This is a genomic window from Bradyrhizobium sp. USDA 4341, assembly GCF_054063755.1.
The window spans coordinates 9,590,200-9,645,614 of sequence record NZ_JBSSGO010000002.1 but is presented as its reverse complement, the minus strand read 5'-3'; the positions used below and the strand labels follow the sequence as shown (position 1 = coordinate 9,645,614).

Annotated in this window: 54 protein-coding genes and 2 pseudogenes (2 of these 56 only partly in view); 23 read left to right on the top strand and 33 right to left on the bottom strand. The window is 64.9% G+C overall.

The features are described 5' to 3' along the window. The 8 genes and pseudogenes from ACVIGB_RS50590 to ACVIGB_RS50555 form a co-directional block, all read right to left on the bottom strand. Nucleotides 1–638 carry the start of an amino acid permease gene (locus ACVIGB_RS50590; RefSeq protein ID WP_456723598.1) on the bottom strand. Its footprint begins 856 nt before the window's first position, so 638 of the gene's 1,494 nt are visible here — the first part of the coding sequence; it begins with the start codon at nucleotides 636–638; the stop codon falls past the left edge of the window. A gap of 134 nt (nucleotides 639–772) precedes the next feature. Beyond that, the gene (locus ACVIGB_RS50585; RefSeq protein WP_456723599.1) at nucleotides 773–1,078 is read right to left on the bottom strand and encodes a BA14K family protein; all 306 of its coding nucleotides are present in this window, start codon (nucleotides 1,076–1,078) and stop codon (nucleotides 773–775) included. A 191-nt stretch (nucleotides 1,079–1,269) separates the two neighbouring features. Then, nucleotides 1,270–1,767 (bottom strand): c-type cytochrome, encoded by a 498-nt coding sequence (locus ACVIGB_RS50580; protein WP_456725242.1) that lies wholly within the window; start codon nucleotides 1,765–1,767, stop codon nucleotides 1,270–1,272. Nucleotides 1,768–1,801: 34 nt separating this feature from the next. Continuing rightward, complete coding sequence (soxC, locus tag ACVIGB_RS50575) at nucleotides 1,802–3,079, bottom strand: sulfite dehydrogenase (RefSeq protein WP_456723600.1); 1,278 nt, start codon at nucleotides 3,077–3,079, stop codon at nucleotides 1,802–1,804. 221 nt (nucleotides 3,080–3,300) lie between these two features. Next, on the bottom strand, nucleotides 3,301–3,771 hold the full coding sequence (locus tag ACVIGB_RS50570) for a DUF1801 domain-containing protein (protein WP_456723601.1): 471 nt from the start codon (nucleotides 3,769–3,771) through the stop codon (nucleotides 3,301–3,303). Between the two features lie 156 nt (nucleotides 3,772–3,927). After that, the gene (locus tag ACVIGB_RS50565) at nucleotides 3,928–4,884 is read right to left on the bottom strand and encodes a catechol 2,3-dioxygenase (protein WP_456723602.1); all 957 of its coding nucleotides are present in this window, start codon (nucleotides 4,882–4,884) and stop codon (nucleotides 3,928–3,930) included. A 161-nt stretch (nucleotides 4,885–5,045) separates the two neighbouring features. After that, on the bottom strand, nucleotides 5,046–5,231 hold the full coding sequence (locus tag ACVIGB_RS50560; protein WP_212315109.1) for a hypothetical protein: 186 nt from the start codon (nucleotides 5,229–5,231) through the stop codon (nucleotides 5,046–5,048). Nucleotides 5,232–5,326: 95 nt separating this feature from the next. Next, nucleotides 5,327–7,102, bottom strand: a pseudogene (locus ACVIGB_RS50555) (putative bifunctional diguanylate cyclase/phosphodiesterase); the annotation flags it as partial. Nucleotides 7,103–7,616: 514 nt separating this feature from the next. Between ACVIGB_RS50555 and ACVIGB_RS50550 the strand changes: the two are divergent. The 3 genes from ACVIGB_RS50550 to ACVIGB_RS50540 all read left to right on the top strand — a co-directional run bounded on the left by ACVIGB_RS50550 (nucleotide 7,617) and on the right by ACVIGB_RS50540 (nucleotide 10,560). Further along, a complete protein-coding gene (locus ACVIGB_RS50550) occupies nucleotides 7,617–9,362 on the top strand; it encodes an ATP-binding protein (protein WP_092112929.1) in 1,746 nt (581 codons plus the stop codon). 98 nt (nucleotides 9,363–9,460) lie between these two features. Beyond that, entirely contained in the window at nucleotides 9,461–10,039 is a 579-nt protein-coding gene (locus ACVIGB_RS50545; RefSeq protein ID WP_092112926.1) for a peroxidase-related enzyme, read from the top strand. A gap of 8 nt (nucleotides 10,040–10,047) precedes the next feature. Further along, nucleotides 10,048–10,560 carry an MgtC/SapB family protein gene (locus ACVIGB_RS50540; protein WP_456723603.1) on the top strand — a complete coding sequence of 171 codons (513 nt, stop codon included), beginning with the start codon at nucleotides 10,048–10,050 and terminating at the stop codon, nucleotides 10,558–10,560. On the opposite strand, the gene ACVIGB_RS50535 is transcribed toward ACVIGB_RS50540, so the two are convergent. Then, entirely contained in the window at nucleotides 10,521–11,147 is a 627-nt protein-coding gene (locus tag ACVIGB_RS50535; protein WP_456723604.1) for a ParB-like protein, read from the bottom strand. The genes ACVIGB_RS50540 and ACVIGB_RS50535 overlap by 40 nt on opposite strands. Nucleotides 11,148–11,234: 87 nt before the next feature. On the opposite strand from ACVIGB_RS50535, the gene ACVIGB_RS50530 reads away from it, so the two are divergent. The 7 genes from ACVIGB_RS50530 to ACVIGB_RS50500 all read left to right on the top strand — a co-directional run bounded on the left by ACVIGB_RS50530 (nucleotide 11,235) and on the right by ACVIGB_RS50500 (nucleotide 16,962). Then, nucleotides 11,235–12,116 (top strand): ion channel, encoded by an 882-nt coding sequence (locus ACVIGB_RS50530; protein WP_092112917.1) that lies wholly within the window; start codon nucleotides 11,235–11,237, stop codon nucleotides 12,114–12,116. A gap of 87 nt (nucleotides 12,117–12,203) precedes the next feature. Further along, nucleotides 12,204–12,560, top strand: coding sequence for a hypothetical protein (locus ACVIGB_RS50525; RefSeq protein ID WP_456725243.1), 357 nt, complete (start codon nucleotides 12,204–12,206; stop codon nucleotides 12,558–12,560). A 181-nt stretch (nucleotides 12,561–12,741) separates the two neighbouring features. Then, nucleotides 12,742–13,041 (top strand): acyl carrier protein, encoded by a 300-nt coding sequence (locus ACVIGB_RS50520; protein WP_021081038.1) that lies wholly within the window; start codon nucleotides 12,742–12,744, stop codon nucleotides 13,039–13,041. A 9-nt stretch (nucleotides 13,042–13,050) separates the two neighbouring features. Continuing rightward, a complete protein-coding gene (locus ACVIGB_RS50515) occupies nucleotides 13,051–13,527 on the top strand; it encodes a 3-hydroxyacyl-ACP dehydratase FabZ family protein (RefSeq protein ID WP_092112914.1) in 477 nt (158 codons plus the stop codon). Beyond that, a complete protein-coding gene (locus ACVIGB_RS50510; protein WP_212315123.1) occupies nucleotides 13,520–14,704 on the top strand; it encodes a beta-ketoacyl-ACP synthase in 1,185 nt (394 codons plus the stop codon). Before ACVIGB_RS50515 ends, ACVIGB_RS50510 begins: the two co-directional genes overlap by 8 nt. A gap of 27 nt (nucleotides 14,705–14,731) precedes the next feature. Further along, a complete protein-coding gene (locus ACVIGB_RS50505; RefSeq protein ID WP_092112903.1) occupies nucleotides 14,732–16,009 on the top strand; it encodes a beta-ketoacyl-ACP synthase in 1,278 nt (425 codons plus the stop codon). A gap of 17 nt (nucleotides 16,010–16,026) precedes the next feature. After that, a complete protein-coding gene (locus ACVIGB_RS50500) occupies nucleotides 16,027–16,962 on the top strand; it encodes a lipid A biosynthesis lauroyl acyltransferase (protein WP_456723605.1) in 936 nt (311 codons plus the stop codon). A gap of 122 nt (nucleotides 16,963–17,084) precedes the next feature. On the opposite strand, the gene ACVIGB_RS50495 is transcribed toward ACVIGB_RS50500, so the two are convergent. The 7 genes from ACVIGB_RS50495 to ACVIGB_RS50465 all read right to left on the bottom strand — a co-directional run bounded on the left by ACVIGB_RS50495 (nucleotide 17,085) and on the right by ACVIGB_RS50465 (nucleotide 25,609). Continuing rightward, nucleotides 17,085–18,194, bottom strand: coding sequence for a polyamine ABC transporter substrate-binding protein (locus ACVIGB_RS50495; protein WP_456723606.1), 1,110 nt, complete (start codon nucleotides 18,192–18,194; stop codon nucleotides 17,085–17,087). A gap of 6 nt (nucleotides 18,195–18,200) precedes the next feature. Then, complete coding sequence (locus ACVIGB_RS50490; RefSeq protein WP_456723607.1) at nucleotides 18,201–19,370, bottom strand: aminotransferase; 1,170 nt, start codon at nucleotides 19,368–19,370, stop codon at nucleotides 18,201–18,203. 8 nt (nucleotides 19,371–19,378) lie between these two features. Continuing rightward, nucleotides 19,379–19,708, bottom strand: coding sequence for a rhodanese-like domain-containing protein (locus ACVIGB_RS50485; protein ID WP_176531973.1), 330 nt, complete (start codon nucleotides 19,706–19,708; stop codon nucleotides 19,379–19,381). A 137-nt stretch (nucleotides 19,709–19,845) separates the two neighbouring features. Then, nucleotides 19,846–21,771, bottom strand: a complete 1,926-nt coding sequence (locus tag ACVIGB_RS50480; RefSeq protein ID WP_456723608.1) for a potassium transporter Kup — start codon at nucleotides 21,769–21,771, stop codon at nucleotides 19,846–19,848. A 154-nt stretch (nucleotides 21,772–21,925) separates the two neighbouring features. Then, on the bottom strand, nucleotides 21,926–23,860 hold the full coding sequence (locus tag ACVIGB_RS50475; RefSeq protein ID WP_456723609.1) for a potassium transporter Kup: 1,935 nt from the start codon (nucleotides 23,858–23,860) through the stop codon (nucleotides 21,926–21,928). A gap of 112 nt (nucleotides 23,861–23,972) precedes the next feature. Beyond that, nucleotides 23,973–24,803, bottom strand: a complete 831-nt coding sequence (locus ACVIGB_RS50470; protein WP_456723610.1) for an OmpA/MotB family protein — start codon at nucleotides 24,801–24,803, stop codon at nucleotides 23,973–23,975. A 32-nt stretch (nucleotides 24,804–24,835) separates the two neighbouring features. Beyond that, nucleotides 24,836–25,609 carry a motility protein A gene (locus tag ACVIGB_RS50465; protein WP_029078588.1) on the bottom strand — a complete coding sequence of 258 codons (774 nt, stop codon included), beginning with the start codon at nucleotides 25,607–25,609 and terminating at the stop codon, nucleotides 24,836–24,838. Nucleotides 25,610–25,983: 374 nt separating this feature from the next. Between ACVIGB_RS50465 and ACVIGB_RS50460 the strand changes: the two genes are divergently transcribed. Together ACVIGB_RS50460 and ACVIGB_RS50455 are read left to right on the top strand one after the other, a co-directional pair. Then, the gene (locus tag ACVIGB_RS50460) at nucleotides 25,984–26,964 is read left to right on the top strand and encodes an NADPH:quinone oxidoreductase family protein (protein ID WP_456723611.1); all 981 of its coding nucleotides are present in this window, start codon (nucleotides 25,984–25,986) and stop codon (nucleotides 26,962–26,964) included. Between the two features lie 1,047 nt (nucleotides 26,965–28,011). After that, a complete protein-coding gene (locus ACVIGB_RS50455; protein WP_212315139.1) occupies nucleotides 28,012–28,245 on the top strand; it encodes a hypothetical protein in 234 nt (77 codons plus the stop codon). A 23-nt stretch (nucleotides 28,246–28,268) separates the two neighbouring features. On the opposite strand, the gene ACVIGB_RS50450 is transcribed toward ACVIGB_RS50455, so the two are convergent. From ACVIGB_RS50450 to ACVIGB_RS50420, 7 genes are all read right to left on the bottom strand, one after another. Next, on the bottom strand, nucleotides 28,269–29,540 hold the full coding sequence (locus ACVIGB_RS50450) for an NAD(P)/FAD-dependent oxidoreductase (protein WP_456723612.1): 1,272 nt from the start codon (nucleotides 29,538–29,540) through the stop codon (nucleotides 28,269–28,271). Continuing rightward, on the bottom strand, nucleotides 29,540–31,204 hold the full coding sequence (locus tag ACVIGB_RS50445; RefSeq protein WP_456723613.1) for a thiamine pyrophosphate-binding protein: 1,665 nt from the start codon (nucleotides 31,202–31,204) through the stop codon (nucleotides 29,540–29,542). The genes ACVIGB_RS50450 and ACVIGB_RS50445 overlap by 1 nt, the downstream gene beginning before the upstream one ends. Nucleotides 31,205–31,526: 322 nt before the next feature. Continuing rightward, nucleotides 31,527–32,672 (bottom strand): acyl-CoA dehydrogenase family protein, encoded by a 1,146-nt coding sequence (locus tag ACVIGB_RS50440; protein WP_456723614.1) that lies wholly within the window; start codon nucleotides 32,670–32,672, stop codon nucleotides 31,527–31,529. Between the two features lie 78 nt (nucleotides 32,673–32,750). Next, complete coding sequence (locus ACVIGB_RS50435; protein WP_456723615.1) at nucleotides 32,751–33,578, bottom strand: SDR family NAD(P)-dependent oxidoreductase; 828 nt, start codon at nucleotides 33,576–33,578, stop codon at nucleotides 32,751–32,753. Between the two features lie 191 nt (nucleotides 33,579–33,769). Next, the gene (locus tag ACVIGB_RS50430) at nucleotides 33,770–34,177 is read right to left on the bottom strand and encodes a MaoC family dehydratase (RefSeq protein WP_456723616.1); all 408 of its coding nucleotides are present in this window, start codon (nucleotides 34,175–34,177) and stop codon (nucleotides 33,770–33,772) included. Beyond that, entirely contained in the window at nucleotides 34,174–34,605 is a 432-nt protein-coding gene (locus ACVIGB_RS50425) for a MaoC family dehydratase N-terminal domain-containing protein (RefSeq protein ID WP_456723617.1), read from the bottom strand. Before ACVIGB_RS50425 ends, ACVIGB_RS50430 begins: the two co-directional genes overlap by 4 nt. Before the next feature lie 8 nt (nucleotides 34,606–34,613). Then, nucleotides 34,614–35,798 (bottom strand): lipid-transfer protein, encoded by a 1,185-nt coding sequence (locus ACVIGB_RS50420; RefSeq protein WP_456723618.1) that lies wholly within the window; start codon nucleotides 35,796–35,798, stop codon nucleotides 34,614–34,616. Nucleotides 35,799–35,892: 94 nt separating this feature from the next. Here ACVIGB_RS50420 and ACVIGB_RS50415 point away from each other — a divergent pair, with 94 nt between their 5' ends. The 3 genes from ACVIGB_RS50415 (at nucleotide 35,893) to ACVIGB_RS50405 (ending at nucleotide 38,983) form a co-directional block, all read left to right on the top strand. Further along, entirely contained in the window at nucleotides 35,893–36,717 is an 825-nt protein-coding gene (locus tag ACVIGB_RS50415) for a TetR/AcrR family transcriptional regulator (RefSeq protein WP_456749362.1), read from the top strand. Then, a complete protein-coding gene (locus tag ACVIGB_RS50410; RefSeq protein ID WP_456723620.1) occupies nucleotides 36,647–38,203 on the top strand; it encodes an acyl-CoA synthetase in 1,557 nt (518 codons plus the stop codon). The genes ACVIGB_RS50415 and ACVIGB_RS50410 overlap by 71 nt, the downstream gene beginning before the upstream one ends. 183 nt (nucleotides 38,204–38,386) lie before the next feature. Next, the gene (locus tag ACVIGB_RS50405) at nucleotides 38,387–38,983 is read left to right on the top strand and encodes a DUF2889 domain-containing protein (protein ID WP_456723621.1); all 597 of its coding nucleotides are present in this window, start codon (nucleotides 38,387–38,389) and stop codon (nucleotides 38,981–38,983) included. A 30-nt stretch (nucleotides 38,984–39,013) separates the two neighbouring features. On the opposite strand, the gene pdxR is transcribed toward ACVIGB_RS50405, so the two are convergent. Then, entirely contained in the window at nucleotides 39,014–40,438 is a 1,425-nt protein-coding gene (gene pdxR, locus ACVIGB_RS50400; RefSeq protein WP_456725244.1) for a MocR-like pyridoxine biosynthesis transcription factor PdxR, read from the bottom strand. Between the two features lie 90 nt (nucleotides 40,439–40,528). Between pdxR and ACVIGB_RS50395 the strand changes: the two genes are divergently transcribed. The 5 genes from ACVIGB_RS50395 to ACVIGB_RS50375 all read left to right on the top strand — a co-directional run bounded on the left by ACVIGB_RS50395 (nucleotide 40,529) and on the right by ACVIGB_RS50375 (nucleotide 43,851). Continuing rightward, nucleotides 40,529–40,954, top strand: a complete 426-nt coding sequence (locus tag ACVIGB_RS50395; protein ID WP_456723622.1) for a cupin domain-containing protein — start codon at nucleotides 40,529–40,531, stop codon at nucleotides 40,952–40,954. Nucleotides 40,955–40,964: 10 nt separating this feature from the next. Continuing rightward, the gene (locus tag ACVIGB_RS50390; protein ID WP_456723623.1) at nucleotides 40,965–41,426 is read left to right on the top strand and encodes a carboxymuconolactone decarboxylase family protein; all 462 of its coding nucleotides are present in this window, start codon (nucleotides 40,965–40,967) and stop codon (nucleotides 41,424–41,426) included. A gap of 34 nt (nucleotides 41,427–41,460) precedes the next feature. Further along, nucleotides 41,461–42,096: an HD domain-containing protein gene (locus ACVIGB_RS50385; RefSeq protein WP_456723624.1), complete on the top strand. Its 636-nt coding sequence runs from the start codon at nucleotides 41,461–41,463 to the stop codon at nucleotides 42,094–42,096. 159 nt (nucleotides 42,097–42,255) lie between these two features. Continuing rightward, nucleotides 42,256–42,807, top strand: a complete 552-nt coding sequence (locus ACVIGB_RS50380; RefSeq protein ID WP_456723625.1) for a GrpB family protein — start codon at nucleotides 42,256–42,258, stop codon at nucleotides 42,805–42,807. A 126-nt stretch (nucleotides 42,808–42,933) separates the two neighbouring features. After that, nucleotides 42,934–43,851 (top strand): DMT family transporter, encoded by a 918-nt coding sequence (locus ACVIGB_RS50375; protein WP_456723626.1) that lies wholly within the window; start codon nucleotides 42,934–42,936, stop codon nucleotides 43,849–43,851. Between the two features lie 61 nt (nucleotides 43,852–43,912). On the opposite strand, the gene ACVIGB_RS50370 is transcribed toward ACVIGB_RS50375, so the two are convergent. Continuing rightward, on the bottom strand, nucleotides 43,913–44,740 hold the full coding sequence (locus ACVIGB_RS50370) for an SDR family NAD(P)-dependent oxidoreductase (protein WP_456725245.1): 828 nt from the start codon (nucleotides 44,738–44,740) through the stop codon (nucleotides 43,913–43,915). Between the two features lie 324 nt (nucleotides 44,741–45,064). Between ACVIGB_RS50370 and ACVIGB_RS50365 the strand changes: the two genes are divergently transcribed. Together ACVIGB_RS50365 and ACVIGB_RS50360 are read left to right on the top strand one after the other, a co-directional pair. Continuing rightward, nucleotides 45,065–45,358: a hypothetical protein gene (locus ACVIGB_RS50365; RefSeq protein WP_456723627.1), complete on the top strand. Its 294-nt coding sequence runs from the start codon at nucleotides 45,065–45,067 to the stop codon at nucleotides 45,356–45,358. Nucleotides 45,359–45,538: 180 nt separating this feature from the next. After that, nucleotides 45,539–46,159 carry a TerC family protein gene (locus ACVIGB_RS50360; protein ID WP_456723628.1) on the top strand — a complete coding sequence of 207 codons (621 nt, stop codon included), beginning with the start codon at nucleotides 45,539–45,541 and terminating at the stop codon, nucleotides 46,157–46,159. Between the two features lie 180 nt (nucleotides 46,160–46,339). On the opposite strand, the pseudogene ACVIGB_RS50355 reads toward ACVIGB_RS50360, so the two are convergent. The 4 genes and pseudogenes from ACVIGB_RS50355 to ACVIGB_RS50340 form a co-directional block, all read right to left on the bottom strand. After that, nucleotides 46,340–47,057 (bottom strand): annotated as a pseudogene (locus tag ACVIGB_RS50355) (RraA family protein). Between the two features lie 246 nt (nucleotides 47,058–47,303). Then, nucleotides 47,304–48,182, bottom strand: coding sequence for a CDP-diacylglycerol--serine O-phosphatidyltransferase (gene pssA, locus ACVIGB_RS50350; protein WP_456723630.1), 879 nt, complete (start codon nucleotides 48,180–48,182; stop codon nucleotides 47,304–47,306). A 79-nt stretch (nucleotides 48,183–48,261) separates the two neighbouring features. Beyond that, a complete protein-coding gene (locus tag ACVIGB_RS50345; RefSeq protein ID WP_092127222.1) occupies nucleotides 48,262–48,960 on the bottom strand; it encodes a phosphatidylserine decarboxylase in 699 nt (232 codons plus the stop codon). A 153-nt stretch (nucleotides 48,961–49,113) separates the two neighbouring features. Continuing rightward, the gene (locus tag ACVIGB_RS50340; RefSeq protein WP_456723631.1) at nucleotides 49,114–51,102 is read right to left on the bottom strand and encodes an ABCB family ABC transporter ATP-binding protein/permease; all 1,989 of its coding nucleotides are present in this window, start codon (nucleotides 51,100–51,102) and stop codon (nucleotides 49,114–49,116) included. Between the two features lie 213 nt (nucleotides 51,103–51,315). Here ACVIGB_RS50340 and ACVIGB_RS50335 point away from each other — a divergent pair, with 213 nt between their 5' ends. Next, entirely contained in the window at nucleotides 51,316–51,921 is a 606-nt protein-coding gene (locus tag ACVIGB_RS50335; RefSeq protein ID WP_176532011.1) for an LOG family protein, read from the top strand. A gap of 208 nt (nucleotides 51,922–52,129) precedes the next feature. On the opposite strand, the gene ACVIGB_RS50330 is transcribed toward ACVIGB_RS50335, so the two are convergent. The 4 genes from ACVIGB_RS50330 to cysS form a co-directional block, all read right to left on the bottom strand. Continuing rightward, nucleotides 52,130–52,507 carry a VOC family protein gene (locus ACVIGB_RS50330; RefSeq protein ID WP_456723632.1) on the bottom strand — a complete coding sequence of 126 codons (378 nt, stop codon included), beginning with the start codon at nucleotides 52,505–52,507 and terminating at the stop codon, nucleotides 52,130–52,132. Between the two features lie 108 nt (nucleotides 52,508–52,615). Continuing rightward, entirely contained in the window at nucleotides 52,616–54,214 is a 1,599-nt protein-coding gene (gene cimA / locus ACVIGB_RS50325) for a citramalate synthase (protein WP_456723633.1), read from the bottom strand. Next, nucleotides 54,211–54,717 carry a GNAT family N-acetyltransferase gene (locus ACVIGB_RS50320; protein WP_456723634.1) on the bottom strand — a complete coding sequence of 169 codons (507 nt, stop codon included), beginning with the start codon at nucleotides 54,715–54,717 and terminating at the stop codon, nucleotides 54,211–54,213. Before ACVIGB_RS50320 ends, cimA begins: the two co-directional genes overlap by 4 nt. Beyond that, nucleotides 54,714–55,415, bottom strand: partial view of a cysteine--tRNA ligase gene (cysS, locus tag ACVIGB_RS50315; protein ID WP_456723635.1) — the end only. Its footprint extends 714 nt past the window's final position; the window shows 702 of its 1,416 coding nt (coding positions 715–1,416); its start codon lies beyond the right edge, outside the window; its stop codon occupies nucleotides 54,714–54,716. Before cysS ends, ACVIGB_RS50320 begins: the two co-directional genes overlap by 4 nt.

The window sequence follows — 55,415 nt, the reverse complement described above, 5'->3', positions numbered from 1 at the left end:
ACGACGAGCTTGACCACGACGACGAAGCTGGTGAAGCGCGCGGACTCGCGGATGCCGACCACGAGCAGTGCGGTGACGAAGACGATGATCGCCATCGCCGGGATGTTGATCACCGCACCGGTCGACGACCACACACCGCTGTTGGCGTCGTAGGCGAGCGGCGCCGAAGTGAATTGCTGCGGCAGGTTGATGCCGAAATCGCGCATGAAGCTGACGAAATAGCCGGACCATCCAACCGAGACCGCGATCGCGCCGACCGCGTATTCGAGGATCAGGTCCCAGCCGATGATCCAGGCGATCAGCTCGCCGAGCGTGGCATAGGCGTAAGTATACGCGCTGCCGCAGATCGGCACGGTCGACGCCATCTCGGCGTAGCACAGGCCGGCGAAGGCGCAGGCGACGGCACCAAGCATGAAGGAGAGCGTGACGGCGGGTCCGGCATTGGCGGCCGCCGCATGCCCCGTCAGCACGAAGATGCCGGCACCGATGATGCCGCCGATGCCGAGCGTGACCAGCTGCAACGCCGAGAGCGAGCGCTTGAAGACCGGCGTCTCCGCGTCGCCATCGGCGCGTGCTGCCTCCCGCAACAACTCGGAGGTCGACTTTCGATCCCAGAAACCGGCCAGGGTATCGGTCACGCCAACTGTCCTCCACCGCTCGGGTCCGGCGGGACCCGACACGATCAGCGGACTATAACGCGCCCGACGTCCGGGCGTTCGGGCGCAGGGTGATGGCTGGCGTGCTTATCCACCGCGAAACGGGATGCGGTGCCCTATTGGCAGGGATGGCGGCGGCCGTCGCGGCCAAGGAAGGTGCCGGACGCCGGATCGAAGGAATGGTAGCGTACGCAAGAGGACGATGGTGCCGCCGGTATGGCGCCATAGGCATTCGCCGGGTTGCCGCCACGTTGCGCCGCCTGCTGGGCCTCACCCCACGGCGTCAGGGCGCCGCCGTTGATCGCGCTTCGCCCCGGATTCTGCGCGTCGAAAAGCGCCGGCTCCGACATCTGGGCCGCGACTGGCGTGAAGGTCATTCCCACGAGCAGCGCAGCGGCTGCAACGGCCTTGAGTCCGGCCATAGGACCTCTCCGATGGATCAATTGAAATTTGTCCAAGAAACTACGCAAGGGCGGCAGCGCCGTCCCGGTGCCTAGATGCGATGTGGTGACGGCCAAGGTCCCGATGCAGGGACCACCAGGTCACAATGCCGCGAGGCAGCCGCCGGCGCGGCACGACGACCGCGACGCGCAATGGCCGCCCGGCCCGCGCTTCACCGATTATGCACGTCAGGCCGCGGGTCGGAGACGAACCCGTCTCGGTTCGGCATTTTGACGGCGGCGAGCGACTTCGCATCGAGCACCGCGTTGGCGGAGACGATGCCGTTGAGGCTGAGGATGTAGGCGGACACCGCGTAGACATCCTCATTGCTCAGCGACTGCGGCGCGTTCTGCGGCATCGCGCGTCGGATATAGTCGAACAACGTCGGGGCATAGGGCCAGTAGCTGCCGACAGTGCGGATCGGCTTTGGGCTCGCCAGCGTACCCTGCCCGCCGACCAGGCGATCACCGACGCCGCCCTGCCCGCTGTCGCCATGGCACGCCGCGCATTGCTCGCTGAACACGATGCGGCCGCGCTCGACGCTGCCGCTGCCCGGCGGCAACGCCGCGCCGTCACGGCCGATATCGATGTTCCAGCCGGCGATCTCCGCCGGCGTCGCCTCGCGGCCGATGCCGTAGCGCTCCTCGGCATGAACAGCGACGCCGAGCATCGCGATCGCACTCACCAGCGCGGCGGTCTTCAGATTACGCCTGGCCATTGGTCACCTCGCCATTCGCATCGATGCGCCAGGGCCAGATCGCGTTGTTGTGGTAGAACGAGTTGAGACCGCGCACCGCCACCAATTCCGCCAGCGTCGGCTGCACATAGCCGGTCTCGTCGATGGCGCGGCTCTGGATCACTGCGGGGGTGCCGTCCCAGTGCCAGGGCAAGCGGAAGCGCGTGAGCGCGCGCGTCAGCACCGGCTCCTGCAGCTCGGCCTGCTGCCAGCTCTTGCCTTCGTCGAGCGATATCTCGACGCTCTTGATCTTGCCGTGCCCGCTCCACGCAATCCCGGAGATCTCGTGAAAGCCGTGCGTGGCCAGCTTCTGGCCGCCGGACGGTCGCGTGATGATCGACTTGGCCTCCATGTAGAAGGTGAATTCGCGCGACGTGCCGTCCGGCATCGGGTCGGTGTATTTCGAGGTCTCCTCACGCGAATAGGCCGGCTCGGCGACGACCTTGAGCCGGCGCAGCCATTTCACGTTCATGTTGCCCTCGAAGCCCGGCAGCAACAGGCGCAGTGGATAGCCCTGCTGCGGACGCAGCCGCTCGCCGTTCTGGCTGTAGACCAGCATGGCGTCGTCGAGGCACTTCTCGATCGGGATCGAGCGCGTCAACGCGGCGGCGTCGGCGCCTTCGGCGACGATCCATTTGGCGCCCGCCTGCAGGCCCGCTTCGTCCAACACGGTCTTCAGCGGCACGCCGGTCCATTCCGCGCAGCTCAGCAGGCCAACGAGGTCGGAAGCCGTCTTGCCGTAGGGCTTGGTGTAGACCGGATTGCCGGAGCACTCGATGAAGTGGATGCGCGACTGCGACGGAAAGCGGCGGATGTCCTCCATCGTGAACACCAGCGGGCGATCGACCATGCCGTGCAGCATCAGCCGGTGCTCGGCCGGATCGATGGTCGGCACGCCGCCATGGTGACGTTCGTAGAACAGCCCGTTCGGCGTGATGATGCCGTCGAGCTCCTGCAACGGCGTGCGGCCTGACGCGGAGATATATTGCGGCAGCGTCTTCGAGATGTTCTTGACGACGCCCTTCTCGTAGACCGATGGCGTGCCATAGGGCTGGCTTCCCATCGGATCGCCGGGCGTTTTCATCCATTCCGGCACGTTGGGCGGAAGATTATTCCCCTGTTCGGCAAGCGCGGTAGAACCGGCAACTCCCGCGATCGCGGAGCCACCGGCCAGTGCTGCGCCCGCCTGAAGGAATCGCCTGCGAGACGCCTCTCGCACCCGCTTGTCCGTCGTGTGTTCGCTCATCGACGTTTTCCTCTGACGTTACCAGAGCATGATCATGAAAAGTGCGAAGCGGCTTTCCGAGAGGATCATGCCAGGACAACAACCTGAAGCACGATGACGATTCATCGTGCTCCAGCGCAGCCTAACACCAAACGCCCGAGGCGGGGCAACGCTCGCGCGCGCAGGGCTGCATCGACGGCGCGTTGTGGCCATTGCCCGCCGGTCCTGACCTGCATGGCCACTCACATCCGTTCGCCGGGCAATTGACCGGCTTGCTTCACCCAGGCGGCGAACTGGGCTTCGTCGAGCTCGTCGCTCTCATGAATATCGAGATAACGCGTGTGCTGCTGCTTGGACTCGCCCGGCGGCACCGGATGCAGCGATGCGCCGCGAAAGAACGCCACTTTGACATAGCGCGTGAAGACATGGATGCCGAGGAACCAGCCATCGCCTTCGATGCCGTAGAGCGGCGAGTTCCATTTCACGGCCTTGTGCACGCCGGGGATGGTACGCACGATGAGCGCGTCAAGCTTGCGTCCGACGTCGCGCTTCCACCCCGGCATCGCCGCGATAAAGGCTTGCACCGGAGCGTCACCATACCCCTTTGCGATCTGCGGATTGCCGCCTGCGAGCAGGCGCGGCTTTGCAGCCCCGCGCTTCGCAGCTCCCTTCCTTGCGCTTTTCGCCGACGTCTTGGGCGTCCTGCCAGCCATTGTGCCTGTTCTCACCGTTCACGCGCCGCGCGCGACGCAGCGTCCGCCCTCTCAAAGCGGATTATACCGGCTACGCATCCATGTTGTCGTCCGACCGCGCGTGTTCGAGGCGACGGATCGACGCGCGGGGTCAGTTTGCTTGCGGCGGTCGAGCATCTAGTCGATCACCGGCGGCGTGCCGTGGGTGTGAAACGACTCGATCGTCTTCAATCCCCAGGCCTGGCCCTTCTTGCGCTCCTCCTCGGTCCACACGATCGGCTTCCAGTCCGGCGCGAGGATCAGGCGGGCTCCTGCATTGGCGACCTCGACGCGATTGCCGCCGGGCTCGTAGACGTAAAGAAAGAACGTCTGCTGGATCGCATGCTTGTGCGGTCCGGTTTCGATATGCACGCCGTTCTCGAGAAAAATATCCGCGGCCCGCAAGATCTCCTCGCGGCTGTCGAGCGCGTAGGTGACGTGATGGAAGCGGCCCATCTTGCCGTAATGATCGCGGGTATAGGCGAAGTCGTAGCTCTTGTTCGACATCGTCATCCACATCGCCGCTTCCGTGCCGTCGTTGAGCACGATCTGCTCGGTGGTCCGGCACCCCAGGTAGGTCTCGAAGAACAGGCGGTTGGCCTTGATGTCGACCGCGAGGCAGTTGAGATGGTCGAGCCGGCGGACGTTGACGCCGCGCGCCGGAAAGCGCTGCGCCTGGTTCTTCAACGCGGGCTTCAGCTCGGTCGGCGCTTCGTACCATTCGGTCTCGTAATAGAGCTCGATGACGTGGCCGTCGGGATCGCGGCAGCGGAATGCCGGTCCCTGCCCCATGTCGCCATCGATCCAACCGATGTCGAAGCCCGAGCCCTTCAGCGCGGCGACGCGGCGCTCGAGCGCCTGCGGGCTGCGCGCCCGCAGCGCCATGTGCTCCATGCCGGAGGTCTTCGACGCGGTCAGCTTCAGCGAGTAGCGTTCGTAATCGTCCCAGCCGCGCAGATAGACCGACTCGCCCTTCCGGCCGCTGACCGTCATGCCCATGACATCGACGAAGAACTTCAGGCTCTCGTCGGGCTTCGGCGTCAGCAGCTCCATGTGCCCGAGATGAGCGAGATCGAAGATCGGTTCCGGCTGCATGGGGCGGGCTCCTTCCACGACGACGACGCCCGATCGACGGCTTGCCGCTCTGGCGCGCGAGCTTCGGTGCGTCGATTTGTACTAGTGTACAAAGGATTAGGTCCCGTCAACAAAACGTTGATCCCAGAAATTGCGGCAGCCGTTGAGGCCAGCATCCGTGCCTAGCCCTTGGACACCATCACCGGTGCCGGACCGTGCGGCCGGGATAGGGTCGCCGACACCGTCAACGCGACCGCGAGCGCGCACACCATGCAGAGCTTCATCCGCGCGGTACGGCGATCGGTCATCGGCAGGAAGAAGAAGAATGCGATCGCCAGAACGAGAAGCGCATTCACGAGAATGTACATGGCGGAGCCCTCTGGTTGCGTATCAACAAGATGGCCGGCGCTCGCGCGGCATTCCGTGGCTGAAATCACATATTGAAAGCGGCCGGGGCCGGCGGTCAGGCGACCGAGACGACCCTCTCGCGATGCGACGACAGCAGCTTGCGGATTTCGACATCCGGCACCGGCCGGCTGAACAGAAAGCCCTGCATCTCGGTGCAGCCGAGGGTGCGGAGCAGGTTGCGCTGCTGGTCGGTCTCGACGCCTTCGGCGGTCGTGGTCATGTCGCTTGCGGCAGCAATGTTCACGACGGCCTGGACGATGGTGGACGACGCGCCGGTTCCCGCGAGATCCTTGATGAAAGCGCGATCGATCTTGATCTTGTCGAAGGGGAAGCGCTGCAGATAGCTCAGCGACGAATAGCCGGTGCCGAAATCGTCGAGCGCGATCCGGACGCCGAGCTCGCGCAGCTGATGCAGGATATCGAGCGCGGCCTCGTCGTCACGGATCAGCACGGCTTCGGTAATCTCGAGCTCGAGCCGCGAGGGCGCGAGCCCCGACGCCGCGAGCGCGGCCGCGACGTTCAGCGCCAGCGTCTGGCTCTTGAACTGGATCGGAGACACGTTGACCGCGACGTTGATGTGATCCGGCCAGTTCACGGCTTCCCGGCACGCGGTGTTGAGCACCCAGTGCCCGAGATCGTTGATCAGGCCGGTATCCTCGGCGACCGGAATGAAATCTGCCGGCGAGATGGTGCCGCGTTCAGGATGCCGCCAGCGCACCAGCGCCTCGCAACAGCTGACCCGGCCGTCCTCGAGATGGAGCAGCGGTTGATAGTGCAGCTCGAAGCTGCCGTCGGCGATGGCCTGGCGCAATTCCAGTTCGAGGCTGCGCCGCGCCTTGGCACGCGCGTCCATGCCGGCTTCGAAGAACCGGTAGGTGCGGCGCCCATCGCTCTTCGCGCCATAGAGCGCGAGGTCGGCGTTGCGCAGCAATTGATCGAGGTCGAGGCCATCGGCGGGCGCGACGGCGATGCCGATGCTGGCGTCGGTCGTGATCAGCTGCCCACTGCAATCGATCGGCTGGCGGATTGTCTGATAGATCGCGGCCAGCAGCTGCATGGTCTCGGTCTGATCGCGGACCGCAGTCTGGATCACGGCAAACTCGTCGCCGCCGAGCCGCGCCGCGACATCGGTTCCCCCGACGCAGGAGCGCAGGCGTTCGGCGATGGCCCTCAGCAGTTCGTCGCCGATCTGATGGCCGAGCGCGTCGTTGACGCTCTTGAACTCATCGATGTCGATATACATGACCGCGATCTGCTCGTCGGGCCGGATCGCATTCAATGCCTGCTCGAGGCGCTGACGGAACAGCAGGCGGTTGGGCAGATCGGTGAGCGCGTCATAGTGCGCCATATGCGCGATCTTGTTCTCGGTGCGCGTCCGCTCGGTGATGTCCTCGATGGTCGCCACCCATCCGCCCTCCGGGAGCGGATTGTTGACGATCTCGATCGCGCGCCCGCCCGGCGCCTCGGTCAGCTGACGCGTCCCGCGGCCGAGCTTCACATTGCGGATGATGGCATCGCAGAATTCGTCGACGTCGCCATCGAACGAGCCGGTCTCCTGCCGGTGCGCGATCAGCCGCTGCATGGTGCAGCCGGGCTTCGCCACATCGGGCGAGAGCCCGAACATCTCGATGTAGGGACGGTTGCAGATGATGATGCGCGCCGACGCATCGTAGAGCACGAGCCCCTGCGGAATGTTGTCCACGGCGGTCATGAGATTGCGGCGTTCGGTGGCGAGCCGCGCGTCGGACATTTCATGCCGCTTCAGCAACAGGAACACGATCACGGCCATGATCGCGAAGGCCGCCATCAACAGGCCTTCGCGCTCGCTCCATTGCGCGGTCACACTTCCGAACAGGCTGCCCACGAGCAGGCCGGCACAGAACGCCAGCCCCTTGGTCGAGCCGGCGTCGGCATTTCCTGACGATGAATTGCGGTGTTCGATGCGCACGCTGATCTCTCCCGGGCGCGGCATCGTTACGCAGCACTGATGGAAAGGTCGTTACAACTCGCAGTTAGCAATCGGTTACACAATACCTGGAGACAGGGCATAACCCATCGCGCCGAAACCTCCGTAAACCTACGGAGCTGACGATGCACTCCTCGAAGATGGTGAATCCCGCCTTAACGGAAAAGCCGCGAAACAAACCCGGCTGTGCCGGAAAGCGACGATTTCGCCGCCGATGGGCGCGACCGAGCGCAATCTCGCTGCACGATAGAAACAAATCGTCACCGGGAAGGTGTAGATTTAGCCGATGCGCAACCTCGGCGATTTAACGGTTTTTCCAAACCCGGCCGCGCATATTGGTCCGGACATTTAGATTTTGCGAACGAGCCAGGCTGGAACTGTGACATCCTTCGGACGTGTGATCTCTGTGCGCGGCTCGCAGGCCCGGGTTGGGCTGCTGACGGGCGGCCAGATACAGCTTTCAGAAATGCGCGCGACCGTCGGCCGGTTCGTCAGTATCCGCTGCGCGAGCTCGGTCATCGTCGCCATGATCACCGAAGTGTCGTGCGAGAACCTGGCGGCGTCCGACGAATACATGGCGACCGCCTCGGTCGACCTGCTCGGCGAAATCCTCGGCGGCGACCGCCCGAAATTCCAGCGCGGTGTCACCCACTATCCGACCATCGGCGACAGCACCGATCTGATCACCAACCAGGAGCTGCGCACGGTCTATGCGCCGAGCGGCTCGGACCAGATCAATGTCGGCACGCTGCAGCAGGACCGTTCGGTTATCGCTTATGTCGACGTCGAGGAAATGCTCTCCAAGCACTTCGCGGTGCTCGGCTCGACCGGCGTCGGCAAATCCACCGGCGTGTCGCTGCTGCTCAACGAGATCCTGAAGTCGCGGCCGAACCTGCGCATCTTCCTGCTCGACGTGCACAACGAATACGGCCGCTGCTTCGGCGAGCGCGCGCAGGTGCTCAACCCGCGAAACCTGAAGCTGCCGTTCTGGCTGTTCAACTTCGAAGAGATCGTCGACGTGCTGTTCGGCGGCCGGCCCGGCGTGCCCGACGAACTCGACATCCTCGCCGAAGTGATCCCGATGGCGAAGGGCATCTACACCCAGTACCAGAACTCCGACCGGGTCGGTCTCGGGCTCAAGCGGGTCGACCCCAAGCAGGTCGGCTACACCGTCGATACGCCGGTGCCCTATCGCCTCGTCGACCTGATCTCGCTGATCGACGAGCGCATGGGCAAGCTCGAGAACCGCTCCTCGCGCATCATCTATCACAAGCTGATCTCGCGCATCGACGCGGTGCGCAACGATCCGCGCTACGCCTTCATGTTCGACAATGCCAATGTCGGCGGCGATACCATGGCCGAGGTGATCAGCCATCTGTTCCGCCTGCCCGCCAACGGCAAGCCGATGACGATCATGCAGCTCGCGGGCTTCCCGGCTGAAGTCGTCGATTCCGTGGTGTCGGTGCTGTGCCGCATGGCGTTCGATTTCGGGCTGTGGAGCGACGGCGTCTCGCCGATGCTGTTCGTCTGCGAGGAAGCGCACCGCTACGCCTCCGCGGACCGTAACATCGGCTTCGGGCCGACCCGCAAGGCGGTGTCGCGCATCGCCAAGGAAGGCCGCAAATACGGCGTCTATCTCGGCCTGATCACCCAGCGTCCGGCCGAGCTCGACGCGACCATCATCTCCCAGTGCAACACGCTGTTCACGATGCGGCTTGCCAACGACCGCGACCAGGCGCTGCTGCGCTCCGCAGTGTCGGATGCCGCCGCCAATTTGCTGTCGTTCGTGCCTTCGCTCGGCACCCGCGAAGTGCTGGCGTTCGGCGAAGGCGTGGCGCTGCCGACCCGGCTGCGCTTCAAGGAGGTGCCGCCGCACCAGTTGCCGCGCGGCGAAGCCACCATCGCAACGGTGCCGTCGGTCACCGCCGGCCATGACATGCATTTCGTCAGCGCCGTGCTGGAGCGCTGGCGCGGCGCCACCTCGCATCGCGACACGCAGAGCGACGCCAACTTCAACCCTCCCGCACCGCCGCGCACCGTGGCGCCCGCCGAGGCGCCGATGCTGCAGCCGTCATTGGGCCTCGATCCGGACCGCTTCTCGCTCCTGAAGAAGCCACTGCGCTGACGTCACTATGGCAGGGCGCCGATGCGCCTTGCGCCCAAGCCGTCATCCACTATGGTTTCGCGTGACGCCGCGTCCCCGCGGCACGCCGGAACCATCTCATGACGCAGCCGACCGCAAAACGCTTCCCGACGCCCGCTCTCGACAAGCTCCCCGAGGATATCCGCACCCGCATCCTGGCGGTGCAGGAGAAGTCCGGCTTCGTGCCGAACGTATTCCTCACTCTGGCCTACCGTCCCGACGAGTTTCGCGCATTCTTTGCCTATCACGACGCGCTGATGGAAAAGGACTCCGGCCTCTCCAAGGCCGAACGCGAGATGATCGTGGTGGCGACCAGCGCCGCCAACCAGTGCCAGTATTGCGTGATCGCCCATGGCGCGATCCTGCGCATCCGCGCCAAGAACCCTGAGATCGCCGACCAGATCGCGATCAACTACCGCAAGGCCGACATCACGCCGCGGCAGCGCGCGATGCTCGATTTCGCCATGAAAGTCAGCCGCGCCGCCGAGGAAGTCTCGGAGGCGGACTTTACGGCGCTCGCGACCCACGGCTTCAGCGACGACGACGTCTGGGATATTGCCGCGGTCGCGGCCTTCTTCGCGCTCTCGAACCGGCTTGCGAACGTCACCGGCATGCGGCCGAACGCCGAGTTCTACATGCTCGGCCGGCAGCCGAAATAGAGGACGCCTTGGTCGACTGGAGCGAGATCGTCCTGCGTCTCGGCGCGGCCACTCTTGCCGGCAGCGCGATCGGGCTCGACCGCGACCTGCGCGGCAAGCCGATCGGGCTGAAGACGCTGGGTCTCGTCAGCCTCTCGACGGCCACGGTCGTGCTGCTGGCCTTGCAGGCGGTTGGGCCCGGTCAGTTTACCGATGCCGTGAGCCGCGTGATCCAGGGCGTGCTGACCGGCATCGGTTTTCTCGGCGCCGGCGTGATCGTTCGCCAGGGCGACCGCTTTCAGGTCCGCGGGCTGACCAGCGCCGCATGCGCGTTCTTCGCCGCCTGCGTCGGGATTGTCTGCGGCGCAGGACACTGGCCGATCGTCATCACCGCGCTCGTGCTGGCATTCCTGCTGCTGACCTTCGGCAAGCGGACCGAGCGGTGGCTGCACCACGCGCTCGGGGGCAGGGAGGACCCGCACAGACCGGAGGCCACGCCCGGTCAGTCGTCAGATGCCGGCCCGCACCAGCCGGGCAGATAGACCGCGTCCTTGCCGCGGCCCAGCGCCAACCCCTTCTCCAGCGCCTTGGCGAAATTGTTCTCCACGGTCTTGCGCGGGATGTGGCGGCGCAGGAAGTCGGCCCACAGGAATTCGCTGAACGGCGTCGTGTCCTTGGCGAAACCGCCGGCCCGGCGCATCTCGCCGGCGAGACTGCGGAACGGATCGTCCTTGAGATCCTTGATCGATCTCGGAATGTCCCTGAAATGGCAGCGCTCGCCCTTTGCGTTATAGGGATAGACCCAGCGCTTGTTGTCCATCACGCCCCAGAACACGTCACGTTCGACCATCGTGAGATCGCCGATCACAGTGACCAGGATGTCCTTGACGCCCTCCTCGTGCAGCGCCCGCGCCATGTGATGATGGTCGACCACGTAGTAGCGATCGTCCGGTCCATGGACCACCGGGATCATGTGCTTGCCCAACAGCTCCGCGCGCTTCTTGTTTGAAGCATGCTCGCGCCAGCGCTTCCGCTTCTCCTTCACCTCGTGCATGCCGACCGTCATCTGGGTCGGTCGCAGCGACATGATCGGGACCGGTTTGACGTAGGGCTCGCGCGTATGGGCCATGCTTTGTACTCTCGTTTGACCGGCACTCCGGAATGGGTTCCATTATGACATGATGTCACAGGCAGGCGGAAGAGCCGGTTCGTCGGAATGGCACTGAGAGCAAGCGAACGCGTGAAGGCGCGCACGATCCGTTTCGGCAACCGCGAGGTCGTGACCGAAGGGTTGGAGCTCAGTTTCTGGGCAGACATAAGCCATCGCTGCATGACGGCATCGTGGCCCGCCTTTATTGGCGGTGCAGCATTGGTGTTCATCACCTTCAACGCCGTCTTCGCCTTGATGTATTGGCTTGGCGATCATCCGATCGCCAACGTGCCTGACGGCCAATACATCGACTACCTCTATTTCAGCATCGAGACACTTTCGACCGCGGGCTATGGCGACATGCACCCGCAGACGCATTACGGGCACTTCATCGCCACCATCGAACTCTTCACCGGCATCTTCTCGATGTCGCTGATGACCGGGCTGATCTTCGCCCGCTTCTCGCGGCCGAGCGCGCGCCTGCTGTTCGCCGACAATCCCGTGATCTCGGACCATGAGGGCCAGCTCACGTTGATGATCCGCCTGGCCAACGAGCGGCACAACATCATCGCCAATGCCACCGCGCGGCTGTGGCTGTTCAAGAACGGCGTCAGCAAGGAAGGCATGCCATACCGCCGGTTCTACGAACTGCCGCTGCTGCGCAGCGAGAGCCCGGCGCTGGCGCTGAGCTGGACCCTGTTTCATGTGATCGACCAGGACAGCCCGCTCTACGGTCTCGACGCCGCGGAGCTGGAAGCCGTCAATGCCGGGCTCGGCCTCTTCGTGTCAGGCTATGACGACGTTGCGGCGCAAACTGTGCATGCGCGAAAATCGTACGAACATTCCGACGTCCGCTTCGGCCATCGCTATGCCGAGATCCTGCAGGCGACCGAAGACGGCCGTCTGCGCATCGACTACAGTCGGTTCCACGAGACCATCGAAGGATAAATACCACCTCTGCGCGCATCAAGATTTTAGGTGTGAAGCGCAGCGAACATGCTAAACATAAGCGGCGACGCGACCGGACTGACAACAGTGAAGACGCAGCGGCCAATTTCCTCGGATGACGAGCACGTGGTGCTGAAATTCCGGCCGCGCACCTCGGCGCAGCCGCCCGGCAAGCGCGAGGAGGCGGTCCGATCGACCCGCCCGACTTCCGTCGCTCCTGTTTCCGTCGCCAACGACCTCTCCCGCTATGAGAAGCCGCGCGAGGAGCCGGACGATTTCCGCCAGCGCATGCTTGCCAACATCGCCGCCTTCGCCTTCACCGTGGCGCTCACCGCGATCGGTATCTGGCTCGCCATGAGCATCGCCGATTTGCGCAAGACCCAGGATTGCGTGCTGATGGGACGCCGGGATTGCGCGAAGATTACGGTGATGCCACGCAGCTAGGCAGGCCGGAACCGTACCCAAAAACCGTCCTCGCCAGGCCGGCCAAGCTCCATTGAACTAACGGCCCTGCTCCGATATACGGGCACACGACTCCGGCAGCAGCAATCAGGCAATCCGGGGCACCGCGCCCGCCTCCTCCGAGCCGACCCGGAATTACCTTCAATATATCAAAGGCTTAATGATGTCCTCCACATTCGAGCAGATCGCCAACATTATCGCGGAGACCTGCGACATCCCGCGCGATACGATCAAGCCGGAGAGCCACGCGATCGACGATCTGGGGATCGACAGCCTCGACTTCCTCGACATCGCCTTTGCCATCGACAAGGCCTTCGGGATCAAGATGCCGCTTGAGAAGTGGACCCAGGAGGTCAACGACGGCAAGGCCACGACGGAGCAGTACTTCGTGTTGCAGAATCTCGCCGACCGCATCGACGAGCTGGTTGCGGCCAAAAACGCGGGCACAGGCTCAGCCTCGTAATCGCCCATCATGCAGCTTGAAACTTTTCAGCTGATCGATCGGATTGTCGACCTCAACCTCGACGCAAAGACGATTGTCGTCGAGGCGGATGTCCCGCCGGACAGCCACTCTGTGTTCACGGGGCACTTCCCGGGCTACCCGATCATGCCCGGCGTGTTGCTCACCGAAGCAATGGCCCAGAGCTCGGGCTGGCTGATCCTCGGTCTGACCAAGTTCGAGCGCATGCCCTTCCTCGCCATGGTCAAGGAAGCCAAGATGCGTGGCTTCGTCAGCCCCGGCTCGGTACTGACGATCGAAGCCAGGATCGAACACGAAGGTTCAGGCTTCACCGTGACCTCGGCGAAGGTCCGCGTCGGCAAGGAGCTGAAGTGCAACGCCGAGCTGACCTTCCGTCATATCCCCTTCCCCAGCCCGGACTTGCGTGTGCACATGGATGCGCTCGCCAACAAGATCGGGTTTCCGCTGCAGGCAATGAGTCATGGCTGAGAAGGAAGTCTGGATCACCGGCGTCGGCCTGCTCTCCTCGCTCGGCGAGGGGCTGGATGCGCATTGGGAGGCGCTCGGCGCCAAGCGCGTCAATGCCGACGAGAAGCGTCTCGCGCCGTACGTGATCCATCCGATCGCCCCCGTCAGCTTCGACGCCCAGATCCCGAAGAAGGGCGATCAGCGTCAGATGGAGACGTGGCAGCGGATCGGCACCTACGCCGCCGGGCTGGCGCTTGATTCCGCTGGCGTCAAAGGCAATCAGGAAATCCTGTCGCGGATGGACATGATCATCGCAGCCGGTGGCGGCGAGCGTGACCTCAATGTCGACCTGGCGATCATGAACGCCGATGCGCAGGGCAAGCTGCCGCCTGCCGCCCTCAACGAAAAGCTGATGAACGAGCTGCGCCCGACGCTGTTCCTGGCGCAGCTCTCCAACCTGCTTGCCGGCAACATCGCGATCGTTCACGGCGTGTGCGGGACGTCGCGCACCTTCATGGGCGAGGAAGCCTCGAGCATCGACGCTGCGCGGATCGCCGTCGCACGCATCGGGGCCGGACAGAGCGACATCGCGCTGGTCGGCGCGGCTCACAATGGCGATCGCGGCGACCTCTTGATGCTCTATTCGTTCGGCGACTTCGCCCTCAAGGATCAATACGCCTCGGTCTGGGCCCGCCGAAACAACCCGGGCTTCGCCATCGGCTCTGCCGGCGTATTTCTGGTGATGGAATCGCGCGAGCACGCTGAGGCGCGCGGCGCCAAGCCGTACGCCAAGCTGACCAAGGTGGTCGCCGATCTTGCCAAGCGCAAGCAGCCCGGCGCAGTGACGAAGTCGCTGCAGGCGATGTGGCCGCAGCTCGGGGTCAGCAACGACAACGCGATGCTGATCACGGGCGCAACCGGCGCCGAGCCCGCGACCGCCGAGGAGCGCGAATTCCTCGGGCAGCATCCCGGCCTTGCCGTGCGCGCCACCGGAACGACCTTTGGGCACACCATGGAGGCGCAGTTCCCGCTCGGGCTCGCGCTGGCCGCGTTGTCGATTTCCCGCGGCGCGCTCTATCCGGCCAACGACCCGACCGGGCTGGAGGTTGAAAAGACCGAAGCGCCAACCCAGATTGTCGTGTTGGGGGTCGGCCACTGGCAGGGCGAAGGCATGGCACTGGTCGAGGCCGTCAAGTAATTCGGCACAAGCACCGACGGGGACACCATGACAGCACCACGCGATAAATTCGGCCGACCGATCGTCGTCGTGACCGGCATGGGAATCGTGACGTCGCTCGGCGGCGGCAAGACCGACAATTGGAAGCGCCTCAGCGCGGGCGAGTCCGGCATCAAGACCGTGACGCGCTTCCCGCTCGACAGTCTGAAGACGACGATGGCCGGCGCCGTCGATTTCGTCACCGTCGACCCGTTCTCCTCGACCAGCCTGTCGCAGCGCCTGGCGGAGATCGCGACCGAAGAAGCGCTGGAGCAGTCCGGCATCGGCAGCAAGGGCGACTTCCCCGGCCCGCTGTTTCTCGCGGTCGCGCCGATCGAGACCGAGTGGCCGCAGCGGCTCGAAGTGGCGCGCGAGGTTCCGACCAAGGACTTTGGCATCATCGACTATCTGGCGACCTGCAGCGGCGGCAAGTTTACGCACTTCCACCGGCGCTTCACTTTCGGTTCGGTCGCGCTCAACCTCGCCGAGACCTTCGGCACCAAGGGGTCGCCGATTTCGCTCTCGACGGCTTGCGCGTCCGGTGCGACCGCGATCCAGCTCGGCGTCGAGGCGATCCGCCGCGGCGAAACCGATGCAACGCTGTGCGTCGCGACCGACGGCTCGGTCAATCCGGAAGCCCTGGTGCGCTTCTCGCTGCTCTCGGCGCTCTCCACCCAGAACGATCCGCCCCAGGGCGCCTCGAAGCCGTTCTCGAAGAACCGCGACGGCTTCGTGATGGCCGAAGGCGCCGGCGCACTGGTGCTGGAGAGCTACGACGCCGCGATGGCGCGCGGCGCGCGCATTCTGGGCGTCGTCGCCGGCTGCGGCGAGCTCACCGACTCCTTCCATCGCACCCGCTCCGCCCCCGACGGCAAGCCGGCGATCGGCTGCGTGCGCAAGACACTTGCTGACGCGGGCATGGAGCCCGAGCAAATCGACCACATCAACGCGCACGGCACCTCGACGCCGGAAAACGACAAGATGGAATATCTTGCGACCGCGGCGGTGTTCGGCGAACACACCAAAAACATTCCGGTGTCGTCGAACAAATCGATGGTCGGCCACACCATCTCGGCAGCCGGTGCAGTCGAGGCGATCTTCTCGCTGCTCACGCTCGAGCATCAGCGGATTCCGCCGACGATCAATTACGAGGTGCCCGATCCCGCGATCCCGTTCGATGTGGTCGGCAACAAGGCACGCGACGCCAAGGTGACCGCCGTGATGTCGAACTCGTTCGGGTTCGGCGGGCAGAACGCTTCGCTGATCCTGACGCGCGAGCCGGCCTAGCGCCCTCGCCTCATCAGATGAAACGCCTGCTCCTTCGCGCCCGCGCGCATCTGCGTGATGCCGCAAAGCCCGTGACCGATGCGGCGATCGGCGGGCTGACGATCGGCCTGCTGCGCACCACGCGCTATTTCGATCCGGAGAAGACCGCACGGTTCTTCGGCCGCGCCGCGCATTTCATTGGCCGCCGGCTGCGCGAGGATCGCATCGGCCGCGAGAACCTCACAGCCGCCTTCCCGGAAAAGTCACCGCAGGAGATCGAAGAGATCCTGACGGGCGTCTGGCACAACCTCGGACGCATCGGCGCCGAATTCGCGCACATCGACCGCATCTGGGACCACGATCCCCGGAATCCCGACAAGCCGGGCCGCGTCGAATTCTCGGCGCGCAGCAAGCAGCTGTTCGACCAGTTGCGTGACGACGGCAAGCCGGCCTTGTTCTTTGCCGCACATCTCGGCAACTGGGAGCTCTCTCCGATTGCCGCGGCGGCACATGGGCTCGATGCTACGATTCTGTTCCGGCGGCCGAACATCGAAGCCGCCGACCGCGCTATCGAACGCATCCGCGCAGTCAATCTGGGCACGCTGGTGCCGGCCGGCCGCGACGCGCCGCTCAAGCTGGCGCAGGCGCTGAAGAACGGTCAGCACGTCGCGATGCTGGTCGACCAGTATTTGACCAACGGCGTTCCGGTCACCTTCTTCGGCCGCAAGACCACCGCTAACCCGCTGCTGGCGCGCCTGCGCCGCCAGATCGACTGCCCGATCCACGGTACCCGGATCATCCGCCTGCCCGACGGCCGCTTCCGCGGCGAGGTCACCGAGGAAGTGAAGCCGGTGTTCGACGCATCCGGCCAGATCGATATCCAGGGCACGATGCAGGCGATCACCGACATCGTCGAGGGCTGGGTCCGCGAATATCCGGATCAGTGGCTCTGGCTGCACCGGCGCTGGCGGTAGGCGGAGACTGTCATTCGTCATTGCGAGCGAAGCGAAGCAATCCACCTCGCCACTTGCGGAACCATGGATTGCTTCGTCGCTGACGCTCCTCGCAATGACGGCACGCTACTGCGACGAGAATGTCACTTCCCCGTCTTCACCCGCGTCCACAAGCGATTGATGATCCGCTGCGTCGCCGGATCGCGCGCCGTGATCACGAACAGCTTCTTCTGCATCGCCTCGTCGGGATAGATGTTCTTGTCGTTGAAGATCTTCGGATCGATCAGCTTCTGACTCGCCAGATTGCCGTTGGCGTAGGACAGGAAGTTCGAATTCTTCGCCGCGACGTCGGGACGGTAGAGGTAGTTGATCAGCTCATAGGCTTCAGCGACGTTCTTTGCGTCCGCCGGAATCGCGAGATTGTCGAAGAACATCTGCGCGCCCTCCTTCGGGATCGTGTAGCCGATCTCGACGCCGGACTTGGCTTCCGCCGCCCGGCTGCGCGCCTGCATGATGTCGCCCGACCATCCGACCACGAAGCAGATCTCACCCGAGGCCAGCGCGCTGAGATATTCGGACGAGTGGAATTTGCGCACATAGGGCCGGATCTTGATGACGAGATCGGCGGCCTTCTCGAGGTCAGGCTGCTTGGTCGAGTTCGGATCCAGCCCGAGATAGCTCAGCGCCGCCGGCAGGATGTCGTCGGCGGAATCCAGCATGTGGATGCCGCAATCCTTGAACTTGGCGAGGTTCTCCGGCTTGAACACCATGTCCCAGCTGTCGATCCTGGCGTCGGGCCCGAGAATCTTCTCCGCCATCTTGACGTTGTAGCCGATGCCGGTGGTGCCCCACATGTAGTTGGCGCCGTAATTGTTGCCGGGATCGTAGGTGGCGAGTTGCTCCGTCACCACGGGCCACGCGTTGGCAAGGTTCGGCAGCTTCGACTTGTCGAGCTTGAGGAACACCTTCGCGGTGATCTGGCGCTGCAGGAAATAGCCGGTCGGCACCACGACGTCGTAGCCCGACTTGCCGGCGAGCAGCCGCGTCTCCAGCGTCTCGTTGGCGTCGAACGTGTCGTAGACCACCCTGATGCCGGTTTCCTTGGTGAAGTCCTCGAGGACTCCCGGCGCCATGTAGTTCGACCAGTTGTAGAAGTTGACCGTGCGCTCCTCCGCGCTGGCGGAAGCAGCGAACAACAGAACCGTGGCGACCGTACCGACAAAGTTGACGAGACGACGGCTCTGCTTCTGCATTCTGGTCTACCTCTTGCGACGATGCACTGCGTCGGACAGCCGCTCCAGCGCGGTGTCGAGCGTCGAGTCCTTCTTGGCGAAACAGAAACGCACCACCGACGTCACCGCATCCTGCTCGTAAAACGCCGACACTGGAATAGCCGCAACCTTGTAATCCTGCACAATTCGCCAGCAGAACTCCGCATCGGTCTCATTCAGTCCAAGCGGCGACAGATCGACGGTGAGGAAGTAAGTTCCCTGCGACTTCAGCACCGGAAAGCCGATGCTCTCGAGCCCCTTGGTGAGGCGGTCGCGGCTGCGCGCCATGTCCTTGCGCATGTCCAAGAAATAATTGTCCGGCTTGTTGAGGCCGTACGCGACCGCCGCCTGCAGATTCGGCGCCGTCGTGAAGGTCAGGAACTGGTGCACCTTCGCAGCGACGCGCAGCAGCGGCGGCGCGGCGCAGACGAAGCCGATCTTCCATCCGGTCAGCGAAAAGATCTTGCCCGCGCTGCCGACCTTGATGGTGCGGTCGCGCATGCCCGGGATCGTGATCAGCGGGATGTGCTCGCGGCCGTCGAACACGACGTGCTCCCAGACCTCGTCGCAGATCGCGACCACGTCGAACTCCTGGCAGTACCGCGCCAGCAGTTCGAGGTCCTCGCGCGGATAGACCACCGCCGCCGGGTTGAGCGGATTGTTGAACAGCACCGCCTTGGTCTTGTGGTTGAAGACGCTGCGCAGCATCTCCTCGTTCAGCCGCCACTCCGGCGGCTCGAGCCGCAACAGCCGCGGAATGCCGCCGGCCTGGCGGATGATCGGCAGATAGGAATCATAAACCGGCTGGAAGCACACCACCTCGTCGCCGGGCTCGACCACGGACAGGATCGAGGAGGTCAGCGCCTCGGTGCCGCCGGAGGTGACCATCACCTCGGTCATCGGATCGAGCTTGAGCCCGTGCCAGTGGCCGTAATGCGATGCGATCGCCTGACGGAGTTCCGGAATGCCCATCATCGACGGATACTGGTTGTAGCCGTTGATGGACGCGTCCGCGGCGGCGCGGCGGATGTCCTCCGGTCCGGGATCGTCGGGAAAGCCTTGGCCGAGATTGATGGCGTTGTTGTCGCGAGCAGCCTGCGACATCGCCTCGAAGATCGTGACGGGAAGGTCCGCGAAGACCTTGTTCATGGAGGTCATGTCAGGGATCAGCCGCCCGTCTTGGTGGGCAGTCCCGCCGCCTTCCAGCCGATGATGCCGCCGGCCAGATGCTTGTCGTAGGGCAGGCCCGCCGCCTGGGCAGCCAGCGAGGCCGTCACCGAGCGCTTGCCGGAGCGGCAAGCGAACACCACCTGCTTGCCCTGCGGATCGGGAATCGCTGATGGATCGAACGTCGACAACGGCACCACGACGCCATCGGGATAGGCCTCGACGGCGACCTCATTGGGCTCGCGGACATCGACGAGCAGATAGCGGCCTTCCGCTATGCCCTTCGACACCTCGTCCGGAAACAAATCTTCCACCTTGTGGTCTGCCACGGAAATATCCTCCCGACTATCCGATTGGCGAGCGTCATGCGGCTCGCCGGTCCGGGCCGCAAAGTCGCCTCTCGCGCGGAGAAAATCAAGCGCCCGAAACGGGTTAGATGCCGCGCGGAAACGCTGGGTCGTGGACCCTAGATCGTGACTTGCGTGCCGACCTCGACCACCCGCCCGGTCGGAATCTGGAAATAGTCGGTGGCATCGTTCGAGGAGCGGCTCAGCGCGATGAACAGATGGTCCTGCCAGCTCGGCATGCCCGAATGCGCCGCCGGCTTCAACGCACGGCGGGACAGGAAGAACGAGGTCGACATGATGTCGAACTGCCAGCCAAGCTTGCGGGCGATCGCCAGCGTCTTCGGCACGTTCGGCTGCTCCATGAAACCGAACTTCAGCGTCACCTTGGAGAAGGTCTCGGTCAGCTGCTCCATCCGCACCCGCTCGGACGGATCGATGCGCGGCGTCGGCGCGGTCTCGATGGTCAGGATGACGTTCTTCTCGTGCAGCACCTTGTAGTGCTTGAGGCTATGCATCAGCGCGGTCGGCGCGCTGACGGGATCGCTGGTCAGGAACACGGCCGTCCCGGAGACGCGCTGCGGCGGCCGCTTCTCCAGCATCGCGACGAGATCGGCGAGCGGAAATTCCAGCTTGCGCGACTTTTCGAACAACAGCCGGCTGCCGCGCCGCCAGGTGTACATCACCACGATCATGGCTCCGCCAAGCGCGAGCGGCACCCAGCCGCCCTCGAACACCTTGAGCAGGTTGGCGGCCAGGAACGTGATGTCCAGGAACAGGAACGGCGCGACCAGCGCGGCGGCGGCGAGCGGCGACCAGCGCCAGACCTTCCAGATCACCACAAAACCCATCATCGCCGTCACCACCATGGTGCCGGTCACGGAGATGCCGTAGGCCGACGCCAGCGCGCTCGACGAGCGGAACATCAGCACCAGCACGATGACCGCGATAAACAGGAACCGGTTGATGCGCGGCATGTAGATCTGGCCGGAATGCGCCTCCGACGTGTGGCGGATTTCGAACCGCGGCATCAGGCCAAGCTGGATCGCCTGCCGGGTCAGCGAGTAGGCGCCGGTGATGACGGCCTGGCTCGCGATCACGGTCGCCATGGTGGCAAGCGCGACCATCGGGATCAGCGCCCAGTCCGGGAACATCAGGAAGAACGGGTTCTCGATGCCCTTGGGATTGTCGATCAGAAGCGCGCCCTGCCCGAGATAGTTCAGCGCCAGCGACGGCAGCACGATGAACAGCCATGCGGTCTGGATCGGGCGTTTGCCGAAGTGACCGAGGTCGGCATAGAGCGCCTCCGCGCCGGTCACCGCAAGGAAGACCGCACCGAGCGTGATGAAGCCGATCACGCCGTGATGCAGCATGAACGACACCGCAAGGATCGGGTTGAACGCGTACAGCACCTCGGGGTGCCGCACGATCTGCGGCAGCGCCGCGATCGCGATCACGGCGAACCACACGCACATTACCGGGCCGAAGAACGCGGCGACGCGCGCGGTGCCGCGCGACTGCACCGAGAACAGGACGACCAGGATCACCACCGTGAGCGGGACGACGTAGGGGTCGAAGGTGGCGGTGACGAGCTTGATGCCTTCGATCGCGGACAGCACCGAGAGCGCCGGGGTGATGACGGCATCGCCGTAGAACAGCGCGCCGCTGATGATGCCGAGCAGCACGATCGCGGCTCCGCCCTTGGTGACTGCGCGCTGCGCCAGCGCCATCAGCGCCAGCGTGCCGCCCTCGCCATTGTTGTCGGCACGCAGCAGGATCACGACATATTTGAGCGTCACGACGACGATCAGCGCCCACAGGATCAGGCTGAGCACGCCGAGCACCGCATGCGCCGTCACGGCGCCCTCGCCGCCGGCGGCTGCGACGACGGCTTCGCGCAGCGCGTACAGCGGGCTGGTACCGATGTCGCCATAGACAACGCCGATGCTGCCGAGCATCAGCGCCTTGAAGGTGGCGGTTGAATGCGCCTCGCCATGGCCGTTTGCCGCGGGCGTTTCCGCCGCGGTGATCGCACTCTCGGATGACATGGGAAGCTGCGCCTCTGTCTTCTGCCGCACTGCACAATGCCGGGTCGCAGGCCTATACTCCCGGCAGGAATGCATAGGTTAGCCCGGATTCAGGCCTCCGCCATGCATATCACGCATAGATCACGGCTTTTCAACTGTAGAATCCATTGCTGCATCAAATAGTTACCTGGGTACCCACTTCAACCACCCGGCCGGTCGGGATCTGGAAATAGTCGGTGGCGTCGTTGGCTGACCGGCTCATCGCGATGAACAGGTGGTCCTGCCACTGCGGCATCCCGGACTGGGCGGACGGCTTCAGCGACCGGCGCGACACGAAGAACGAGGTCGACATGATGTCGAACTGCCAGCCGAGCTTGCGCGCGACCGCGAGCGCCTTCGGCACGTTCGGCGATTCCATGTAGCCGAAGCGCAGCCGCACCGCGGTGAACTTGTCGCTGACCTTCTCCATGGTCACGCGCTCCGACACGTCGACGCGCGGTGTCGGTGCGGTCTCGATGGTCAGGATCACATTGTGCTCGTGCAGCACCTTGTTGTGCTTGAGATTGTGTAAGAGCGCGGTCGGCACGAAGCTGGGATCGCTGGTCAGGAACACTGCGGTGCCCTTGACGATATGCGGCGGCCGCTTCTCCAGGCTGTGGATCAGGTCGCGCAGCGGCACCTCGATGCGGCGGGTCTTGGCGATCAGGATCGCGGCGCCGCGACGCCAGGTCCAGATCATCGTCGCCATCACGACGCCGAACAGCAGCGGCACCCACGCGCCCTCGAACAGCTTCAAGAGATTGGCGCTGAAGAAGGTCATGTCGACGATCACGAACGGCAGGATCAGCGCCGCGGCCGACGCCACGCGCCAGTTCCACAGCTTCCAGATCACGATGAAGCCCATGATGCCATCGGCGACCATGGTGGTGGAGACGGCGATGCCGTAGGCCGAGGCGAGCCCGCTCGAGGTGCGGAACAGCAGCACCAGCAGCAGCACGCCGATCAGCAGCAGCCGGTTGACGCGCGGCAGATAGATCTGGCCGGCATGGGTCTCCGAGGTGTAGCGGACCTCGAAGCGTGGCAGAAGGCCGAGCTGCACCGCCTGGCTGATCAGCGAATAGGCGCCGGTGATCACGGCCTGGCTCGCGATCACGGTCGCAGCAGTGGCGAGCCCGATCAGCGGCAGCAACAGCACCTCCGGCACCATGCGGTAGAACGAGTTCTCGATCGCGGCCGGATCGGACAGCACCAGCGCGCCCTGCCCGAAATAGTTCAGGAGCAACGAGGGCAGCACGAAGAACAGCCAGCCGGACTGGATCGGCTTGCGGCCGAAATGCCCGAGGTCGGCATACAGCGCCTCGCCGCCGGTCACCGCGAGGAACACCGCGCCCAAGGTCACCAGGCCGACGGTGCCGTGGGTCAGCAGGAACTGGATTGCGTAATAGGGATTGATCGCCGCCAGCACCGACGGATCGTCCATGATGTGGACCACGCCCATCACCGCGAGCGAGGCGAACCACACCACCATCACCGGCCCGAAGGCGGAGGCGACGCGCGCGGTGCCGGTGCGCTGCACCGAGAACAGCAGCACGAGGATCAGGATCGTCAGCGGCACCACATAGTGCTCGAGATGCGGCGTGGCGAGCTTGAGGCCTTCGACCGCCGACAGCACCGAGATCGCCGGCGTGATCATGGAATCGCCGATGAACATCGAGGCGCCGACCACGCCGAGCGCTAGCAACGGCCAGCTGCGCCGTCCGATCGCGCGCTGGCCGAGCGCCATCAGCGACAGCGTGCCGCCCTCGCCATTGTTGTCGGCGCGCAGCAGCAGCAGCACGTATTTGGCGGTGACGACGGTGAATAGCGCCCACAGGATCAGGCTGAGCACGCCGAGCACCATGATCCGGGTCACCGGCTGGCCGTGCGCGGCGCCGCCGACCGCCTCGCGGAATGCGTAGAGCGGCGAGGTTCCGATATCGCCGAACACGACTCCGATGCTGCCCAGTGTCAGGGCCCAGAAGCCGGAGGCGCCTTGGCCTTTGCCTTGACCTGTTCCTTGGCCCGCGCCTTGGGTTTCCTGGGCTTCGGTGGGTGAGACGCTGACAGCCATGGTGAGGTTGGAACGCTCGGTCGGTTGATTTTGATCCGCGCGGCTATCGACGCTTCCGTCCCGCCTGTCAACCAAGCAACCCGGCCGACGGCGGTAGCGGGGTAACCCGGAGCTACGGCTTCAGATCCGGCGGCAACGGCGGATTTTCCCGCATCAACGTGATGGTCACGCGACGGTTCGCCGGCAGCGTCGGATCGTCGGGAAACAGCGGCTGGCCGTCCGCCTTGCCGGAAACCGCGAAGATGTGGGACGGCGGCAGCCCTTGCCGCTCCAGGATCTGCCGCACCGCATTGGCGCGGTCGGCGGACAGGTCGAAGGCGTCGTAATCGCTGCGCGCCGGCACGAAGCCTGCGGCTGTATGCCCCACGATCGCGATCCGCAGCGGCGTCGCCTTCAGCGGCGCGGCGAGCTTCTGGATCAGCCGGCGGGTGCGCTCATACGGCTCCCTGGAGCCGTCGGCGAACATCGAGCGGCCGTCTTGGTCGACGATCTCGAGGTTGAGCCCCTCCTTGGTCTCCTCGAACATGATGTTCTTGGAAATCTCGGTCAGCTCCGGCATGTCCTGCAGGGCCTGCCGCAGCGAGGCGGAGGCCAGCGCGAATTCGCGATCGATCTTCAGCCGCGCGCCGTTGATCTGGCTGCGCTCCTTTTCGTCCGGCGTCGGATTGGCGGAGGATTCCTCCGGCGAGATGTGCTCGACATTCTTGAGCTTCGGCCGGGTCGGCAGGCCATCGGACTCGACGATGCCGGAATAGCGCACATTGGTCTGCACGCCGAAGGCGTCGCGCATCGAGCCGGCGACGATCTTCAGCTTGTTGTTGTCCATGGTGGAGAACGCGACGAGCATCACGAAGAAGCTCATCATCAGGCCCATCAGGTCGGCGAAGGTCACGAACCAGCCGTGACCTCCGGTATGGGCGTCGCCGCGCTTTTTCTTGGCCATCGCTGCTGTCCCGGGAGCGCCAGTCGGGGCCGTCAGGCCGGAACCGGCTCACCCTCCTCGTTGCGATGCTTCTCCGGCAGATAGGCCAGCAGCATCTCGCGCACCAGCGCCGGGCTCTTGGAATCGCGGATCATCAGGATGCCGTCGATGATCAGCGTGCGGTTGGTCTCCTCGTCGAGCAGCTTGCCGTGCAGCTTGTCGGCGATCGGGAGGCAGAACAGGTTGGCCACCAGCGCGCCGTACAGCGTGGCGAGCAGCGCAGTCGCCATGAACGGGCCGAGCTTGGAAGGGTCGGTCATGTTGGCGAACATCTGCACCATGCCGATCAGCGTGCCGATCATACCGAAGGCCGGCGCGCAGTCGCCGATCGCGCGATAGATCTTGCTGCCCTCGTCGAGGTGCATCAGGAAATTGTCGCGGTCGCGCTCCATGTTGTCGCGGATGAATTCGAGATCGTAACCGTCGGCGACGTAGCGGATGCCCTTGGCGAGGAACGGCTCGTCGGTCTCGACCTTCTCCAGGCCGACCGGGCCCTGCTTGCGGGCGATCTCGGCGATGCGGGCGAGCTCGTCCACGAGGTCGCGGGCCGATAGCCGGCTCATCGTGAAGGCAAACTTGGCGCCGAGCGGCAGCCCGTGCAGCATCACGCCGAGCGGAAAACGGATCATCGTCGCCGCGATCGAGCCGCCGAAGATGATGATCATGGCGTGTTCGGAGATGAACATGTGCAGGTCGCCGCCCATGAACATCATCACCGCGATGACGATGATGCCAGCCAACAGCCCGGCGCCAGTCATGATATCCATAGGAGACTCCAACGCGTACGCAACCTGCCCGTCCTGGACGGCGCGCAGCCCAAGGCGGGCCGCGTGGAAAACCCTAACGTTAACGCCATTAAGGACGCGTTACCGAATTTGGTAGGGATAACAACGGGTAAACGTCGGCCGTTTTGCGATGTCGTTGAAGATGTTGGCTTTCCGCATGGGACGCCGTCGCTGCATGCGCAAAAGGCCTCCCCGTAGAACAACGGAGATGAGATAGGTTTGCCAAGAGCGTTTTCGAGCGAAGTGGGTACCGGTTCGCGTGAAGAAAACGCGTCAACACAAGAATCCGGAGCCCCGTTCCGATTCAATCGGAACGGAAAAGGCTCCAGAGGAAACGAACCAATGAGCAGGACAGGATGAAGGCGGTCGTCGTTGAGCAATATGCGCCTATCGATCAGATCGAGCTGAAGCAGATCGCCACGCCCGAACCCGGCCCCGGACAGATCCGCGTCCGGGTTCACGCCGCGAGCATCGGCTTCGTCGATGGGCTGAAGGTCGAGGGCCGCTACCAGACCAAGGATGCCCTGCCCTTTACGCCCGGTGCGGAATTCGCCGGCGTGGTCGACGCGGTCGCGGGCGACGTCGCCGGCATCACGCCGGGCATGCGGGTGATGGGCGCGGCGCGCTCGGGCGCGCTGGCCGAGTACATCGTGGTGCCGCCTGCCGCCGTCGAGGTCATGCCCGATGGCCTGTCGATGGAGGCCGCCGCGGCCTTCCGCACCAACTACCTCACCGCGCTGTATGCGCTCGCCGAGCGCGGCTCGCTCAAGGCCGGCGAGCAGCTGCTGGTGCTCGGTGCCGCCGGCGGCACCGGCATCGCCGCGATCCAGGTCGGCAAGCTGCTCGGCGCGCGCGTCGTTGCCGCGGCCTCGACGGACGAGAAGCGCAGCTTCGCCGCAAGCTTCGGCGCCGATGCTGTCGTCGACTACACCAGGCCCGATTGGCGCGATGCGCTGAAGGACGCAACCGGCGGCAATGGTCCCGACGTGATCTTCGATCCGGTCGGCGGCGAGGTCTCGCTGCAGGCGTTCCGCTCGATCGCCTGGAACGGCCGCCATGTCGTGGTCGGCTTCGCGGCAGGCCAGATCCCCGCTCTGCCGTTCAATCTGCCGCTTCTGAAGGGTGGTCTCCTGATCGGCGTCGATGCCGCCCAGATCGCGCGCCGCGAACCCGAGGCGCAGGCGCGCGTGATGACGCAATTGTCGGCATGGCTGAACGACGGCCGACTGACGCCGGTGGTCGGCAAGGTGTTCGAGCTTGAAGATTTCCGTGCAGCGTTCACGACGATGCAGACCCGCGCCGCGCTGGGCAAGATGGTGGTGCGGATCGGATCGTGAGAGAGGCACCGCTATCGTCGCATCTTCCCTGTCGTCCCTGCGAAAGCAGGGACCCATAACCACAGAGTTGTGTTGTTGAGATGAGCTGTGGCTACAGCTCTGCAATCCAATTCGCATTCGTGGTTATGGGTCCCGGCTCAAGGCCGGGACGACACTGAATTTGTTGCACGGTCTATGAGTCACACATCCGCCTTCTCGCGACATCAATTGTCCGAGTCTTGCATTTCGTTCCGCCACTCTGAGAACAGAGGGCGCAGGGAAAGCCGGGTGCCGATCGCACCCATGGGTCCCGCGTAGTAAAAAACGCCGGAGGTAGGACCACAGGTGTAACCGGAAACAGCCCGGCTTTCCCTGCGCGATGGGTTACGGCTTACTTCGTGCTCTCCCCGGCGAGACTGGGCTTGCTTGTCACCGTCTCCGCAAAAGCACTTGCGCGTTTTGCGGGGAGACACCGGCCGCTAGGGCGTCAGGACCACACGACTTCGCCGTCCGCCTCACGCGCACTCGTCAGTCGCGCAATCGGCGTCCACCGCATCTCGACCCACGTTCGTGACGACCGCGAAGCGCCCCTCGTGTCGGGTGAGACGGGCGTATTGAACATCTGAGTTGGGTCCGGCGTCAAGTCAAATTCTGAAAAGCCGAACGATCCAAACCATGGATTCGCGGCTCGTAGGATGGGTAGAGCAAAGCGAAACCCATCACTGGCGCCGCGGAAGGGAATTGATGGGTTTCGCTGCGCTCTACCCATCCTACAATTTCCTGATCCGGCACGGCCCCTTGGGTCACCCGAGCGGCCGTCCCAACGCTGCCATTGCACCGCAGGAACCAACACCGCAACGACGCATTGTCATTTCACCCAACGGTTGAGAGGTAATATGCCGCCAGTATCGGTATCCGCACCGATCCCGTAGCATTCCTGTCCGCCGAAGAGCCAATTAGCCGTCATCTGTTGTATTTCAGGATTCTTCCCTTGGCACTTTTTGCATATCGAACATCCAGCACCACGTCCCGATCGCGCGGGCTAACCACCGTCGCCTGAGACGCGCGATGAAGATGGACAAGGCCACCTGGTACGTCTCGTTCGCCATCAGAACCCCTGACGCCGGACACCACCGCTTCGCGCGCCAGACCCGCACCTTCACGACCGAGCAGGATGCCAAGGCGTTTGCGCGCACCCTGCTTGTGCAGACTCAAGACGTCAGCGCCGGAACGATCAACCCGCACACGCCGAGACGCGTGATCGCGCCGGCCGCGATCGCGGCCTGGGCCGGCGAGAGCTGACGTCGGCGTGCCTCCGCGGCTTCCTACAGGAAGCGTGACGGCGCGAACGGCTGCAGCGGTATCTCCGGCGCCTTGCCGCTGACCAATTGCGCGACCAGCCGGCCGGTGCGGGCCGAGCCGACCAGGCCGACATGGCCGTGGCCGAACGCATAGACCACGTCGTGCGAGGCGCGGCTGTGGCCGATGCACGGTCGCCCGTCGGGCATGCTCGGGCGATGGCCAAACCAAGTCTTGATCCGCGAGGGTGGAATGTCCCTCGGCAGCTTCGGGAACATGCTGAAGAGATGCTCGCGCAGGATCTCGGCGCGCTTCCAGTTGGGCTCGGCGTCGAGCCCCGCGATCTCCACCGTGCCGGCGGCGCGCAGGCCCTTGTCGGTCCAGTTGACCACCATCTTGGCGTCCGAGGCCATCATCGAATTGCGCGGTCCGGATTCCGGAGTCTCGATCATGACGTGATAGCCGCGCTCGGTCTCGAGCGGCAGCGGGTCGCCGATCGATGCGGTCAGTTGCTTCGAGCGTGCACCGGCGGCGACGACCGCGGCATCGCAGGCGATCTCGCCGGTCTCGGTGACCACGGCGACCAGCCGGTCGCCCGCGAGCTTGAGGCCTGTGGCCTTGGCAGCAACGCGCTCGGCGCCGTTCGCGATCGCGTGCGCGGCGAGCGCTGCGACATAGGCGCCGGGATCGCGGCAGCGGCCGGCCTCCTCAACCACGACGCCGAACTTGTAGCGCGGATGCAGATCGGGCTCGCGCTGGCGCATCTCGTCTTCATCGAGCTCCAGCCATTCGATGCCGACGCGCTTGCGGATGCGCCAGCCGAGATCGCGGTCGAACGGCGCGCGCGAGGGAAATACGTGCATCACCCCGCGCCGCTCGATCAGCTCGGGCACGCCAGCTTCCTCGGCGAGCTGCCGGTGCAGCAGCGGCGCGTCCTTGAGCAGATCGCGCATCGCCCGCGCGGTGACCTCGACCTGCGCCTCGGTCCGGCTCGACAGCAGATACTTGATCAGCCACGGCAAGGCCTTCGGCAGATACGACCAGCGGATCGCAAGCGGCCCGAGCGGGTCCATCAGATAGCCCGGCACCTTCTTCCAGGTGCCAGGCTCGGCCGGCGGGATCACCGAATGCGACGACAGCCAGCCGGCATTGCCATAGCTCGCCGCCTGGGTGCCGCCGGGCTCGCCCGGATCGATCAGTGTGACTCTGTGGCCCGCGCGCAGCGCCTCGATGGCGCTGATCACGCCGACCGCGCCGGCGCCGATGATCGCGACGTGACGGCCGGCGGATTCAGGCATCAGCGTTTCGCCTGCTCGGGCATAAAATCCTTGCCGACCGACAGCGCGCGCTGATCGACCAGGCAGTGCAGGATCGCCGGCTTGCCGGAGGCCAGTGCCCGCTCAAAGGCCGGCGCGAAGTCTTCGGTGCGCTCGACCCGCTCGCCATGGCCGCCGAACGCCTTTGCATAGAGCGCGAAGTCCGGGTTCTTGAGCTGGGTGCCGACGACACGGCCGGGGTAGTCGCGTTCCTGATGCATGCGGATGGTGCCGTATTGCGCGTTGTCGATGACGACGACGATCAGCGGCGCGTCGTACTGCACGGCGGTGGCGAACTCCTGCCCGTTCATCAGAAAGCAGCCGTCGCCGGCGAACGCGACGACCACCCGATCCGGATGGTGCCGCTTGGCCATTACAGCCGCCGGCACGCCGTAGCCCATCGAGCCCGAGGTCGGCGCGAGCTGCGCGGCGAAGGCGTGGAAGCGATGGTGGCGATGAATCCAGCCGGCGTAATTGCCGGCGCCGTTGCAGACGATCGCATCCTTCGGCAGCCGGTCGCGCAGCCAGGTCACGACCTCGCCGTACTGGAAATGGCCGGGCAGTTCGCGCGGCTTGTCGGTCCAGGCAAGATAATCCGCGTGCGCCTTGGCCGCCTCGCCCTTCCAGGCGGGCGCGGCTGCGGGCTTCATGCTCTCGACCGCGGCGGCGAAGGCCGCAGGCGTCGCCTGGATCGCCAGCGCCGGCTGGTAGACGCGGCCGAGCTCTTCGGAGCCCGGATGCACGTGAATGAGCTGCTGGCTCGGCACCGGAATGTCGAGCAGCGTGTAGGACGAGGACGGCATCTCCGACATGCGGCCGCCGATCAGGAGAATGACGTCGGCACCGGTGAAGCGATCCCTGAGCTTCGGGCTCGGGCCGATGCCGAGATCGCCGGCATAGTGCGAGTGGTCGGCGTCGAACAGCGAGGCGCGGCGGAACGAGGTCGCGACCGGCAGGTCGAAGCGCTCGGCAAAGCGCGCAATCCCCTTGGCCGCCTCTGCGGTCCAGGCCGAACCGCCGAGCACCACGATCGGCGCCTTGGCGCCGGCGAGCATGCTGCCGAGACGCTCGATATCCGACGGCGCCGGCCATGTGACCGCCGGCTCGACCTTCGGCGCGTCGGCAACCGCTGCCGTTTCAGTCAGCATGTTCTCCGGCAGCGAGATCACCACCGGACCGGGGCGGCCCTGCAGCGCGACGCGGAAGGCGCGCGCGACCAGTTCCGGAATGCGGTCCGGACGATCGATCTCGACCGCCCATTTCGCCATGGTGCCGAACACTGCCTTGTAGTCGAGCTCCTGGAACGCCTCACGCTCGCGCATGCCGGTGTCGACCTGGCCGACGAACAGGATCATCGGGGTGGAATCCTGCATCGCGATGTGCACGCCATGCGCAGCGTTGGTCGAGCCGGGACCGCGGGTGACGAAGCAGATGCCGGGACGTCCGGTGAGCTTGCCATAGGCCTCCGCCATCATCGCAGCCCCACCTTCGGCACGGCAGATCACGACGTCGATCGGGCTGTCATGCAGGGCATCGAGCGCCGCCAGATAGCTTTCGCCCGGCACGCAGGTGACGCGCTCCACCCCTTGCGCGACCAGCTGGTCGATCAGGATCTGGCCTCCGGTGCGGGCGTTGCTTTTGGTCATGAGGGCTCCCTGCGGCATTGGCGCGCGCTTGCGGCTCGCGCGGAACGTGGTCCGACGGGGGTATGATAGACGGGATTGTGGCGCAAGGCCGAACTCGCCGCGGGATGCAGCGGCGGCATCGAGCCATGCGGCAGGGAAAGGGCAGCGGCGGCACGCCACTTATTTGCGCAGAGCGGGCCGGCGGCAGCGCTGCCGCACGGACTCCGTCATTCCGGGCGATGCACCAGTATCGAACCCCAATGCGCAGTTGCGCATTGTGGAATCTCGAAGTTGCGGCGCGAGATTCCGGGTTCATGCTTCGCATGCCCCAGAATGACGGCCTTCAAAGCGAGCGCGCGATCAAGACCTTCATGATCTCGTTGGTGCCGCCATAGATCTTCTGGATGCGGGAATCGATGAACATGCGCGAGATCGGATATTCCTGCATGTAGCCGTAGCCGCCATGCAGCTGCAGGCATTCGTCGGCGGTCTCGACCTGCTTCTGCGAGCACCACCACTTCGCCATCGAGGCCGTCACGGTGTCGAGGTCGCCGGCGACCAGGCGTTCGACGCACCAGTCGACGAACACGCGGGCGATCATTGCCTCGGTCTTGCGCTCGGCGAGCGTGAACGCGGTGTTCTGGAATTCGATCAGCGGCTTGCCGAACGCGGTGCGCTGCTTGGTGTATTCGGCGGTGATCTTGACCGCGCGCTCCATCGAGGCGACGGCCCCGATCGCGAGCGACAGCCGCTCCTGCGGCAATTGCTGCATCAGCTGGACGAAGCCGTTGCCCTCCTCGCCGCCGAGCAGGTTTTCCGGCGGCACCGTGACATTGTCGAAGAACAGCTCCGACGTGTCTGAGGCGTGCAGGCCGATCTTGTCGAGGTTGCGGCCGCGCCGGTAGCCCTCGGCGCCCGCGGTCTCCACCACGATCAGCGAGATGCCCTTGGCGCCCGGCGCTCCGGTGCGCGCCACCACGATGACGAGATCGGCGGCCTGGCCGTTGGTAATGAAGGTCTTCTGGCCGTTGACGACGTAGGAATTGCCCTGCTTCTTCGCCGTGGTCTTGACGGCCTGCAGGTCGGAGCCGGTGCCGGGCTCGGTCATCGCAATGGCGCCGACCATCTCGCCCGACGCCATCTTCGGCAGCCAGCGCTGCTTCTGCTCCTCCGAGCCGTAATTGACGATGTAGTGCGCGACGATCGCGCTGTGCACGGAAACGCCGGTCGTGAGCTCCGGCACTGTGCTCTCGAGGTCATCGAGCACGGCGGCGTCATAGGCGAAGGTGGCCCCTAAGCCGCCATAGGCCTCCGGCACGCTCGGCAGCAGCGCGCCCATCTCGCCGAGCGCGCGCCAGGCGGAGCGGTCGACCAGCTTCTGCTCGCGCCACTTCTCGGCGTGCGGCAAAAGATCCTTGGCGAGGAATTTGCGGAACTGGTCACGGAAGGTGTCCAGCTCCTCGGTCATCCAGGACGATCGGTAGTGCATTCTGCCCTCGCTCCGCATTCCTTCTTGACGCGTTTCCTTGACGCGAACCGGTGCCCACTTCGCTTGAAAACGCTCTGATCAAATCAAGAGACCGCCACCGGCGACGATCACCTGACCACTGATGTAGTTCGATTCCGGAGCGCAGAACAGATAGACCGCGTCCGCCGCCTCTTCCGGCGTACCGCCGCGGCCGAGCGGGATCATCCGGCCCATCGCCTCCAGCATCTGCGGCTGGACGCCGACCTTGATGTCGCGGCCGGCGACGTCGATGGTCTTCTGCTGGCTCTCGATCGGCTGGGTCAGGCGGGTGTTGATCAGGCCGAACGCCACGCAATTGACGTTGACCTTGTAGCGGCCCCACTCCTTGCACATCGTGCGCGTCAGCCCGATCAGCGAGGCCTTGGCCGAGGAGTAGCTCGCCTGCCCGGCATTGCCGTAGAGGCCCGCGATCGAGGAGATGTTGACGACTTTGCGGAACACCTCGCGGCCGGCCTCCGCCTCCTTCTTCGCCATCACCCGGATCGGCTCGGACGCCGCGCGCAGGATGCGGAACGGGGCGACCAGATGGACGTCGAGCATGGCCTGGAATTGCTCGTCCGACATCTTCTGGATCGTCGAGTCCCAAGTGTAGCCGGCATTGTTGACGACGATGTCGAGGCCGCCGAATGTTTCGATGGCCGCACCGACGAAACGATCGGCAAAGCCGGTCTCGACGACGCTGCCATTGACCGCGATCGCCTCGCCACCCATGACCTTGATCTCGGCGACGACCGCGTTGCCCGGCTCGGCGTCGAGGTCGTTGACCACGACCTTCGCGCCCTCGCTCGCGAGCTTCAGCGCAATGGCGCGCCCGATGCCGCGGCCGGAGCCTGAGACGAGCGCGACTTTGCCTTGCAGTTTCGACATGGTTCCTCCCTCAAAAAAGTGATCTTCTTTCTTCACCTCTCCCGCTTGCGGGGGAGGTCGCATCGCATCGAAGATGCGATGCGGGTGGGGGCTCTCTCCACGATGTGGCTCGTGGAGAGAGCCCCCACCCCGGCCCTCCCCCGCAAGCGGGAGAGGGAGCCCCAGTACCGCTGCGGTAGCGGCGCGGCCAATCAGAGCGCGATAACCGCTTCCCCCGCGAGCTTGACCTCACCGTTCTGATCCTTCGTGGTCAGCGCGAGTTTTGCCCGCTTCTCACCGCCCTGCTCGATCAGCTCGGTCACTGTGCCTTCGCAGGTCAACGCGGCGCCGAGCTGGGTGATCGCGGCAAAGCGGGTCGAGAACGAGCGGATGCGCGACGGGCTGACCGCGTCGGTCAGCGCCTGGCCGAGATAGCCCATGACAAGCATGCCGTGCGCGAACACGTCCGGAAAGCCGGCCTGCTTGGCGAAGTCGATATCGACATGGATCGGATTGTGATCGCCGGAGGCCCCGCAATACAGCGCGAGGCGATGCCGGGTGATCGGCGGAAATTCCTTGTGGACGATGCGGTCGCCGACCGACGGGATGCTGCTGCTCATGACGGCCTCGCATTGCGCACCACGATGGTGCGCGAGGTATCGGCGACATGCACGCCGGCCTGGTTGGTGACCGCGGTCTCGACCACGATCAGCGTCATCGCCCCGCCCTTCTTCTCGGTCACGCTGGTAACACGCGGCCGGAACGTCAGGGTGTCGCCGATGACAACGGGCGCGTGATAGTCGAAGCGCTGCTCGCCATGCAGCACGCGGGCGAGATCGATGCCGAGCGCGGTCAGGAACTCGAACGCATCAGGCGCATCCATCATCTCCAGACAAAACAAATAGGTCGGCGGCACCGGCGCCGCTGCCCCATCACGATAGACCGCACTGGTCTCGCCGAGCGTGTCGAGGAAGAAGCGCAGGCGCCCCGGCTCGACGCGCGCGGTCACCGGCGTAAACGTACGCCCGACAGCGGATTGATCGACCATGGGCTGCCTCAGGCGCGTTCGTAGAGCGTCACGACGCAGGCGCCGCCGAGGCCGAGATTGTGCTGCAGCCCGAGCCGCGCGCCCTCCACTTGCGTCGCCGCTGCCGTGCCGCGCAGCTGCCGCGTCAGCTCGTAGCACTGCGCAAGCCCGGTGGCGCCGAGCGGATGGCCCTTCGACAGCAGGCCGCCGGACGGGTTGGTGACGATCCTGCCGCCGTAGGTATTGTCGCCGTCATCGATGAATTTCGCGGCCTCGCCCTCGCCGCACAGGCCGAGCCCTTCATAGGTGATCAGCTCATTATGGGCGAAGCAATCGTGCAGCTCGACGACGTCGAGATCATCAGGTCCGATACCGGCCGCCTCATAGACCTTCTTCGCGGCATCGCGCGCCATGTCGTAGCCGACCACCTGCATCATGTCTGATGCACCGAAGGTCGAGGGCGTGTCGGTCGTCATCGCCTGTGCCGCGATGCGGACGCTCTTGTTGAGACCGTGCTGGTCGGCGAATTTCTCCGAGACCAGGATCGCGGCGGCGCCGCCGCAGGTCGGCGGGCATGCCATCAGCCGCGTCATCACGCCGGGCCAGATCACCTGGTCGTTCATCACGTCGTCGGCGGTGACCTCCTTGCGGAACAGCGCCAGCGGATTGTTCTTGGCATGGCGGCTCGCCTTGGCGCGCACTTTTGCAAACGCGGAGAGCGGCGTGCCGTACTTCTTCATGTGGCTGAGGCCGGCGCCGCCGAAATAGCGCAGCGCCAGCGGCACGCCGGGGGCATCGACCAGCTTGTCGGCGGCCGCATCGAAATCGTCGAACGCGCTGGGGCGATCGGTGAAAACAGCGCCGAGTGCGCCGGGCTTCATCTGCTCGAAGCCGAGCGCCATCACGCAATCGGCCGCGCCCGATTCAATCGCCTGCCGCGCCAGGAACAGCGCGGTGGAGCCGGTCGAGCAGTTGTTGTTGACGTTGACGATCGGGATGCCGGTCATGCCGACCGGATAGAGCGCGCGCTGGCCGCAGGTGGAGTCGCCGTAGACATAGCCGACATAGGCCTGCTGCACACGGCCGTAATCGAGGCCGGCGTCGGCGAGCGCGAGCTTCGCGGCTTCGGCGCCCATCACATGATACGGCGCGTTCGCGCCGGGCTTGACGAACGGGATCATGCCGACCCCGGCAACATAGGTGCGTGACGTCATCGCGTGTCCTCCCGGAAATTACCCACTGGACTATTTATTACCCATGGGTAATATACGGGCACCCTTCCGGAGTCAATGCGACAACAGCCACGCGATGGACGCCCGCTTCCCCGTTTCCAACACCGAGTCGCCCTGGCTGCCGTTCGAGAGCCGGCGCCGCGCCCGCGACGAGAAACGCGAAGCCGTGCTGCGCGCCGCCGTGCAGCTGTTCCTCGAACAGGGCTATCACCGCGCCACGCTGAACGACGTCGCCAAGCGGCTCAACATCACCAAGCCCGCGCTCTATAATTATTTCCGCGGCAAGGACGAGATCCTGTTCGAGTGCTGGTCGATCGGCCATGAGCTGGTCGACGACTGCATTGCCGAGACCTCGGCCGGCAGCGGCAGCGGCCTCGACAAGCTGCGCAAGCTCACCATCCGCTACGCCGAGCTGATGACGACGGACTACGGCAAGAGCCTGGTCCGCTTCGATCTCCGCGATCTCAGCGAGCATAACCGCAAGATCGTGCAGACCGCGAAGCGGCGGATCGACCGTGCCTTCCGCGACTATATCGCTGCTGGCGTCGAGGATGGTTCGGTGAAACCCTGCGACCCGAAGCTCGCGGCGTTCGCCATCGCCGGTTCGCTGAACTGGATCGGCCACTGGTTCCAGCCCGGCGGTGAGCTAACCGGACACGCCGTCGCCGAGGAATTCGCGATCCGCCTCACCGAAGGCATCGCCAAAACAACAACGCAAATGACATCAACGCGCGAGACAACAACGCGCAAAGCAGCCGTTCCGGCTGCAGAGAAGGCGGACAAACCGCCTCGCAAGGGAAACGTGGGAAACGCATCAGGGGAGGACGGGAGTGAACATCACACACGGGCTGCGGCGGGCGCTGCAGGTCAATCCAAACGGGCTCGCGGTCGTCTGCGGTGAGCGGCGGCGCAGCTGGCGCGAGGTCGGCACCCGCGTCGCCCGCCTCGCCGGCGCGATTCGCTCGCTTGGCGCCGGCAACGGCGACCGCGTCGCGATCCTGTCGCTGAACTCCGACCGCTATCTCGAGCTGTACCTCGCGGCCGGCTGGGCCGGCGCCGTGATCGTACCGCTCAACATCCGCTGGTCTCCGATCGAGAACGAGGACGCACTGCGCGACTGCCGCGCAACGATCCTGTTCGTCGACAAGGTGTTCGCGCCGGTCGGCGTGGCGCTGGCGAACGCCATCCCCGGATTGAAGCTGGTCTATGCCGACGAAGGCGAGACGCCCGCCGGCATGGAGAATTACGAGACGCTGATCGCGCGCAGCGATCCTATACCGGACGCGATGCACACCCGCGACGATCTCGCCGGTATCTTCTACACCGGCGGCACCACCGGCCGCTCCAAGGGCGTGATGCTGAGCCACGGCAACCTGATGGCCAATGCGCTGAACGCGCTCGGCGAAGGCCTGTGGCCGGCGAGCACGATCTACCTGCATGCGGCGCCGATGTTCCACCTCGCCAACGGCGCAGCGATGTATTCGGTGCTGCTGTCGGGTGGCTCCAACGTCGTGATCCAAGGCTTTACGCCCGACGGAGTTGCGGCCGCCGTGCAAAAGGAGCGCATTACCGACGTGCTGCTGGTGCCGACCATGATCCAGATGTTCGTCGATCACCCGACGCTCGGCAACTACGACCTGTCGTCGCTCAAGCGGATCTCCTACGGCGCCTCCGTCATCAGCGACGCCGTGCTGATGCGCGCCATGAAGGCGCTGCCGCATGTCGAGTTCACCCAGGCCTATGGCATGACCGAGCTGTCGCCGATCGCGACGTTGCTGCACTGGAAGGAGCATATCGGCGACGGCCGCGCCAAGGGACGGCATCGCGGCGCCGGCCGCGCCACGCTCGGCGCCGAGGTCAAGATCGTCGATGCGGAAGACAAGGTCGTGCCGACGGGCACCGTCGGCGAGATCGCGGTGCGCGGCGATATGGTGATGATGGGCTATTGGGAGCGTCCGGAGGAAACCGCGCGCGCCGTGATCGACGGCTGGATGCACACCGGCGACGGCGGCTACATGGACGAGGACGGCTTCGTTTACGTCGTCGACCGCGTCAAGGACATGATCATCTCCGGCGGCGAGAACGTCTATTCGGCCGAGGTCGAGAACGCGCTGGCCCAGCATCCGGCGGTGGCGCAATGCGCCGTGATCGGCATCCCGAGCGAGCGCTGGGGCGAGCAGGTCCACGCCGTCGTGGTGATGAAGAGCGGCGCCAGCGCCACGCCGGAAGAGCTGATGGAGCACTGCAAGACGATGATCGCCGGCTACAAATGCCCGCGCAGCGTCGACATCACCGCGACCCCGCTGCCGCTCTCCGGGGCCGGCAAGATCCTGAAGCGCGAGCTGCGCAAGCCGTACTGGGAAAACCGCGAGCGGCGCGTCAGCTAATCGCAAGAACCGTAGGGCGGGTTTAGCCGAAGGCGTAACCCGCCATCCTGGCCGCGTGCGAGACGGCGGGTTACGCTTCGCTAACCCGCCCTACGCTTTGCATGGGGCCGCGCAGACAGCGGCCGTTGACATCCGAACACACGACCGATTGGATCAATTCGAGATTCAATCCAGCGAGTTCCGATGTCCGCACCTGATACCAACGCCGACGGCAAGCCTCGCCGCCTGATGCACCGCCGCTCCGTCGAATGTCTCGGTTATTTCCGTGACGACGGGCTGTGGGAAGTCGAGGCGCGACTGGTCGATACCAAACCCTATGCGCGGCACGACAAGCATCGCGGCCTGCAGCAGCCCGACGATCCCGTGCATGACATCAGGCTGCGGCTCGCGGTCGACGACAGTTTCACGATCCGCGAGACCGGCACAACGATGGCCTCGACGCCCTACCCGTCCTGCCTCGACGTCGAAGGCATTCTGCAGCGCCTGGTCGGCGAACGCATCGGCAAGGGCTGGCGCGAGCTGGTCCGCCGCAAGATCGGCAGGCTGGAGACCTGCACCCATCTCGCCGAGCTGCTGGGTCCTGCGGTGACGACGCTGTTCCAGACCGCGACCTCCGGCAAGGACCCGCAGGGCCGCGGCGCGCTCGATCACCAGCAGGGCGCCACCGAACCGCCGTTCTTCGTCGGCGGCTGCTATTCGTGGCGGCTGGATGGTCCCGTCGTGGCCGAGACATTTCCGCAGTTCGCGAAAAAGCCAGTCGAGGTGAAGCAGGGTTCATGAGAGTTGTTTGGCTTCGGCGGGCACACAGGTTTACCCCGGCGCGTCTGGGGCGAGCCCATCAATGATGCTGAAGAGCCGGTCGCAGGAAGCCTCAATTGTCTTTTGCGGAGATGTGGCGATGCCGAGCAGCAGACCGGATCGCACTGACGCCTTGGACGCATACCAGAGCGACAGAGGCGTAGGCGCCAGCCCGAACGATGCCATCGCCCTGGCGATCGAGAGGTCGGAGTTCCCGTCCGGCAGGCGCAGGATTGCGGCCAGTCCACCGATCGTCACGTTGTTGGTCCGGGCTCGCAGGCATTTGAGCAACGCGTCGGCTTGCGCTGCATAGACCCGCTTGGTGCGGCGAAGGTGCCGCAGATAGTGGCCGTCCCGCACGAACTCGGCGGTCGCGAGTTGCACAGCGGGCCCGGGCGCCGGCGCAAGACACGCCGCAGCTTCGGCAAACCGCGGCGCCAGAGATGGCGGCGCAACGACGAAGCCCAACCGCAAAGCGGGGGTCAAGGTCTTGCTGAACGATCCGATGTGAATGACACGCCCGGCACGATCGAGCGAGGCGAGCGCCGGCGTGGCCCTACCCTTCAACTGAAGCTCGCTCAGATAGTCATCCTCGATCACCCACACCCGCTCCTGCGCGGCCCAGTCGAGCAGGCGCGAGCGTCTGGCAAGCGAGAGCGTGGAGCCGAGCGGTGCCTGTTGTCCGGGAGTTACCACCACCAGTGCGGCGTCAGAGGCGTGTTTCAGGCCGTAACTGATGTCGATGCCGTCAGCATCAATCGGGATCGGTGCAATCGACAACCCTGCAACCTCGAGACCGTGCCGGGTAAAAGGAAAGCCCGGATCCTCCATCCAGACTTTCTTCTGTTCGAGGCCGAGAACACGGAGTGTCAGCCCAAGGCCGCTGCTGAAACCTCCTGTGATGAAGACCTGGGAGGCCGTGCACGCGATCCCGCGCGCCAGCGCAAGGTACGCCGCGATCTCGCGCCGCAATTCCAATTCGCCACGCGGATCCGGGTATAGGGCCGGCGCGCTCATTCCTGCGCGAACCGCCTGCGTGTGGATCCTCGAGAACAATTTGGCCGGAAATGTCGCCTGCGCCGGTACGCCCATCTGGAAAATGGCGGGCCCCGCAGTGAGCTCCTGGTACATCTCCATGAACGAGCCGGGGTCGGGCGCCTCTTCCTGTACAATTGTGCGGGAAGAAGGCCGATCCGCGACATGCGTTCCGGTCGCGCGTGACGCGACGATCAGCTGCGCAGAGGAAAGCCTCTCATAGGCAGCGCGCACGGTGCCTCGCGCAACGCCAAGGTGAGCCGCGAGGTCCTGCCAGGAGGGCAGACGCGCGCCGGGGGCGAGCACGCCGCTCTCGATAGCGGCGCCGATTCCTCTGCGAATCTGCTCCGCCAGCGGTGTCTTCGCGGATCGATCCAGTTCCAGTCGCAAGGGCCCGACCATAGCCCCTTGGTACACGATTTTTGCCGGTTCTTGGTTCTTTTTTATGGACTAGAGCGGAGGCACCTATGGGCGGAAAGGAGAGCACCGACTATGCAAATACCCTCCATCCTCGCCGCCTGTGCCGCCCTCGCCATCGCCGCGGCAACGCCTGCCTTCGCCGATGAAACGGGCCAGACGGTCACGCCGACCTTCCAGCAGCCGATCACCAACATTCCAGGCAAGTCGCTGATCGCTGTCGTCGTCGACTATGCGCCGGGCGCAGCGTCGCCTCCGCATGTCCACGCCAAGTCGGCTTTCATCTTCGGCTACGTGTTGTCTGGCGAAATTGAATCGCAGGTCAATGACGGACCGACGCGAGTCTATCGCACCGGCGAAAGCTTCTACGAGACGCCGGGTTCCCGCCATCCCGTCAGCCGCAATGCCAGCAAGACCACGCCCGCAAAGCTGCTTGCCGTGTTCGTCGTCGACACCGACGACAAGCAACTGACCACTCCCGTCAATCAGAACGATCGTTAAGGACCCCATCATGAGCATGCGTCTCGATTACAACAGCATTGCGCCGGCCGGCGTCAAGGCCCTGGGCGGAGTCTACGGCTATGTCTTGCAGGGCAACCTGCCTGCCAGGCTGATCACTCTCGTCTATCTGCGCGTATCGCAGATCAACAACTGCGCCTATTGCCTCGACATGCACACGCGCGACCTGCTGAAGAGCGGGGTGAAGATCGAAAAACTGGCGCTGCTGCAGGCATGGGCGGAAGCGGGCGATCTCTTCGACGAACGCGAACGTGCTGCCCTCGCCTGGGCCGAAACGGTGACCCGCGTCGCCAATACCGGCGTGCCGGATCAGGCTTACGAGGCTGCCCGCGCGGTCTTCGATGAACGCGAGCTCGTCGACCTGACCATCGCGATTAGCCTGATGAATGCCTACAACCGCATGGCCATCAGCTTTCGGAACACCCCGCAAGCTGCGATGCGAATGGCGGCTTGATCATGATCGAAGATGTGCAGAGAGGAGCCTGCAAATGACCGAGATTTCCGGCGTCAAGATTCCCGATAGCAAGCTGGCGCGGGAAGCAGCCGAGCTGGTGCGTCAGTACGAGAACGAGATGTTGTTCAACCATTCGGTTCGCGTCTATGTGTTCGGCGCCATGAAGGGAATCCGCCAGAAGCTGAAATTCGATTCCGAACTGCTCTATGTTGCGGCACTGTTCCACGATCTCGGCCTGGTCGATCACTATCACACCGAGACGAAACGGTTTGAGGTCGACGGTGCCGACGCTGCGCGCGAATTTCTCCGCGCGCGCGGCATTGCGGAACCAGAGGCCGATCTGGTGTGGGAAGCGATTGCGCTCCACACCACCCCCGGCATTCCACAATACATGCGACCGGAAATCGCGCTCACGAACGCAGGCGTTTTGGTCGATGTGGTGGGCGTTGGATATGACGACTACACGCCAGAGCAACGCCAGCAGGTGATCGCCGCATTTCCGCGCGGTGATTTCAAGAACGAGTTTCTTGAGATACAGACTTGCTCGGCCTTGAAGAAGCCCCAGACCACGTTCGGAACCGTCAATTTCGACTACATCGAAGATCGCGATCCGACATTCCGGAAACCGAATGCATGTGTTCGCATCCGCAACACTCCCTGGCAAAGCTGAGCTCTCTCGAGCCACCTGGATCAAGACCCCGCCTAAGCTGACATTCCCAGCGACGCGTGGATGTCGCCTCCTGATCCAGATGCCCGGCACGATAACCCGGTCGTGACGCCTCGGCCGCAGCCCGCGTGATACTCTGCGAAGGGCAATCAGGAGGTGAGCGTGGAGAAATACGGCGCCGGGCCGATCGTCGTCTCCGACTATGATCCCGAGTGGCTCGCCTTGTTCGTGCAGGAGCGCATGCGGATCGAGACGGCTCTCGGCGCGTTCGCCTCGGCCATCGAGCATGTCGGCAGCACGGCCGTTCCAGGTCTCCCGTCGAAGCCCATCATCGACCTGCTGGTCGGCGTGCGCAGCCTTGATGAGGCCGGGCAACGTTGCGTCAAGCCGCTCGAGGCGCTCGGCTACATCTACATGCCGGACTACGCGTCGTGGATCCCCGGCGAGCTGTTCTTCCGCAAGGGACCTCCGGGTCCGTGGACCCACCATCTGCATATGATGGAGCCGTCCCATCCGCGTTGGGAAGCACGCCTGGTGTTTCGCGATTATCTGCGCTCGCACCGCGAGGCGGCCCGCGCCTACGCCGACATCAAGCGGGCCCTCGCCGCCTCCTCAAAAGACGACATCGAAGCCTATCGAACCGGCAAGGATGCATTCGTCCAGGAGAACATGGCCAAGGCACGTGCATGGCGCGCCGCGGCACGAGACCAATAGCACAAGCGGACCGCGGCAAGCCTGCACGTTCGTCGCTAAAGAAGAACTTCGCAATCGGCCGCTGCGCCAAGCAGCCCTGCATCGCGATGGGTTGATCCGTCCTGCGCGCTAACGTAGTCGTCCGGCATGAACAAACATGCGGCCCGCCCCAAGACGGCGGCCCTTCCCGACAAGAAAGCCATTCTGCTCGGGGTCGCATGCGGTCTCGGCGCGGCGCTTTGCTGGGCTCTCGGCTTCGTGGCGACCCGGCACGGCCTGAAGGTCGGGTTCACACCTGTGGACCTCTTGATGCATCGCTTCCTGTGGTCGGGCATCGTGTTCATCCCGCTCGTTGTGCGCGCAGGCCTGAAAGACCTCTGCGGCATCGGATGGGGCCGCGGCATGGCGCTGATGATGCTGGGCGGGCCGGTGATGTCGCTCATCAGCTATGCCGGCTTCGTGTTCGTGCCCCTCGGGCATGGCAGCGTGATCCAGCCTTCTTGCGCAACGCTGGGCGGACTGTTTCTCGCGGTCGTCCTGCTGAAGGAACAGATCTCGTTCTCCCGGGTCGCCGGCGCCGTCGTCATCGTGGTCGGGCTTGCGGTGATCGGGAGCGAGTCGATCGGCCATATGGGATTGAGCGCCGTGATGGGCGATCTGATCTTTGTCACGACCGGATTGATGTTTGCAGGCTTCGCCACGCTGGTACGCTATTGGCGCGTGTCCGCGTTCTCGGTGGCGACCGTCATCAGCGTGCTATCGCTCTCGCTGTTTCCACTGTATGCCGCCTCGGGCGGGCTCGCGCGCGATGCGGCCATCGGCCTGCACGAGAATGCGCTGCAAGCCGTCGCCCAGGGCATCCTGGCCGGGCCCGCAGCCATGTATTTGTTCGCGCTGTCGATCCAGCGGCTCGGCGTAGCCCGCGCCGCCGTATTTCCTGCGACCGTGCCGGTGCTCACCTTGCTGCTGGGATGGCTGCTGATTGGCGAGCCGCCGACCACGCTGCAGGCGGCCGGATTGGTTACGGTATTGGCCGGGTTCTACCTCGCGCAACGACAGAGCTAGTCTAGACGGTTTCCGGACCCGCCGACGGCCTTCGCCCAGCGGGCGCCGGCCGCGCGCCGCGTCAGGAAATCCGCAGCCCGGTGAGCGCAAGGCTCAACGCCTTTAGCTGCTTGCGCGCCTCGGCGTCATAGGCCTGGGCATGGGCGCGCGCCTCGCGCTTGCCGTCGAAGAACAGCCCGCTCCTGCCCGCGACGTCGTCATCCTGGACCAGCCGCAGGATGGCGTCGCCGCCCTGCTCGACGGTCGAGATCGGCGTCGCGCCGCTGGCGCGCACCATCGTGGTGTTCATGTAGGTCGCCGGGTGCAGCGAATTGACGGTCACGCCGGAGCCTTCGAGCTCCGCGGCGAGGTCGATGGTGAACATGATCTGCGACAGCTTGCTCTGCGCATAGGCGCGGGCGCCGCTATAATTCTTCGTGATCATCACGTCGCCGAAATCGATCGGGTGCTGGCCGAGCGAGGCGACATTGACGATGCGCGCCGGCGTGCTGGCCTTGAGCCGCGGCAGCAAGAGATGCGCGAGCAGGAAGCCGGCGAGATAGTTCACCGCAAAGCGCAGCTCATGGCCGTCCTTGCTGGTCTGCCGCGCCGGCCCGTCGTTCTGCGAGCCGATGCCGGCATTGCTGACCAGAACGTCGAGGCGCTCCTGGTCGTCGAGCACCAGCTGGGCGAACTCGCGGACCTCGGCAAGCGAGGACAGATCGGCCTGATAGAACATCGGCTCGCGGCCGGAGACCCGCTTGATCTCGTCGGCCAGGGTCTGCGCCCGCTTGGTGTCGCGGCCATGGATCAGGACCCTGGCGCCGGCGGCGGCCAGCTTCATCGCAACGTAGCGGCCGACGCCATCGGTGGAACCGGTGATCAGCACGGTCTTGCCTGCCATATTCATGGACATCGCCCTTCGCTCGTTCGCCCAGCGCTGCGACTAAAGATAAATGCACAGCCTGGACTTTGCCATGGCATGCCGCAGCGCGATCAACCCCAAAACGGCGCCGAAATGGCCGCCCACGGCCCTCGTCCGTGGCCCCAAGTGTACAGTCTGTCGCGCGGCTTGCGGTCGCGCGGCGCCGCGCCGCGCCTCAACGTGAACACATTCTGATATCGTCGGGATGAACGACAAGGCCAGGATCGGCAAGGGTCGGCACGAATCGGAATGTCCTCGACCATTCCAGACAGGTTCTCGCGGAAGGCTCCCTCGCTGGAGCCGTTCGGCATGCTCCCGTTATTCGCGGTGCTGACCGCGCTGCCGATCATCCTGACCGTTCGTCTGGTTGAGCCCGCACTCGTGCTGCCCGCGCTCAGCCTGGTGTTGTTCGCGGAGGCAGCCATTGCCGCGCTTGCGGCGCGCGTGATCCACATGCGTGCAAGCGTGGCGAACCTCACGCTGTGGGATTTTGCCGGCGCATTCACCTTCATGGGGTGCGCGGCGGCGATCCTCGGCGAGCCGGATCAGGCAGCGCTGTTCTTCGAGGAACAGGCGGCGCTGCGTCCGGTGTCACGACCGTAAATCCCAGGCCGGGCCCCTCTGGCAGCCACAAGCTGCGATGTCGGACTGGAACTCAGTTGGAGTGGCCCTGCTTCGACCCGCGACGCGGACACGCGCCGCGGCGGATTTGCCGTCTACATGACGGCGACATCCCGTTTCGTCGAAACGGTCCACTCCCCGACCTCAAGGGGAGCATTGCTCATGTCCGAACTGTTTTCACTCGACGCCCTCAGCGCGTTGCTGCAAGTAGTCGTCATCGACCTCGTGCTGGCCGGCGACAACGCCGTCGTGATCGGCCTTGCCGCGTCAGGCCTGCCGGCGACGCAACGCGGCAAGGCGATCCTGATCGGCATCGCTGCTGCGACGCTGCTGCGCATCCTGTTCGCCCTGCTCACCACGCAATTGATGCAGATCGTCGGCCTGCTGCTGGCCGGCGGCATCCTGCTGCTATGGGTGTGCTGGAAGATGTGGCGCGAGCTGCGCGCCACCGCGCATGAGACGACGGCCGAGCATGCCGCCGATGGCGCGGAGGGACAACGCAAGACGCTGTGGCAGGCCACGACCCAGATCATCGTTGCCGACGTCTCGATGTCGCTCGACAACGTGCTGGCGGTCGCCGGTGCGGCACGCGAGCAGCCGATCGTGCTGGTGTTCGGCCTTGCGCTCTCGATCGCGATGATGGGCGCGGCCGCCACCTTCATCGCAAAGCTGCTGCAGAACCACCGCTGGATCGCCTATGTCGGCCTCGCCGTGATCCTCTACGTCGCCGTCGACATGACCATTCGCGGGGCATCCGAGATCGCGAAGGTCGCGCCGGCTTGACGGCGGGCTCGTTGCACCTCTCCCGCTTGCGGGGGAGGTCGGAACGCATCGTCAGATGCGTTCCGGGTGGGGGCTCTCTCCACGATATGACTCGGGGAGAGAGCCCCCACCCCAGCCCTCCCCCGCAAGCGGGAGAGGGAGCGCAGTTCTGTCGCGGTGGCCGATCGATCTCATCCAGCGTCAGTGGATTTCCGCCGAGCGCTTCAGCGCGTCCTTCAGCTTCTCGAGCGTGAAGTCCTTGCTGCGCGCGATATCGAGGATCGGGGTCTCGCGGCGGCCGCAGAGTTCGGCGGCCTCGGGCAGCTTCGCCGCGATCTCGTAGGGGATCACGATCGCGCCGTGGCTGTCGGCGTGGATCAGATCGTCGGAGCGCACCGTCATCCCGGCGACGCGGACTTCGCCGCCAAAACTCTCGGCATGTACCCAGGCGTGCGACGGGCCGATCGAGCCGGCCAGCGCCTGGAAGCCCGGCGCCCATTGCGGGATGTCGCGGATCGAGCCGTCGGTGATGACGCCGAGACAACCGAGCGCCTTGTGCACGGCGCTCTGCACCTCGCCCCAGAACGCGCCGTAGCCGACGTCGGGACCGTCGATGTCCTGGATCACCGAGATGCGCGGACCGAAACCGGTGCCGACATATTCATAATATTCGATGCGGCGCTTCGACTGCTCCTCGGGCCGACAGCCCGGACTTCAGCACCGAGCGGATCGCGACCGTGCGCGCGTAACCGACGATCGGCGGCAAGGTCGGGAACGGGCAGACCAGCGGCTTGACGGTGTAGCCGATCAGACGGCGCTCCGGCGCGACGACCTCCATCGCGTTGCAGATCGTCGGCGTGTCGTAGCGCGCCAACGCCTCGAGGACGGACGCAGGCAGCGGGGCGGAAGCGGATGTCACGGCGTTTCTCTCCTGATTTTTGGCGTTCGCTGGGCCGTCCCAGCCTATAGCCGAGATCGCAGGCGAACCCAACCGAGGCACGCTCATGGCTGATATTTGGAGAAGAGGACGGAAGTGAACTCTACCACCGTCACCCTGAGGTGGCCGCTTCTTCAGCGGCCCTCGAAGGGTCGACGGCCCGACTGGTGGTCGTGCATCCTTCGAGACGCGCTGCGCGCTCCTCAGGATGATGGATTACACAGAGCCTCAGTGCAGATGCGTCGGACGATCGTCGTTGTCAGCATCCGCGACCGGCGCCGCATAGGGAGCCGCAGCCGATGCCGGCGCCGGCGCGCTTGCGCCTTGCGTCTGCACCGCAAGCTGGCGCTCCTGGTCGCGATAGGACTTCCAGCCCCAGGGCAGGCTGATCAAATAGGCGACCGAACCCGCCGACAGGATGTGCCAGGGATAGCCGATCAGCAGCGCGACGAAGAACACCACCGAGACGAACACCGGCAGCACCATCTCCGGCGGCACGCGCATCTTCACGGTCTTGCCGGAGAACACCGGCAGCCGCGACACCATCAGGAAGGCAATCAAGAGCGTGTAGAACGCCGTCAGCGTCGCCGGCGGCATCGGCACGCCGAGGAAGGCGAGATAGATCGGCAGCAGCACGGTGATCGCACCGGCCGGCGCCGGCACACCCGTGAAGTAATTGGCGGCGAAGGCCGGCTTGTTCGGGTCGTCGATCGAGGCGTTGAAGCGCGCCAGCCGCAGGCCGCCGGAGATCGCGAACACCATCGCGGCGATCCAGCCGCCATTGTTCAATTCATGCAGCTGCCAGAAATACAGGATCAGGCCCGGCGCAACGCCAAAATTGACGAAGTCGGCGAGGCTATCGAGCTCGGCGCCGAATTTCGACTGGCCCTTGATCATGCGGGCGACGCGGCCGTCGATGCCGTCGAGGATCGCGGCGAACACGATGGCGGCGACCGCAAGCTCCATCCGCCCTTCCGTCGACAGCCGGATCGCGGTCAGGCCGGCGCAGATCGCCAGCAGCGTGATCATGTTGGGCACGAGCATCCGCACCGGGATCGGGCGGAACCGGCGGCGGCGAGACTCGGTGGAGTTGGGATCAAAGGGCATCATGGTCTTGCAATATAGCAAGCAAGGCCCGGCTCCGCCATTGGCGCCGGAACCGCCTGATCGGCCTGCCGAAACAGAGTTAATCGGCGCGGTAGGTGCGGCCCGGGTCGGCGTTGCGGAAATCCGCCAGAATCGTCTCGCCGGCAACCGCGGTCTGCCCCTCGGAGACCAGCGCCTTGGTGCCCTCGGGCAGGTAGACGTCGAGCCGCGAGCCGAAGCGGATCAGCCCGAAACGCTCGCCGGCGCCGATCGACTGGCCTTCCTTGACGAAGCAGACGATCCGGCGCGCCACGAGACCGGCGATCTGGACCACGCCGATGCGTCCATTGGCGCCCGAGATCACCAGCGAGTTGCGCTCATTGTCCTCGCTCGCCTTGTCGAGTTCGGCATTGATGAAGGCGCCCGGCCGGTAGGCGATGCGGTCGATGCGGCCGGCCACCGGGCTGCGGTTCACGTGGCAGTTGAATACGCTCATGAACACCGAGACCCGCGGCAGCGGCTTGTCGCCGAGGCCGAGCTCGGCCGGCGGCAGCGCCTGCACCACCATGGAGACGCGGCCATCGGCCGGCGACACCACGATGCCGTCGCGCAGCGGCGTCACGCGCACGGGATCGCGGAAGAACAGCGCGCACCAGACCGTGAGCAGCGTCCCGATCCAGCCCAGCGGGGTCCAGATCCAGAACAGGATCAGGCTCGCCAGAGCGAAGCCACCGATGAACGGATAGCCCTCGGGGTGGATCGGCGGGATCTGCGCGCGGATGGAATTGGCGATCGACATCAGAGCTCGCTTGCGTTTCCCCGCCCCGTTTGGCGGGAGAGGCCTAAAGCGCGATGAGATGGGGTCGAAGCGTCATCGCGCTTTAGTTCATTGTTTAAGCATGATCTTTTCGGAAAACCGCTTCGCACTTTTCCGGATCATGCCCTAAATCGACTATTCCGCGGCAGTCGGCAAGGGTTTCTCACCCGCGTCAGGGGTGGAATCATCAGACGTATCGGTGACCACGGGCGGCAGGCGATTCGGCGCGCTGCCATCGTCATCGACCTGGGCGAGCCGTTCGCGGGCCTCCTCGGCCTCGCGCTGCCGGTTCCACATGCTGGCGTAGAGGCCGCCCGAGGCCAAAAGCCGCGCATGGGTGCCGCGCTCGGCGATCCGGCCCTGGTCCAGCACGATGATCTCGTCGGCGCCGACGATGGTCGACAGCCGGTGCGCGATCACCAGCGAGGTGCGGTTGCGCGAGACCCGCTCCAGCGCGCCCTGGATCTCGTGCTCGGTGTGGCTGTCGAGCGCCGAGGTCGCCTCGTCGAGCACCAGGATCGGCGGCGCCTTCAAGACGGTGCGCGCGATCGCGACGCGCTGCTTCTCGCCGCCGGAGAGCTTCAAGCCGCGCTCGCCGACCTGCGTCTCGTAACCCTGCGGCGACATCCGGATGAAGCCGTCGATCTGCGCCAGCCGCGCCGCCTCCTCCACCTCGTCATCGCCGGCATCCCAGCGGCCATAGCGGATGTTGTAGCGGATGGTGTCGTTGAACAGCACGGTGTCCTGCGGCACCATGCCGATCGCCGACCGCAGCGAGGCCTGCGTCACATTCTTGATGTCCTGGCCGTCGATCAGGATGCGGCCGCTCGAGACATCGTAGAGCCGGAACAGGAGCCGCGAGATCGTCGACTTGCCGGCGCCGGAGGGACCGACGATCGCGACCGTCTTGCCGGCCGGCACCTCGAAGCTCAGGCCTTTCAGGATCTGGCGGTCGGGCTCATAGGCGAATCGGACATCCTCGAAACGCACGCTGCCTGTGGACACCACGAGCGGCTTGGCGCCCGGCACGTCCTTCACCTCGGGATCGCGTGCCAGCACGTCGAACATCTTCTCGATGTCGATGATCGCCTGCTTGATCTCGCGATACACCATGCCCATGAAGTTCAGCGGCTGGTACAGCTGGATCATCATCGAGTTGATCAGCACGAAATCGCCGACGGTGTGGGTGCCGTTGCGGATGCCGAACGCGCACATCAGCATGGTCGCGGTCAGCCCCGCGGTGAAGATGATCGCCTGCCCGGTGTTGAGCACGGCGAGCGAGGTGTAGGTCTTCACGCTCGCCTGCTCGTAGCGCTCCATCGAGCGGTCGTAGCGCCTGGCCTCGCGCTCCTCGGCGCCGAAATACTTCACCGTCTCGTAGTTGAGCAGCGAGTCGATCGCCTTGGTGTTCGCCTCGGTGTCGGAATCGTTCATCTTGCGGCGGATCTCAATCCGCCACTCGGTCGCAATGTAGGTGTAGTACATGAACACGACGACCGTGATCAGCACCGCGAGCACATAGCGCCAGTCGAACTGCCAGAGCAGCACTCCCGCCAGCAGCGTGACCTCGACGATGGTCGGGATCAGCTGCAGGATCACCATCCGCACGATGGTCTCGATGCCGGAGCGGCCGCGCTCCAGCACGCGGGTCAGGCCGCCGGTCTTGCGCTCGAGATGGAAGCGCAGCGACAGCTCGTGCATGTGCACGAAGGTGATGTAGGCGAGCCGCCGCACCGCATGCATCGCGACGCGGGCGAAGATGCCGTCGCGCCACTGCGTCAGCACCGCCATGATGATGCGCACCGCGCCGTAGCTGATCGTCATCAGCACCGGCGAGGCGATCAGCCAGACCATCCAGTTCGAGGTCGCGACCGGCGCCGAACCCGTGCCGTTCAGCGCATCGATCGCCCATTTGAAGGTGAACGGAACCGACAGCGTCGCGAGCTTGGCGAACAGCAGCAGCACCACCGACCAGATCACGCGCATCTTCAAATCGGCGCGATCGCCGGGCCAGATATAGGGCCAGAGATGAACGAGAGTGCCGAGCAGCGTCCCCCTCTCGGCGGCCGGGGTGGTGGCCGTGGGCTGATCGGCCGCGGTCACAGTCTGTTGCGGCGGCACCATCAGAAGCCCGCTCGCGACGTCATGGCGCGGCGGTCCGCGGCCACATCTTTTCCACGATTTGCCATTGTGCCCGTCATATAGATCGTTTCAACGTGGCGTACAGGCTTATGACGAAAATTGTTCGCGATTCGCGGGAATTTACGGGATATTTTGGCTCTCAATGCCCATATGCGAGTCTTGACCCTGTTTACGCTGCAGTGCCACAAGGATCGTATGAACCAAATCAAGACTGTCTGTGTTTATTGCGGCTCCGGCCCCGGTAACAATCCCCGTTTCGTTGAAGCTGCCGTCGCGCTCGGCAAGGCCTTTGCCGAAAACAACGTGCGCCTGGTCTACGGCGGCGGCTCGATCGGCCTGATGGGCGCGGTCGCGAAATCCACCCTCGATCATGGCGGCTCGGTCACCGGCATCATTCCGGAATTCCTGCGGGCGCGCGAGAATGCGCTGACCTCGGTTCAGGAGATGATCGTCACCCCCGACATGCATGAGCGCAAGCGGCTGATGTTCGAGCGTTCGGATGCGTTCGTCGCGCTGCCCGGCGGCATCGGCACGCTGGAGGAGCTGGTCGAGCAATTGACCTGGCAGCAGCTCGGCCGTCACTCCAAGCCGATCCTGCTCGCCAATATTGATGGTTTCTGGGAACCCCTGCTCTCGCTGCTGAGCCACATGCGCACGACCGAGTTCATCCGCGCGACGCTTCCGATCAACGTGCTGATGGCCGACCGCGTCGACGAGATTTTGCCGCGGCTGCGTTCCGCCGTCGCCGGCAAGCCGGCGGCCGCGAAGGAGCTCGCGCCCGAAGTGGCGCGGCGGCTGTAAGCGTTCACCACGCCTTCAGCTCCATCACCGTCATGCTGAGGAGCGCGGAACGCGCGTCTCGAAGCATGCACGGCCCGGCTGGCGGCCGTTCGCCCTTCGAGGCTCGCCCAGCGGCGCAATTGCGCCGCAAGGCTCGCACCTCCAGCGACAAAGGCGAAGCCTTTGCGCGGGGATGACGGGTTCAACAGCTTCACCGCGTATCGAGGCCCTACTCGCTCGGAAACGTCACGGCCTCGATGCGGTTACCGTCGGGATCGAGCACGAAGGCGGCGTAGTAGCGCACGCGGTCGTGCGGGCGCAGGCCCGGGGCGCCGTCGGATAGGCCGCCGCAGGCCAGCGCGGCGGCGTGGAAGGCGTCGACCTCGGCGGTGGTTTTCGCCCGCAAACAGATATGCGTGCCACTCTCATGCGCGACCTGCGCCATCGTGGCGCGCAGATTGATCCAGAATTCCGGATAGGCCTTGCCGAAGCCGATCGTCGCCGGCCGCGTGACGAGGCGGGTCAGGCCGAGCGCGGCCAGCGTCGGCTCATAGAACCGCGCGGCGCGCTCGAGGTCGCAGACACCGACGGAGACGTGGTCGATCATGAAAGCGCCCTCCTCTGAAATCTGTAGCCCGGATGAGCGAAGCGACATCCGGGGAAACTGATCGACATGGCCCCGGATATCGCTTTGCTCATCCGGGCTACTTCTTCTTCACGCCTGCGCGCCCGACTTCACCAGCTTGTAGAACACCGAATCCATCAGCGCCTGGAACGAGGCGTCGATGATATTGGGCGAGACGCCGACCGTCGTCCAGCTCTCGCCGGTCTCGTCCTCGCTTTCGATCAGCACGCGCGTGACTGCCTCGGTGCCGCCATTGAGGATACGCACGCGGTAGTCGATCAGCTTCAGGCCATCGATATATTTCTGGTACTTGCCGAGATCCTTGCGCAGCGCCACGTCGAGCGCATTCACCGGGCCGTTGCCCTCGGCGGCCGAGATCAGCCGCTCGCCGTCGACGTCGACCTTCACCACCGCGAGCGCCACCGTGACGCGCTGGCCGTTGGCGTTGTAGCGCTGCTCGACATTGACGTCGAACTGCTCGACCTTGAAATATTCCGGCACCTTGCCGAGCGTGCGACGCGCCAACAGGTCGAATGAGGCATTCGCCGATTCATAGGCAAATCCCGCGGCCTCGCGCTCCTTCAGCTCCTCGACCAGGCGCGTCAGCCGCGGATCGCCCTTGTCATAGACGATGCCGGCGCGGTCGAGCTCGGCCATCACGTTGGAGCGGCCGGCCTGGTCCGACACCAGCACCTTGCGGTGGTTGCCGACGGAATCCGGCAGCACGTGCTCATAGGTCTGCGGATCCTTCATGACGGCGGAGGCATGGATGCCGGTCTTGGTGACGAAGGCGCTCTCGCCGACGTAGGCAGCATGGCGGTTTGGCGCGCGGTTCAGCATGTCGTCGAGCGTGCGCGACACCTTCATCAGCGTCGCCATCTTCTCCGTGGTGACGCCGATCTCGAACTTGTCGGAAAACTCCTGCTTCAGCTTCAAGGTCGGGATCAGCGAGCAGAGATTGGCGTTGCCGCAGCGCTCGCCGAGGCCGTTGAGCGTGCCCTGGATCTGCCGTGCGCCGGCGCGCACCGCGGCGAGCGAATTGGCCACCGCCTGCTCGGTGTCGTTATGGGCGTGAATACCGACATGAGCGCCAGGCACCTGCCTGACGACATCGCCGACGATGGTCTCGATCTCGTGCGGCATGGTGCCGCCGTTGGTGTCGCACAGCACCACCCAGCGCGCGCCGGCCTCATAGGCCGCCGTGGCGCAGGCAAGTGCATAGTCGCGGTTCTCCTTGTAGCCGTCGAAGAAGTGCTCGCAGTCGACCATCACCTCGCGGCCGAGCGCCTTGGCGGCCGCTACGCTGTCGCGGATCGAGGCGAGGTTCTCCTCGTTCGTGGTCTCGAGCGCGACGCGGACCTGGTAGGCCGAGGATTTTGCCACGAAGCAGATCGCGTCCGCCTTGGCCTCGAGGATGCCGGCGAGCCCCGGATCGTTGGACGCCGAGCGGCCCGGCCGCCGCGTCATGCCGAACGCGGTGAAGCGCGCGTGGTCGAACGCAGGCTTCTTGCTGAAGAACTCGGTGTCGGTCGGATTGGCGCCGGGATAGCCGCCCTCGACATAGTCGATGCCGAGCGCATCGAGCATGCCCGCGATCACCTGCTTGTCCTGCAGCGTGAAGTCGACGCCGTTGGTCTGCGCACCGTCGCGCAGCGTGGTATCGAACAGATAGAGGCGCTCGCGGCTCATGCGTGGCCTCCTGGCACGGCAACGCCGTCGAGCGTCTTCTGCATCGTGGTGTTGGCGAGCCATTCGTCGTTGATGGTGACCGTATTGCGCTGCTGCGCGACGTAGCCGCGTTTGCGGAAGAATTCGAGCGCGGTGTCGCTGGCATCGACCTTCAGGGCCTTGCTGCCGCGAGCACTCGCAATCTTCTCCAGCGCATCGCACAGCGCGCTGCCCGCACCCCGCCCGACCGCGCTCGGATGCACATAGAGCATGTCGATGTGATCGGCCCCCTTCAACGAGGCGAAGCCGACCGGCGCGCCCTGCAATGTCGCAATCAGGGTCAGCTGCCCGGCGAGCTTCTTGCCGAAGGCCTCCTCGTCATCGGCGGCCATCGCCCAAGCTTCCTGCTGCGCCTCGCTGTAATCGTCGCCGGTCAGGTCCATGATCGACGCCGCGAAGATCGCCGCCAGCAGCGGCGCATCGTCAGGCAGATAGGGACGCAATGCGGGTGCGGATCGGCTCATCGCGCAACCTCCCAGGTCGTGATCGGCTTTCCTTCGGCATCCTTGCCGTCCTTGATCGCGACGCCCATCGCCGCGAGCTGATCGCGGATCCGATCGGATTCCTTGAAGTCCTTGCGCGCACGCGCCCCGGTGCGCTCGGCGATCAGCGCCTCGACTGCGGCGGCATCGACGCCGCTGGCCTGCTCCTTGCGGCCCTTCCACGACGCCGCGCTCTCGGCGAGGAAGCCGAGCAGCCGCAGCGAGCCGGCAAATTCCTTGCGGGCCGCTTCACTGCTCGCGGCAGCATTCCGCAAACTGTGCAGCACGGCCATGGCCTGCGCCGTGTTGAGGTCGTCGTAGAGCGCCTCGACCATCGCCGGCGACGGCGCGCCGGACTCGGCGTCGGCCGCGACCGCATACCAGTCGTCGAGCGTCCGTGCGGCTTCCTCCGCACTCTTGAGCGTCCAGTCGAGCGGCGAGCGGTAATGCGTTCTCAGCATGCTGAGCCGCAGCACCTCGCCCGGCCAATCGGCCAAGAGATCGCGGATCGTGAAGAAGTTGCCGAGCGACTTCGACATCTTCTCGCTTTCGATCTGCAGGAAGCCGTTGTGCATCCAGACATTGGCCATGCGGTCGGTATGGAACGCGCAGCAAGTCTGCGCGAGCTCGTTCTCATGGTGCGGGAACACCAGGTCGATGCCGCCGCCATGGATGTCGAA

What these genes read in the sequence shown, in the direction of transcription:
- ACVIGB_RS50560 (WP_212315109.1), bottom strand. Translation starts at nt 5,231, where the DNA reads ATGTACATTCTCGTGAATGCGCTTCTCGTTCTGGCGATCGCATTCTTC.
- pssA (WP_456723630.1), bottom strand. Translation starts at nt 48,182, where the DNA reads ATGCCCTTTGATCCCAACTCCACCGAGTCTCGCCGCCGCCGGTTCCGC.
- ACVIGB_RS50545 (WP_092112926.1), top strand. Translation starts at nt 9,461, where the DNA reads ATGACGCAGCCGACCGCAAAACGCTTCCCGACGCCCGCTCTCGACAAG.
- ACVIGB_RS50335 (WP_176532011.1), top strand. Translation starts at nt 51,316, where the DNA reads ATGAACCAAATCAAGACTGTCTGTGTTTATTGCGGCTCCGGCCCCGGT.
- ACVIGB_RS50580 (WP_456725242.1), bottom strand. Translation starts at nt 1,767, where the DNA reads ATGCTCGGCGTCGCTGTTCATGCCGAGGAGCGCTACGGCATCGGCCGC.
- cimA (WP_456723633.1), bottom strand. Translation starts at nt 54,214, where the DNA reads ATGAGCCGCGAGCGCCTCTATCTGTTCGATACCACGCTGCGCGACGGT.
- ACVIGB_RS50365 (WP_456723627.1), top strand. Translation starts at nt 45,065, where the DNA reads ATGCTCCCGTTATTCGCGGTGCTGACCGCGCTGCCGATCATCCTGACC.
- ACVIGB_RS50430 (WP_456723616.1), bottom strand. Translation starts at nt 34,177, where the DNA reads ATGAGCAGCAGCATCCCGTCGGTCGGCGACCGCATCGTCCACAAGGAA.
- ACVIGB_RS50495 (WP_456723606.1), bottom strand. Translation starts at nt 18,194, where the DNA reads ATGCAGAAGCAGAGCCGTCGTCTCGTCAACTTTGTCGGTACGGTCGCC.
- ACVIGB_RS50450 (WP_456723612.1), bottom strand. Translation starts at nt 29,540, where the DNA reads ATGCCTGAATCCGCCGGCCGTCACGTCGCGATCATCGGCGCCGGCGCG.
- ACVIGB_RS50570 (WP_456723601.1), bottom strand. Translation starts at nt 3,771, where the DNA reads ATGGCTGGCAGGACGCCCAAGACGTCGGCGAAAAGCGCAAGGAAGGGA.
- ACVIGB_RS50500 (WP_456723605.1), top strand. Translation starts at nt 16,027, where the DNA reads ATGAAACGCCTGCTCCTTCGCGCCCGCGCGCATCTGCGTGATGCCGCA.
- ACVIGB_RS50455 (WP_212315139.1), top strand. Translation starts at nt 28,012, where the DNA reads ATGAAGATGGACAAGGCCACCTGGTACGTCTCGTTCGCCATCAGAACC.
- ACVIGB_RS50375 (WP_456723626.1), top strand. Translation starts at nt 42,934, where the DNA reads ATGAACAAACATGCGGCCCGCCCCAAGACGGCGGCCCTTCCCGACAAG.
- ACVIGB_RS50480 (WP_456723608.1), bottom strand. Translation starts at nt 21,771, where the DNA reads ATGTCATCCGAGAGTGCGATCACCGCGGCGGAAACGCCCGCGGCAAAC.
- ACVIGB_RS50510 (WP_212315123.1), top strand. Translation starts at nt 13,520, where the DNA reads ATGGCTGAGAAGGAAGTCTGGATCACCGGCGTCGGCCTGCTCTCCTCG.
- ACVIGB_RS50405 (WP_456723621.1), top strand. Translation starts at nt 38,387, where the DNA reads ATGTCCGCACCTGATACCAACGCCGACGGCAAGCCTCGCCGCCTGATG.
- ACVIGB_RS50370 (WP_456725245.1), bottom strand. Translation starts at nt 44,740, where the DNA reads ATGAATATGGCAGGCAAGACCGTGCTGATCACCGGTTCCACCGATGGC.
- ACVIGB_RS50320 (WP_456723634.1), bottom strand. Translation starts at nt 54,717, where the DNA reads ATGAGCCGATCCGCACCCGCATTGCGTCCCTATCTGCCTGACGATGCG.
- ACVIGB_RS50360 (WP_456723628.1), top strand. Translation starts at nt 45,539, where the DNA reads ATGTCCGAACTGTTTTCACTCGACGCCCTCAGCGCGTTGCTGCAAGTA.
- ACVIGB_RS50535 (WP_456723604.1), bottom strand. Translation starts at nt 11,147, where the DNA reads ATGGCCCATACGCGCGAGCCCTACGTCAAACCGGTCCCGATCATGTCG.
- ACVIGB_RS50465 (WP_029078588.1), bottom strand. Translation starts at nt 25,609, where the DNA reads ATGGATATCATGACTGGCGCCGGGCTGTTGGCTGGCATCATCGTCATC.
- soxC (WP_456723600.1), bottom strand. Translation starts at nt 3,079, where the DNA reads ATGAGCGAACACACGACGGACAAGCGGGTGCGAGAGGCGTCTCGCAGG.
- ACVIGB_RS50435 (WP_456723615.1), bottom strand. Translation starts at nt 33,578, where the DNA reads ATGTCGAAACTGCAAGGCAAAGTCGCGCTCGTCTCAGGCTCCGGCCGC.
- ACVIGB_RS50395 (WP_456723622.1), top strand. Translation starts at nt 40,529, where the DNA reads ATGCAAATACCCTCCATCCTCGCCGCCTGTGCCGCCCTCGCCATCGCC.
- ACVIGB_RS50475 (WP_456723609.1), bottom strand. Translation starts at nt 23,860, where the DNA reads ATGGCTGTCAGCGTCTCACCCACCGAAGCCCAGGAAACCCAAGGCGCG.
- ACVIGB_RS50385 (WP_456723624.1), top strand. Translation starts at nt 41,461, where the DNA reads ATGACCGAGATTTCCGGCGTCAAGATTCCCGATAGCAAGCTGGCGCGG.
- ACVIGB_RS50585 (WP_456723599.1), bottom strand. Translation starts at nt 1,078, where the DNA reads ATGGCCGGACTCAAGGCCGTTGCAGCCGCTGCGCTGCTCGTGGGAATG.
- ACVIGB_RS50505 (WP_092112903.1), top strand. Translation starts at nt 14,732, where the DNA reads ATGACAGCACCACGCGATAAATTCGGCCGACCGATCGTCGTCGTGACC.
- ACVIGB_RS50515 (WP_092112914.1), top strand. Translation starts at nt 13,051, where the DNA reads ATGCAGCTTGAAACTTTTCAGCTGATCGATCGGATTGTCGACCTCAAC.
- ACVIGB_RS50460 (WP_456723611.1), top strand. Translation starts at nt 25,984, where the DNA reads ATGAAGGCGGTCGTCGTTGAGCAATATGCGCCTATCGATCAGATCGAG.
- ACVIGB_RS50440 (WP_456723614.1), bottom strand. Translation starts at nt 32,672, where the DNA reads ATGCACTACCGATCGTCCTGGATGACCGAGGAGCTGGACACCTTCCGT.
- ACVIGB_RS50425 (WP_456723617.1), bottom strand. Translation starts at nt 34,605, where the DNA reads ATGGTCGATCAATCCGCTGTCGGGCGTACGTTTACGCCGGTGACCGCG.
- ACVIGB_RS50340 (WP_456723631.1), bottom strand. Translation starts at nt 51,102, where the DNA reads ATGGTGCCGCCGCAACAGACTGTGACCGCGGCCGATCAGCCCACGGCC.
- pdxR (WP_456725244.1), bottom strand. Translation starts at nt 40,438, where the DNA reads ATGGTCGGGCCCTTGCGACTGGAACTGGATCGATCCGCGAAGACACCG.
- ACVIGB_RS50520 (WP_021081038.1), top strand. Translation starts at nt 12,742, where the DNA reads ATGTCCTCCACATTCGAGCAGATCGCCAACATTATCGCGGAGACCTGC.
- ACVIGB_RS50390 (WP_456723623.1), top strand. Translation starts at nt 40,965, where the DNA reads ATGAGCATGCGTCTCGATTACAACAGCATTGCGCCGGCCGGCGTCAAG.
- ACVIGB_RS50420 (WP_456723618.1), bottom strand. Translation starts at nt 35,798, where the DNA reads ATGACGTCACGCACCTATGTTGCCGGGGTCGGCATGATCCCGTTCGTC.
- ACVIGB_RS50415 (WP_456749362.1), top strand. Translation starts at nt 35,893, where the DNA reads ATGGACGCCCGCTTCCCCGTTTCCAACACCGAGTCGCCCTGGCTGCCG.
- ACVIGB_RS50565 (WP_456723602.1), bottom strand. Translation starts at nt 4,884, where the DNA reads ATGCAGCCGGAACCGATCTTCGATCTCGCTCATCTCGGGCACATGGAG.
- ACVIGB_RS50445 (WP_456723613.1), bottom strand. Translation starts at nt 31,204, where the DNA reads ATGACCAAAAGCAACGCCCGCACCGGAGGCCAGATCCTGATCGACCAG.
- ACVIGB_RS50330 (WP_456723632.1), bottom strand. Translation starts at nt 52,507, where the DNA reads ATGATCGACCACGTCTCCGTCGGTGTCTGCGACCTCGAGCGCGCCGCG.
- ACVIGB_RS50530 (WP_092112917.1), top strand. Translation starts at nt 11,235, where the DNA reads ATGGCACTGAGAGCAAGCGAACGCGTGAAGGCGCGCACGATCCGTTTC.
- ACVIGB_RS50345 (WP_092127222.1), bottom strand. Translation starts at nt 48,960, where the DNA reads ATGTCGATCGCCAATTCCATCCGCGCGCAGATCCCGCCGATCCACCCC.
- ACVIGB_RS50470 (WP_456723610.1), bottom strand. Translation starts at nt 24,803, where the DNA reads ATGGCCAAGAAAAAGCGCGGCGACGCCCATACCGGAGGTCACGGCTGG.
- ACVIGB_RS50490 (WP_456723607.1), bottom strand. Translation starts at nt 19,370, where the DNA reads ATGACCTCCATGAACAAGGTCTTCGCGGACCTTCCCGTCACGATCTTC.